Here is a 57,671-nt window from a genome sequence, read left to right as displayed (position 1 = left end):
ACCGTGCTGGCGGACCGGACCGCCGGGCAATGGCAGGGCTGGCAGGATATCTCCCTGCCCTCCGAGGTCGAGGCCCGCTACTTCCGGTTGACCGGCACGTTCAACAGCATGAACAGCGGGTTCCACGTCGTGGAGTGGGAAGTGTACGGCTACCCGGCGCCCGTGGTGGATGAACTGATCTTCGGGGACCCGTCTCCCGCGCCGACCCTGGTGCGGCGGACGGCCCGGGGTTCCTCGTCGGATCCGCGCCCCGTGGATGTCGTGGTCAGCAGCGGCGAGGCGCCGCGCACGAACGGGTGGAGCGTCGTGGACGGGGATCTCGAGACGGCCTGGTCCGGCCGCGCGGGCGATGACGGCTGGTGGCTCGCGCTGGTCTACGATCCGCCGCGGCAGGTCAGCGACGTGGAACTCCTGCTCGATGCCGCCTCGACGACAAACGTCATGATCCTCGGCAGCGCGGACGCCCTCGACTGGTTCGAGCTGCCCGCGGCCCTGGAAGAGGGGCCCGTCTGGATCCGGTATATGTGGATGGTCTTCGGCACGAACAGCGAAGGCCGCCTGCCGGTCGTCCTGGAAGTCAGACCGATCCCATAGCGAGCCGGCCTTGCCCAACCCCGGCGGGCTTGCCCCGCCGGTGAATCAGGCCGGGTGCCCGGAGGGCTTCCGCCCTTCCGTCCGTGCCAGCCCCGCGACCGGCCGTTTCTCACGATCTGAAACGCCGGAACTACCTATTGGCACGCAACCTGCTTAATAATTTCCTCGTAGATCGAAAAAAGTACAAAAATGTTGTTGCAGTTTATGGTGTGTAACTTATTATCGATCAAGCATAAGCAGTGAGATAGTGGAAAAAGCCTGTCACGGAAGCGGAAACAAAGCCAACATGGAGCTGCCGAATGAACCGTGTCAATAATAATACAAATCTTTGTATTGCAATGTATAACGTCAAAAACATTCTGGCAGGCTTGTTTCTTTATTTGTTAGTAATGTTAATAACTTCGTCCGCAGCCCGGGCGGAGGAGTACCTGGGCCTGCCGGTGCTGGGGACACAGAACGGGTACACCCTCGTGGATGTGCGGCCCATCCTGGATAAGATGCTGTACCAGAACAGCCGCGCGAAAAGTTCCCGTTGGACGAAGGTGACAAAAAACGCGAGGCTGGTGGGTATCGATCCGCGTTCCGGCGAGCCCAAGTGGGGGCCGTGGCCCAGCGACCCGCGCGTCCCCGCGGGCGTGAAGATGTTCTCCTGGCACCCGAAGTACGTGGCGAGTTCGTTCCTGTCTGGCGCGGCGTATTACCAGAACGGGAAATGGGTCGCGGTCATGGCCGGCGCCAGCCGCGAGAGCATCTTCTGCGCGATCGCCGACCACGGGGACGGCAAGTACACGCCGGCCGGCGCGATGTTCGGCAAGAATTGGGCCGCCCCGTGGAGCAAGACCCTGCCGACGCTGACCGTGTGCATCTCGGACGTCTCGGACGTCATGAGCGTGGGCGTGATCCTCAAGCCGAAAACCTCCACGCCGGTGACCTATCCGTCCGCGCCCAACAACACCTACAAATTGATCGGCGCGAAAATGACGTGGACGCAGGCGAAGGCGGACGCCCAGTCCCGCGGCGGCTATCTCGCCACGATCACCAGCCCGGCGGAATGGTCCAACATCCAGAAGCAGATCGGGAGCAGCGAACTGGCCAGCAAGGATTTCTGGATCGGCGCGACGGATGAAGCCTCGGAGGGCAACTGGAAGTGGGTGACCGGCGAGTCGTGGCTCTACGAGAACTGGGGCGATTACCAGCCCAACAACTCCGGCGGCCGCCAGCATTACGCCCACGTCTGGCCCGGTGGCAAGTGGGATGACAACAACAATACCACGTTGTCCTACTACCTCCTTGAATTCAACGGGACGGTGACCCCGCCGGTGGATCCGCCGGTGGACCCGCCCGTCGATCCGCCGGCGACCGAGGTCCCGGCCACCTACCGCTTGATCAAGGCCAACCTGACGTGGACGGCCGCGCGGGATGCGGCGGTCAAGCAGGGCGGGCACCTGGCCACGTTCGAGACGTCCGCCCAGTGGGACGCCATGGTCAGCCAGATCGGCAGCGGCGCGCTGGCCGGCAAGAACATCTGGATCGGCGCGACCGACGCGGCTTCGGAAGGCAACTGGAAGTGGCTCACGGGCGATTCCGTCATCTACAAGCGCTGGGCGACGGGCCAGCCCAACAACCTGAAGAAGATCCAGCATTATGCCTACATCATGGGCGCCACCGGCAGCGCCCTGGCCTGGGATGACGGGTCGAATTCGACCCTCCCGTACTACATCCTGGAAATCTGGGGCACGGCGCCTTCGAGCAAGGCGGTCTCCCTGGCGGCGGCCAACACCGGCGGAGCCGGTGGTGTGGCCGCGGCGACCACGGTCGCTCCTTACGCCATGCTGGTCAGCGACACCGACGGCGTCCATACCAACGGGTGGGCCGCCGTGGACGGCGACGAAGGCACCGCCTGGGTCGGCGCGGAGGGCGCCGGGGGCTGGTGGCTGGCCATGGCCTTCCTTGATGAACTGGCCGTGAGCGACGTGACCGTTACCCTGGCCGAGAACTCGCTGGCCGATGTGACCTACCTGGGCAGCACGAACGCGAAGGACTGGACGAATCTCGCGGAAGCCCTCGCCGAAGGCCCTGTCAGCCTGAAGTACCTCTGGCTGGTCTTCAAGGACGACGAAAGCGGCCGCGTGCCGCAGGTGTCGGAGATCGGCCTCACCCGGCCGTAGGCCGGACCGTGCGCCCGGCGGGGCCGCGTCCCCGCCGGGCTATCGCACGGCATTGTAAAATTCTGTCGCGATCACTTCGTGCCCCTCGGGCGTGGGATGCAGGCCGTCGGCCTGGATCAGGTCGCGGTTGCTCCCGAATTCCGCCTCCAGGTCCGCCAGGGGCACGTCCTCGACGTCCGCCATGCTGCGGATCTTGTCGTTGACGCGGCGCAGGCGGGCGATCACATCGCCCTCGCGCTCGTACAGCGGCGGCAGCGTGGCGATGACGGGGATCACGTTGCTGCTTTTGGCGATCTCGACCATCTGGAGGAGGCTGGCGGCGATGTAATCGCTTGCGTTTTCCGCGCCGACGTCGTTCGAGCCGTAGAGGATCAGCACGTGGGAGGGTTCGTACGTTCCGAGGATGGAGGCGATGTTGGCCACGCCGTAGTCGATCCGCGTCCCGCCCTTGGCGGCGTCGTGCACCGTCTTCTTGAGCTTGCGTTCGAGCCGGTACGGCCATGGCGCGCGCTCCCCGAGCCCGACACCCGTGCTCAAGCCATCGCCCATGACCACGTACAGTTCCGGCCGCGGCTCGTTGGTGACGATGACGTCGTCACCGTCATCCCAGTCGTCGTCCGCATCGTCGTCCGAGGCGTTGTCGTCCTCGCAGCCTGTCGCCAGCGCCAGGGTGCCGAGCAGGATCAGCAACAAACGCCAGAAGAATTTCATGGGCATGCGCTCCTCCGTTCTAACAAACGCGGGCCTATGTTGCCCGCGGATGCCGCCGGCGTCAAATCCCTGTTTAGGGCCGCGGCCGGACCCGGTACAGCACGAGCTGGCGAGCGGCCGCGCCGCCGTTCGCCCGGGCGACCGGGCCGAGGCTCTCCGTGGGTTCCATGTCGTAGAACTCGCGGAACAACCGGAACGCGGCGCTGGTCGAGGCGATCGGTTGGTCCAGGTCCAAAACGTACACGGCGAGGCCCGCGTTCAGCCGCGCGTCCACGGCCGCCCGGCCGCCGGCCAGCAGCTCGCGCGCGGAGCGCACGGGGCCGCCGTACGCCTGGGTGATCTGGCGAATCCAGCCGTCGGCGGCGATCAGGCCCTCCGGGCCGGCGCGGCCGGCCAGTTTCTGCGCGTATGCCCGGAAGACCCGGCCCTGCCAGGCGGGGAAGTCGAACAGATCGTAGTACCAGCGCCGCGCCCGGTCTTCGTTCCACTGATACGGGATGGCCCGCGGCGGCGCGGGCAGGGGCGCGGCCGGCTCGGAGTCCTCGACGAAGAACGTCATGCCGTGGCACAGCAGGGTCGGGATGGGCTCGGGCATGTTCAACGTGAGATCCCGGGCCCCCGCCGGAATCTCGATTTCATGGAAGAAGTCGAACGCCTTGGAATCGCCCGGTCCGTCATAGGGGCGGTTGACGTGAACGAGCAGGGGCGCGCGCCGCGCGGCGCCGTATCCATAATCCATGCCCGACAGCCGCGGCTCGTCCGCCCGGTTGGCCAGCAGGGCGGTATAATACAGGCGCACCACGAGGGCGGGCGGCGGGGATTCGGCGACCCGGGGCAGCCGGATCGCGGTGCCGTTGGTGAAGACGAAGAAGGGATGCGCCCAGAACTTGTCCGCCTGGCCCGCGCGGTCGCGGCCCCAGTGCTCGTAGCCGCGCCAGACCAGGCGGCAGTCCGGCGCCATGAGATGCCGGGACGACAGGCTCTCGAGTTCGGAAAAGGGGACGTGCACCGGCGCGCCGTCGGGCACCCAGGCGGCCGTCACGACGGACGGTGTCGGCGTGGCGCCATCCAGGGAAACCACGGGCGCCGCGGCCGAAAGCCGCACGAGGTTCGGGCCGGCCTGCAGTTCGACCGGCGCCGGGGCCGGCCAGCCGTCCGCGGCCAGCGTCATGGGTTCCGTCCGGTTCGTCGAAGTTAGATCTCGCAGGTACACATACAGGTGCGTGGCGCCGCGATGCCGGCCGGCCGCCTCGATTTCCCGCCGGCCCGGCCCGCGGGGCCGGATGCGCTCGAAGCGGAAGGCGGGCGTGCTGCGCGGCCGCACGTCCGGCCCCGCGCTTTCCAGCGCGTACCGGTTCAGCAGGGTGTCCCGGCTCCACGAGGGCAGTTCTTCATTAGCACGGTCGAGGAGGGACAGCAGGTAGAGTTCCGTATCGTCGGGGAAGGGAAGCCGCGTGTGCCTAACGGGCCCTGTGCGCAGCGGGCTGCCGGGCCACGGCACCGGCGGGGCTTCGGCGAAGTAGCGGGTCCACAGCAGGTAGCCCATGGCGGAGGTCACCACGTGGTAGGGCGGCCGGACGGCCTGCCGGATCCACGCGCGGAACATGCGCGCGTCCTTCCACTCGCGGCGGACCCGCCGGGGATCGCTGCCCGAGCGGAGGCCGGCCTGCGCGGCGTATCCGGCCACGAAGACGCCCAGAAGGAACAGGGCCGCCGGCCGCGCTCGCGGCCAGCGCCGCCACGGGGCCGCCGCCAGTCCGGCGAGCACGGGCGCGGCCAGCGCGACGAAGAAGACGGCGATGATGAAGTAGTAGCGCGTGACGGTCCGATGATAGCAGGCATAGAACAGGCCGAACGCGAGCAGCCCGCCGGCCGCCGGCAGCAGCCGGCGAACCCGCCGCTCGATGAGGAGGCGCCCGGCCAGGCTGATGGCGACGAGGATCTTGAACCAAGCCGGGAAGTAGCCGGCGATCTCGCTAACGAGCCGGCCCCATGTGCGGCCGAAGTTGAGCGGATGCCAGCCCGCCCGCGCGCCCGAGACGCGCACCGTGCGCTCCTGCAGCAGCAGGTTCTCCGCCTGCGGCGGGGCCAGCAGCCCCCGGTTCTCGAGAAGGTTCTGGCCGAGCAGCGGCAGCAGCCCGATGACGCCGCCGGCCGCGGTCCACGCGAGCATCGCCAGCCGCCGGCGCCACGTACCCAGACCCGGCCACGCCGCCAGGTGCAGGGCCATGGGCACGGCGAACAGGATGCCGGTGAGACGCGTCCACGCGCTGTACCCGCAGGCGAAGCCGGCCAGCAGCAGGCGCAGTTTCCGATGCTCCGTCTCGCGCGTTGGCAGCAACACCAGCGCCGCAAACCCGAGCGTGTGCGAAAGGATATCCCGGAACGGCAGGACCAGGTGCCACAGCGTCATGCCCGTGACGGAAAACGAAACGACCAGGCCGGGCGCCAGCAGGCCCGCCAGGAACCGGCGCTCCGGGTCCGGCTCGGTCCGGGAGACGTAGAGCCCGAGCAGGACCAGCAGGGCCGGCGCGAACAGCACGTTGGCCAGGAACGGCGCGCGGTCGCCCAGCAGGCGCAGCGCGCGCAGCACGACGGGGAATCCGCCCTCGACCAGCAGCCGCACGGGCGGGGCCTCCTCGCCGTGGGCGCGCGCCGCCATCGCGTGCAGGTTGGTGGCGACGTAGCCCTGGCGGAGGAGGATGCCCTGCGCGAAGGTGACGTTGGGATCGCCGGACAGGAAATAGCGCTGATGGCCCCACGCGGTCCAGAGCGCCGCGGCGGCCAGGATCACGACGAGGCCCACCCGGACCCGGTGCACCCCACGCGGGTTTTCGAAAAGTCTCATCAGGCGCAGAAGCATAGCCGCGCGGTTCTCCGGCGGCAAGGACCCTTGACCGCGGGGCGTAGTTTTGCCTAACTCACCGCCTGCGAACCCCATGACTTTTTTGAAGGATTATATCCGGCTGGCCTGCGCCGCGCGTCTTCCCGCGGCGTATCGGCGCCGTCTTCAAGACCGCCGGCTGGCGCGCATCGCGCGCCATGCGGGCGCGAACGTGCCCTTCTATCGAGACCTGTTTGCCGCCGCCGGGCTCGATCCCGCTTCCGTTCGCGGGCTGGACGATCTAGCCCGAATGCCCCGGACGCGCAAGATGGAGTACCGGGCCCGGCCCCCGGAAGACCGGCTCGCGGCCGGCTTCCACGCCGGCAACTGCCACGTCGAGCACACGAGCGGCTCGACGGGCATTCCGCTGAACGTATACCTGGCGGCCGACGAGCGGGCCCGCCGGTCCGCCCGCTGGCTGCTCGCGCGGATGCGCCACGGCCTCTGGCCCTGGTGGCGTCATCTGCTGATCGGGTACCACCGGCCCGCGCCCGAGCCCTGGTATGCGCGGCGGTTGCGCCTCCATGCGACGGCGGCGGACGCCTGCGGGAAGGTGGCCCGATTCCGGCCGCAGGTCATCAGCGCGTATGCCAGCCAACTGGTGGTCTTCCTGCTGGAACTCCGGCGCCGGGGTTTGCCCGTGCCGCGCCCCCGGGCCATTCGCACCGGGGGCGAGACCCTGACCCCGGCCGCACGGCAGTGTCTGGAGCGGGCGTTCGGGGCCCCCGTGCACGATTTCTACGCCGCGGTCGAGTTCGGGCTTCTCGGCACCTCGTGCCCTGTACGGGGCGGATTCCACCTGGCCTCGGACGATCTCGTGGTCGAGGTCGTCAAGGACGGCCGGCCGGTCGCCGCGGGGGAGGAAGGCGACCTGCTCGTAACCTCCCTCGTGGCGCGCGCGATGCCGCTCCTCCGCTACGAGATCGGGGACGTGGGCGCGCTGGATCCCGAGCCCTCCTGCCCGTGCGGCCATCCCTTTCCTCGAATTGCACGCCTTTCCGGGCGTGTGGAGGAGATGCTCGTGCTGCCCGGCGGGCGCCGCGCGTCGCCCCGGCTCGCCGCCATCCCGTTCTGGGAGGACACGAGCATCCTGCAGTACCGCGTCACCCAGCGCGCCGTCGGCGAGTTCGAGGTGGACCTGGTGCCGGCCGGGCCGCTCGATCCGGCGCTGGGCGAGCGGGTCCGCGCCTATTTCCGGGAGCAGTTCGAAGCGGTTCGCACGGACATCCGTGTCTGCGACCGGCTGGAACCCGATCCGTCCGGCAAGCGGCGGAAGGTCGTCGTCCTCGTTACCGGCACGGCCTGAAAAGGCTGACCGCGGATGGCGCGGATTTCACGGACGCCCTCATTCGTAGTAAGGCGACGGATCTTGCGGGATCCCGTTGACGCGCAGTTCCACGTGGAGGTGCGGATAGTCGTAATCGCCGATCCCCGCCGGGATGCCCGAGCGGCCGGTCCGGCCGATGATCGCGCCGAGGGCCACGGGCCCGCGGCGGCACAGGATCGCGTCCAGGTGCGCATAGACGCTGACCGTGTTGGCGAAATGCCGGATGCGCACGCAGCGCCCGTACGGCCCGTCGCGGCCCGCGAAATATACGGTTCCCTCGGCCATGGCGCGCACGGGCGTGCCGGGTTCCGCGGGCAGGTCCAGGCCCTCGTGCCGCCGGTCCGGGATCCGGTAGGCGCCGAACGCGCCGACGGCGCGCACGGCGGGCATGTTCTCCAGCGGTGCGGTGAACCACGGCGCGCCGAGCCGGCGGACCACGTCGCCCAGCATGAGCTGGTTGGAGCCCTTGATCAGCACGGCGTCGCCGGGCTGGACCACGCGGTCGAGTTGCGCCAGCAACTCGAACTTGCTGTCGGTCTGGAACGTCCGCTCCGCGGGGAATCCCGCCTCGACGGCCCCCGCCACAATGAGCTCGGAGAGCGGCCCGTACCCGAGGAGCCGGTGGAGTTCCGGGAACCCGGCGGCCAGCCGGCGCCCCAGCGCCCGGTGCAGCTCGGGGCCGCGCTCGCCCTGTTCGAGCATGGTGCCCAGCACGGCGATCTTTCGCCCTTCCAGCAGGTGCAGCGCCTCCAGGGCCGCCCACGCGGCTTCGGGATTCGAGCTGTAGGTGTCGTCCAGGACCGTCCAGCCCCGCTCGCGCCCGATGCTGATTCGGGACGGCGCCGGCCGGAACCGCGCGAGTCCGCGCTGGATCGCGCCGGCATCGAGGTCGAAGAGCGAGGCGCAGGCCGCGGCGGCGAGCAGGGGATAGGCGTAGTGGCGGCCGAGCAGGTCGCTCTCGATCCGGGCGAGGACGCGGCCGCCGCGGACCAGGTTGAAGCGGATGCCGCGGGCGTCGGCCTCCAGGCCGGCCGCGCGGAAGTCCGCTTCCGACTCGATCCCGAACGTCAGCGTCCGCGGATCGGTGCGGAGGGCGCGCAGCAGGTCGTCGTCCGCGTTCACCAGGAGCGTGCCGCCGGGTTTCAATCCGTCCAGCAGCGCCCGCTTCTGCTCGAACACGCCCTGGCGGTCATGGAGCCATTGCAGATGAGTGTGGCCGATCGTGGTGAGGATCAGGAAATCGGAACGGACGGCTTGGTTCCACCGCGCGGCGTTACGGTCGCTCTGGATGCCGGCCTCGAGGACCAGCGCCTGGCGCCGGCGCCGCAGCCCGAGCCGGAGCACGTGCCGGTGCTGGTGGCAGTCCAGGTTATCGTTGTCCCGCGTGCCGACCACCGCGAAGCGCTCCGCGAGCAGCGCCTGCAGGAGCAGGCAGGTGGTGGTCTTCCCGCTGCTGCCGCTGATCACGACCACGGGCACGTCGGATCGCCAGGCCAGCCACGCCCGGGTCAGCCCCCGCGCGAGGCGGCCGCCGCACGGGATCAGGCCCGTGGCGCGGCCGGCCGCGCGGGCCAGCCGCGCCGCGAAGGACGATCCCTGGTTCGTGGTCATGGTTTCCCCGCGAGAATTTCCTGGATGAACCGGGCGTACCCGGCCCGGCACTCGGCCGCCAGCGGCGCCCAGGCCCGGGCCTGCGCGCCGCCGATTTCCCGGCGCCCCTCGTACAGGCGGGTCAAGGCGTCGAGCAGGCGTGCCTCGCCGCCCGGCGCGGCGGCTTCCTCGATCGGCAGGGACTGGTCGGGCAGGCCCAGGCGGGCAAACAGGTCGGACGCCCTCCGGACATAGGCGATGTTCAGCATCGGAACGTTCATCCCGAGCGCCAGGATCGTGGCGTGCAGCCGCACGCCGACAAAAAGGTCGCAGAGGCCGAACAGGGCCTTGAGCAGCGGCGCGGGAATGTCTGGCTTGACGAGGTGCGACGGGGCCGCGACCTCGCGCTGCAGTTCGGCGCAGACGGCGTCGTCGCCTTCCCACGGCGAGCAGGACATGGGGAAGAAAAGGAGCCGGATCCTGCGCCCGGCGGCCAACCGATTCAGCGCGCCCGCCAGGTTCCGGCCGAACTGCTCGAAGAGGGGCGGGGCCGCCGGCGCGCCGGATTTCCACCGGTGCCGCCATTGCAGCGGCAGGAAAGGCCGCCCGACGTGGAACCAGCGGCGGAGGCTGATGCCGATCCGGACTTCGTCGCCGGACAACGGGACCCCGTGCTCGCGTTCCAGGTAAGCGGCCGCTTCCGCCCGGGGGGCGGGACGGAGGTCCACGGCGGGGTCGGGCAGGACGCGCACCGGCAGCCGGCCGCGCGTCCACTGCCGGACGAGGTCGGCGGACCGCTCATCCCGCGCGGCGAAGGCGTCCAGCGGCGCCAGGGCCCGGGCGGCGAAGAAGCGGCCCCACGCGGAATCGCCCGGCCCGACGCCCACGCCGTAGCCGACCATCGGGCAGCGCGTCCGCAGCCGGAGCAGGTTCAGGACGAGCGCCCAGTACATGTTCTTCACCTTGCTCGAATCGTCCTGGAGCAGGTGTCCGCCGCCCCAGATCAGCAGGCCGAGATTCCGCAGAAAAGCCGATTTCCGGAGCAGTTCCGGCGTTCCGCCCGCGATCGCGTGCGCCTGCCATTCCGCCTCGTCGCGCGCGGGCTCGCGGGTGACGATGTGGAAGCGCGCGGACGGATCCTCGGCGCGGAGCTGGTCGAGTATGGCCGTCCGGATGGCGCGGTCGCCGCAGTTGAACCGGGTGTGGCCGCCCAGGATGAGAATATTGTTTGCGGCGCCGTTCATGGGGCTGGCATCCCGGGGAGTTCGGCGTATCGCCGCCAGACGGCGGCCCAGCCGTGCGCCAGGGCCGCGGCCCGCGCGGCGTCACCGAGCCGGCGGCGCAGTTCAGGGGCCTGCAACCGGTCCAGCGCCGCGCGGATCGCGGGGGCGTCGCCGGTCGGGACCAGCAGCCCGTTTTGCCCGTCCCGGATCACGGAGGGAATTCCACCGACCGGTGTCGCTATCGCGGCGAGGCCCGCGGCCATGGCCTCCAGCAGCGCCAGCGGCAGGCCTTCCTGCAGCGAGGGCAGCACGAAGATATCGGAGTCATTCAGCCGGCCCGGCATATCTTCCGGTTTGACCGCGCCGGCGAAGTGCACCGGGGCCTTGAGCGAGACCGCCAGGGACCGCAGCTCCGCCTCCTGCGGACCGGTGCCGCAGATCGTGAGGGATTCGCGGTCCGTCAGCGCCGCGATCAAGTGGCGCAGCCCTTTCCGTTCGATCAGCTGGGCCGCGGTGATGACGCGCAGGCGGCCGTCGCCGGCCGGCCGGGAGGGTGGAGGGGCGAACCGCTCGGTGTCCACGCCATTGGATATCACGGCAATTTGTCCCCCGGGCCAGGTGCGGAGCGCCAGGTCGCGCAGCGAGTCGCTGACGGCGATCACCTGCCGGGCGCCGCGCCAGACCCGCCGCACGACGGGTTTGAGCAGGGCGTACAGCAGGCCGAACCGCTCGGGCTGGTAGCCGGGCACGTCGGAGCCGTGCAGGACCACGGCGTACGGAATGCCGTGCCGCCGCTTCAGGTCGAGCGCCAGCCGGCCCGCGGGAAACGAGAAGTGGGCCAGCACCAGGTCGGGCTTCGGCTCCGCGAAGTCACCCAGGCGCCGCCGCGCCGCCAAGTAGAAGCGTCCGAGTTCGCCCGCCGTGTGCCGGGTCCAATCCTTTTTCGGGGCGCGGACCCGGCGGACGCGAAGCCCGTCGAGGATTTCTTCGGCCGGCAGGCGCCCGCCGAGATCCGAGGTCAGAACGTCCACCGCCCAGCCGGCGCGTTCGGCCTCGCGGGCGAGGTACCACGCCGCCAGCTCGGCGCCGCCGTGGAACGGGGGAAAACCGTGACAGATCACCAGGAGGCGCGGGTTACTCATCCCCGTCTTTTCCGCGTTGCTGCTCGAGTTCCCAGAAAAGGCTGTTGTGCGAGCTGATCTCCTTGCGGAGGCTGGCGACCTGGTCCGCGAGCAGCCCGAACAGGAAGAGCAGGATGCCGGACAGGATCGCCAGGATCGCCCCGCCGACGATCTTCAACCGGAACACCGCGATGATGTAGGCCTGGTAGGCGAGGCCGACCGCGATGAGCGCGACGGCCGGTACGCCCAGCGCGCGCAAGGGGTCGAAGAGCATGATCAGCCGTAGCGCGAGCAGGACGGCCTTGACGCCGTCGCGGAAGATCCGGACGGAGCTCTTTCCCACGCGCGGCCCGCAGTGGACCGGCACGAAGACATAGGAGTAGCGGCTCTTGATGATGAACATCAGGGAGGTGATCGAAAACGAGAAACCCTCCGGCAGCAGGTCCAGCATCCGCATGAACAGCAGCCGGCGCCCCGCGCGCAGGCCGCAGTTGAGGTCGGGGATTTTCCGGCCCGCCAGGAAGTTGCACACGTGCTGGAGCAGCCATTTGCCGGGCTTGCGCACGAGCGGGATCCCGGCGCCCGGCGGCCGGGCGCCGAAGACGCACTCGTGCCGCTCCAGTTCCTCGAGCATTTTCGGAAGGTCGGCGACATCGTGCTGGCCGTCGCTGTCGAAGAACAGGACGTCCCGCGCCTGGGTGGCGAGGATGCCGGTCTTCAGCGAAGCGCCGTACCCGTGATTCGATGCGTGGCGCCGCAAAAGCACGCGCCCGGCGAACCCGGCGAGGATCTCCGAGGTGCCGTCGTCCGAGCCGTCGTCCACGGCGATGATTTCCATGTCGCGGTTTTCGGCGAAGCGCAGGAGGGCTTCCAGCACGGCGCCCACGGCGTCCCGTTCGTTGAAGACGGGCACGATCACCGCCAGGCTGTTCGATCTTTTCATCCGGGGGCCTCGCGGGGGAGGATAAAGCAGCCGGGGCGGCCGCCGCAAGGTCGAAGCCGTGGCGGCAATTCTGCTTCTGGCGCTTTTTCGCCGCCCGAATCACAGCGGGTTCGTAGCCCCCGCTGTGCTTTCAACAGACATCCACGGTACAGCAGGCGCTATGAGCCTGCTGTTTTGCCCAGAATGAGAATGGCTGAAGCCGTGGCGCGGCCCGTTGACTTTTGGCGCTGACCTTGTAGAGTAACCGCGAGTTTTACCGGTGGCCGTACGTCGCGCCTTCATGAATACGCACAACCTCAAGAAGGGCATGGACATACCGCTGGTCGGGGCTCCCGGGCCCGCCGTGGCGGAGGCACCGCCTTGCGAGCGCATAGCCGTCTATCCCAATGAGTTTGATGGACTTAAACCCCGCCCGCAGGTCAAGCCGGGGGACACGGTCAAGCGCGGTTCCGTCCTTTTCTATAGCAAGAAGAACGAGGCGTTGAAGTTCCGGTCCCCCGCGGCGGGGACTGTGGAGGAAGTGGCGCTGGGCCATCGGCGCGCCCTCGAACGGATCACGATCCGGTTGGGCGAGGACAGCACGGAGCCCTTGCCCCGGTTTTCCGCGGCTCAAGTGCCCGGGCTTTCGCGAGACCAGGTCCTGGGCGTGCTGCTGGATACCGGTTACCTGGCGCTGCTGAAGCAGCGGCCCTTCTCCCGCATTCCCGATCCGGCCGCCCGGCCGAAATCCATTTTTATCAACGCGATGAACACGGCGCCGTTCCAGCCGGATGCCGCGGTGCTCGTGCGCGGACACGAAGCGGCCTTTCAGGCGGGCCTGGATGCCATGACGCGCCTGACGGCCGGGAAGGTGCATCTGTGCCTGCCCGGCGGCCGTGCCGACCTGCCGCCGGCGCTGACCGCCGCGAAGAACGCGCAGATCCATTATTTCCGGGGCCCGCATCCCGCCGGCAATTCGAGCGTGCACATTCATCACGTCGATCCGATCCGTCCGCACGACGTGGTATGGACCGTCAAGGCCGTGGACCTGGTGCAGATCGGCCGGCTTCTCCTCGACGGGGCGATGCCGCCGGACCGCGTGGTCATGCTCGCGGGGCCCGGCGTGCTGGAAGGCGCGCGGCAGTACTACCGGGCGCGGCTCGGCAGCCCGTTGGAATCGTTGTTGAAGGGCCGGTTGGCGGACGGCGAACAGCGGATCGTGGCGGGCGACCTGCTGGCCGGTAAACGCGTGACACCAGACAGCGCGCTCCGGTTCCAGGATTCGGGAATTTGCGTCCTGTCCGAGGGGCGCGAGCGGCATTTCATGGGCTGGATCGCGCCGGGTTGGAACGTGTTCAGCTGGTCGCCGAGTTTTCTCTCCACCTGGCTCCGGCGCGGGGCGAAGTGGCCTCTCGACACGAACCGCCGCGGCAGCCCGCGGGCGATGGTGCTGACCGGGCTGTACGACCGCTACGTGCCGATGCGGATCATGACGGACTACCTCGTGCGCGCGGTGCTGGCGCACGACGTGGACGAGGCCGTGAAGCTGGGCCTCCTGGAGGTCGATCCCGAGGATTTCGCGCTGTGCGCGTTCGCCTGTCCGTCGAAGATGGATCTCGTCGGCATCATCCACCGCGGCCTGGCCGAGGCGGAGAAGGAAGGCGTTTGAAGAAGTGAATAGTGAGGAACAAGTCCCGAACACTGAACACCGAACACCGAACACTTGACCATGAAATTCGTGGAACAGATGCTCGACAAGATGCGCCCCTGGTTCGCGCCGGGCAAGCCGCTGCATCTTTTCCACGCCGTGTTCGACGCGGGGGACACGTTCCTGCTCACCCCTCCGGACGTGACCGATGGCCCGCCGCACGTGCGCGATGCGCTGGACCTCAAGCGCACGATGATGTTCGTCGTGCTCGCGCTGGTCCCGTGCACGCTCTTCGGCATTTTCAACGCCGGGTACATGTACAACACGGTCAACCGGGTGGCCGGCGCGGGGTTCGTGCAGCACGTCCTCCAGGGGCTGCGCCTCGTGCTGCCGATCATCATCACCTCGTACGCCGTCGGCGGGTTCTGGGAGGTGCTGTTCGCCACGATCCGCAAGCACGAGATCAACGAGGGGTTCCTGGTCACCGGGTTGCTGTTCCCGCTGGTCCTGCCGCCTGCGATCCCGCTGTGGCTGGTGGCGGTCGGCGTCTCGTTCGGGGTGGTGATCGGAAAGGAGATCTTCGGGGGCACGGGCTTCAACGTGCTCAATCCCGCCCTGACGGCGCGGGCGTTCCTCTACTTCGCCTATCCCGCGCAGATCTCGGGCGACAAGGTCTGGGCCGCCGTGACCGACTGGACGCAGGTGGCCGACGGCTTCACGGGCGCGACCTCGCTGGCCGTGGCCAAGGCCGCGCCGGCCGGGGCGGATGCCCTGGAATTCCTCCGGGAATCCGGCTTCACGCTCCAGCGCATGATCGTCGGGTTGGAGCCGGGCAGCATCGGCGAAACCTCGGCCATCGCGGTGGGCCTGGGCCTTCTGATCCTGGTGCTGACGGGTATCGGTTCCTGGCGGATCATCGCGGGCGGTCTGCTGGGACTGGCGGTGACCGGCACGCTGCTCAACTTCCTGCCCGAGGCGACCCGGCTCGCGAACCCGGTGCTCCAGTTGCCCTTCTATTACGACCTCGTCATGGGCGGCGTCTTCTTCGGCATCGTGTTCATGGCGACCGACCCGGTGTCCGCGGCGGCGACGCCCGCGGGCAAGTGGATCTACGGGTTCCTGATCGGCCTGATGACCGTCGTCATCCGCGCGTTCAATCCCGCCTACCCGGCGGGCAACATGCTGGCGATCCTGTTCTGCAACGTGATGGCCCCGCTGCTGGACCACCTGGTGCTCCAGGCGCACCTCCGCGGGCGGCAGCGCTACCTGGCGAGGATGAACCATGGCCAAGGGTGACGCCTACATGCTGGGTTACGCAGCAGCGGTCTGTGTCGCGTGCAGCCTGCTGCTGTCGGGAACGGCGGCCCTCCTGAAGTCGAAACAGGATTTCCAGGTGGAACTGGACCGCAAGATCAACGTGCTCAAGGCCTTCGGCGTGGCCACGACCGACGGGCAGGGGCGGGTCATCGGCGGCGCCGAGGTGGAAAAGATCTTCGGCGAGCACATCTGGGAAACGGTGCTCGATGCGGATACCGGGCAGGTGCTGCCCGGCGTCGCCGTCCGCGACATCTCCCGGGACGACTTCGAAGCCAAGCGCAAGCTGCCCTTGTTCCTCTGGAAAGACGGGGACCGCGTGACGCGCTACGCCTTCCCGATTTCCGGCAAGGGGCTGTGGTCCACGATCTACGGCTATTTAGCCCTCGACGCGGACTTGAGCACGATCATCGGCGTGACGTTCTACCGCCACGGCGAGACCCCCGGGCTCGGCGCGGAGATCTCCACCGACGCCTTCCAGAAGCAGTTCGTCGGCAAGAAGGTCTTCAAGGACGGGCGCCTGCAGCGGATCGAGGTGGTCAAGGGCGCCGTCGCGAACCGTTACCCGGAGGGCAGCGACCGCGCGGTGGACGGCATCAGCGGCGCGACGCTGACGGGCAACGGGATCAACCGGTTCCTGAACGCGGACCTTGAAAAGTACGAAAAGTATTTTACGGGTATCCGGGGCGGAGGATGAGCCGAATGGCCGGGGACTATAAAAAAGTGCTGGTGGATCCGCTGTCGGAGAACAACCCGATCACGATCCAGATCCTCGGCATCTGCTCCTCGCTGGCCGTCACGGTCAAGCTGCAGACCGCCCTGGTCATGGCCATCGCGCTGACGGTGGTCACGGCGGGCTCGAACCTGGTCATCTCGCTGCTGCGGAACTCGCTGCCGAGCCGCATCCGGATGATCGTGGAGATGGCCGTCGTGTCCGTGCTGGTGATCGTGGCGGACCAGTTCCTCCGGGCGTACATGTTCGAGGTGAGCCGGCAGTTGAGCGTGTTCGTCGGCCTGATCATCACCAACTGCATCGTCATGGGTCGGCTCGAGGCGTACGCCCTGCAGCACCCGCCCGGCCTGTCGTTCCTCGACGGCATCGGCAACGGCCTCGGCTACAGCCTGGTGCTGGTCGTCGTGGCCTCCGTGCGCGAGATCCTCGGCTCGGGCAAGTGGCTCGGGTTCCGGGTGGTGCCGGCCGCCGCCTACGAGGCGGGCTACCTCAACAACGGGTTCATGCTGCTGGCCCCGGGCGCGTTCATCGTGCTGGGCCTGCTGATCTGGGTGCAGCGGACGCTGTCGAAAAAGTTTGAAACGGACTAGGCGAACATGGAATTGATCAGCCTCGCGATTCGGTCGATCTTCATCGAGAACATACTGCTCTCGACGTTCCTCGGGATGTGCTCGTTCCTGGCGATCTCGAAGCGGATCGACACGGCGATGGGCCTCGGCGCGGCCGTCATCTTCGTCCAGTTCATCACGGTCCCGGCGAACTGGGCGATCAAGCATTTCTTCCTGGAGCCCGGCGCGCTGGCCTGGACCGGGAGCCCGGCCCTCGCGGCGCTGGACCTTTCGTTCCTGATCTTCATCTGCTTCATTGCCGTGATCGCCTGCCTGGTGCAGTTCGTCGAGATGGTGCTGGACCGGTTCTTCCCGCCGCTCTACCAGTCGCTGGGCATCTTCCTGCCGCTGATCACGGTCAACTGCGCGATCCTTGGCGGCTCGCTGTTCATGGTCGAGCGCAACTACACCTTCGTGCAGTCCGTCGTCTACGGCTTCTCGTCCGGGGCCGGCTGGGCGCTGGCCATCACCGGCATGGGCGCCATCCGCAAAAAGCTGCGCTACTCGAACATCCCGCCGGGCCTGAAGGGCCTCGGGATCACGATGCTGCTGACCGGCCTGATGGCCATGGCGTTCATGTGCTTCTCGGGGATCAGCCTGTAAGGGGAGCATGGAACACACGGTGCTATACGTCGCGGCGAGCGTGGTGGTCTTCACCGGGATCATCCTGTTCCTGACCGTGGGCCTGATGATCGCCTCGCGGCGCCTCGCGCCGAGCGGCCCGGTGACGATTGACATCAACGAGGGCTACAAGAAACTGACGGTGGACGCGGGATCGACGCTGCTGTCCTCGCTGGCGTCGGAGCGCATCTTCCTGCCCTCCGCCTGCGGCGGGGGCGGAACGTGCGCGATGTGCAAGTGCACCGTGACCGACGGCGGCGGGAGCATCCTGCCGACGGAAACCGGCCACATCAGCAAGCAGCAGGCCAAGGAGGGGCTGCGCCTGGCGTGCCAGCTCAAGGTCAAGCGCGACCTCAAGATCCGCATCCCGGCGGACGTTCTCGAGATCCAGAAATTCGAGGGCACGGTGCGGTCCAACGGCAGCGTGGCGACGTTCATCAAGGAACTGGTGATCGACCTGCCCGCGGGCACGGACCTGAAGTACCGGGCGGGCGGGTACATCCAGATCGACATTCCGCCGTACGAACTGGCATACCGGGATTTCGACATCGACGAGCGGTTCCGCGACGCCTGGGACGCCTTCAAGCTCTGGGATTTCCGGGCGAAGAGCACCGAGCCGGTATTCCGAGCCTACTCCATGGCCAGCTATCCCGCCGAGGGCAACCTGGTGAAGCTCAACGTGCGCATCGCCACGCCGCCGCCCGGGATGAACGTGCCGCCCGGGATCGCGTCGAGCTATATCTTCGGCTTAAAACCCGGCGACAAGGTCATGGTCAGCGGGCCGTACGGCGAGTTTTTCGCCAAGGACAGCGAGCGCGAGATGGTGTACATCGGCGGCGGCGCCGGCATGGCCCCGCTGCGCAGCCACATCATGGACCTGCTCGTAACGAAACGGTCGAAGCGCAAGATCAGCTACTGGTACGGCGCCCGGTCGCTGCGCGAGATGTTCTACGAAGAAGATTTCCGCAGGCTGGAGAAGGAGTTCCCCAACTTCACCTTCCACATCGCGTTGAGCGAGCCGCGGCCGGAGGATGACTGGAAGGGGCCCGTGGGGTTCATCCATTCCGTCGTGCACGACCGCTACCTGGCCCAGCACGAGGATCCGTCCGAGATCGAGTATTACATGTGCGGGCCCCCGCCGATGATCGCCGCCGTCAACGCCATGCTCTACAATGTCGGCGTGGACAAGGAGATGATCGCCTACGACGAGTTCTGATGAGCCTCCGTTGCATGTGGACCTTCACGCGGCCGTCCTGAACCCTGAACCCTGAACCCTTCCCCATGCTCATTCAGCCCCGCAAAGTGAATCCCTGGAAACTGCTGCCGGTCCTGGCGGTCATCGTGGCGTTCGCCGCCGTGACCTGGCGCCGCGACCCGCCGGGCCCGAGGCATCCGGCCTGGACCGGCGAGACGATGGGCACGCTCTACTCGATCAAGCTGGCCGATTCGCCCCTGGGCCGGCGCGCGCTCCGGGAACTGCAGGCCGAACTGGATCGTTGCCTCGTCGAGGTGAACCGGCAGATGTCTCACTACCAGCCGGACAGCGAGATATCCCGGTTCAACCGGCATGAATCCGGCGAGCCGTTTCCCGTCTCGCCCGGCTTTGCGTCCGTGGTCCGGTTTGCCCTGGAGTTGAGCCGCCGCTCGGGCGGGGTATTTGATCCCACGCTGGGCCCGCTGATCGATCTCTGGGGCTTCGGCGCGCCGGGCCGCGCGGATCACCTCCCGTCCGACGGGGAGTTGGCCGAGGCGCGGCAGCGGACCGGGGCGGGGCGCCTGTCTGTGACGCCGGACGGGAAGCTGGTCAAGGCCGTGCCCGGCCTGCATCTGAACGTCAGCGCGGTGGCGAAGGGCTACGGGGTGGACGAGGCGGCGCGCGTGATCCGGGCCCGCGGAATCAGCAATGCATTCGTCGAAATCGGCGGCGAGGTGGTCGCGTACGGGCACAACGCCGAGGGCCAGAAGTGGCGGATCGGGGTGGACGCTCCGCGCCCCGACGCGCTGCCCGGCCAGGAGCTCGAAACGATCCTGCATCTTTCCGGCCTCGCGGTCGCCACGTCCGGCGATTACCGGAACTTCTTCGTGGATGAGAAGGGCGAGCGTTTTACCCACATCCTGGACCCGCGGACCGGCCGGCCGATCCGGCATGACCTGGCGAGCGTGACCGTCGTGGCGCCGGACTGCATGACGGCGGACGGGCTGGCCACGACGCTGTTTGTCATGGGGGCCGAGGAGGGGATGAAGTGGATCGAGTCCTGGCCGGGGATCGAGGCGCTGTTCATCCTGCGCGAGTCCGGCGGCCGGTTCGTCTGCCGGCCCACGCCGGGCTTTGTGAATCTCACGGGAGCCCGGCTGCCGGCTCCCTAGCGAGGTGCTGTTGGAGACGGGCCGCCCCCGGCCCGCAGGCTGGCGCCACGGGTGAGCGGCGTCTCCATCACGAAACGATGGCGTTGCGCCGCCGCGTTCGAGCGGGTAGATTCCTTCCATGACGGAAACGAAAAAAGCCGGGACCCGCGTGGGCTATTGGTTGTTGCTCCTCCTCCTGATCATGGCCCTGGTCGGCAGCGTGGCCATGAACATCGGGCTGCTGGCGGGCCGCGCCCTCACGGGCTGGAGCCCGGAAGAAGAAGTGGCGGAGGACGAGTTTCCCGAATTCGAGGAGACCTGGTCGTGGGGGGAGGGCGAGGCCAAGGTCGTGCGTATTCCCGTCCAGGGCGAGTTGTTCCGGTTCGTGAGCGACGGCTCGCTCTTCGGGCCCGCGCTCGATCCCATCGAGTCCATCCTCCGGCAAATCCGCGCGGCGCAGAACGACGAGGACGTCGCGGCCATCGTCCTGGAGGTCAGCTCGCCCGGCGGGGACATGACCTCGGCCGACGAAATCTATCAGGCCGTCCTGGAATTCCGGGAGAGCGGCGAGGACCGCCGCGTCGTCGCTTATGTCCAGGACCTCGCGGCCTCCGGCGGGTACTACGCCATCCTGCCCGCGGACTGGATCGTGGCCGAGCCGACCGCCCTGCTGGGGTCCATCGGCGTGATCATGCAGACGCTCAACTGGAAGACGCTCGGCGAGAAGCTGGGCGTCACGGACACGACCATCAAGTCCGGCGAGCACAAGGACCTGCTCAATCCCTTCCGAGAGGTTTCGGAGGAACAGCGGGCGATCCTGCAGAAGATCGTCGACTCCGCGTACGCCCGTTTTTTCGAGGCCGTGGTCGCCGCCCGGGGCGTCGAGCCGGAGAAGCTTCGCGAGCTGGCCGACGGCCGCGTCTTCGATTCCGACGTGGCGAAGCAATACGGCCTGATCGATGACATAGGCTACTGGACCGACCTCCTGGACGGGTTGCCCGAAGTACTCGGGAAGAAATCGGTCAAGCTGGTGCGTTATTCCCACACGCTGACCTTTTCCGACTGGCTGGCCTCCATGCGCAACCCCGTGCGGCTCCCGCGCTGGATGAGCTCGGACGCGCCGCGCCTGATGTACCTGTGGCGCCCGTGAGGCCGGCGTCCAAGCCTTGGAAATTATTCTCGCGCTTTTTCCGGACATTGGAAAAACTAGGCTTCCGGGTGGTTTTCATTAGAATAGCCGGGGAACGATGCTGTACCGCCTCATAGTTTTGAGCGGCCCCCTGAAGGGGCGCCGGCTGACCGTGGAGCGCGCGCCGACGACGGTCGGCCGCGATCCCGCCTGCGCCATTCACCTCGACGACGAGGAGGTGGCGCTCCGCCACGCCGTGTTCGAGCACAACGACAGCGGACTGGTCGTACGAGACCTGGGGACGATGAACCGCGTTCTGGTGAACAAGCGGGAGGTCCGCGAGGCGCACCTGCGGCACGGCGACGAGATCGAGATCGGCCGGACACGCTTCCTGGTCCAGGCCCTGCTCCAGACCGAGGTCGAGACCACCGCGGCGGAAGACGGGGAGGAGGAACCCCGGCGCCGGATGGGCGCCACGCCCCGCACGCTGCTCCTGCTGCTCCTGTTCCTGCTGCTGTTCATCGCCTACCAGCGTTGGGCTGCCCGGCGCGCAAAGCCGGCCGCGGTCTCTCCGTCGGAGACGCCCGCCGCGGCGGTGCCCAATCCGCCCCCGGCGCCCATTCCGCCCGAGCCGGCGCCGCCGGTCCTGCCGCCGCAGATGGAGGAGGAGTTGCGATCCATGCGGGCGACGCTCGCGACGATCAAGGAGACCGTCGAGGATCTGGGCACGCGGACGGCGACGCCGCCCGCGGCCCCGGTAAGCCCGGCGCCGCCGGAACCGCCGGCCCCGTCGCCGGACTACACGGCCTGGCTCGCGATCGAGACCGTCGAGCAGGTCAAGCTGCCCCAGGACGACTCTCCCGACGAGGCGCGCCTGCTGCGCCTGCGCCTGCGCGCGGCGCCGGGCGTGACCATCGAGCCCGAGGGGGTACGGATGGAGGTGCAGTTGTTCATCCGCGAGGAAGAAACCCAGCGTATTTACCCGGCCCGGGTGGAAGTCCTGGTCAGCCCTCCGGAGTTCGAAGAGGGAGTCCTCACGAACGGCGGTTCGGCGATCGCGACCATCCAGTGCCGCGTGCCGGGCGCGGCCGGGCACCTGGGCCGGTACTACGGGTTCCGCCTCAAGCTGTTCTACAAGGACGTGCTCCAGGCCGAGGTGGACCGGCCCCGGACGCTGCCCGCCGACCTCTGGCGCGAAACCGACGGCGAACCCGCGCCGGACTGATCCGCCATGCGCGAGAAGATATCCGCCTGCGTCATCTGTTTCAACGAGGAGCGGAAAATCCGCCGCTGCCTCGCCAGCCTCGCCTGGTGCGACGAGATCATCGTCATGGACAGCTTCAGCACCGACCAGACCCCGGCCATCTGCCGCGAGTACACGGAGCGGTTCTACCAGCACGAGTGGCTCGGGTACATCGCCCAGCGCAACATGGTCCGCGACCTGGCCCTGCACCCGTGGATCCTCTACCTGGATTCCGACGAGGAGGTCTCGCCCGCGCTGCGCGAGGAGATCCTGGCCGAGTTCGAGCGCGGCACCGACCCGTTCGTGGGCTACGAGTTCCCCCGCCAGGTCTACTACATCGGGCGCTGGATCCGGCACGGCGAGTGGTACCCGGACGTCAAGCTGCGCCTGTTCCGCAAGAGCCGCGGTCGCACCGAGGGGATCGAGCCGCATGACACCGTGGTCGTCAAGGGCCCTGTCAAGCGGCTCAAGGGGCCTGTCTGGCATTACACCTACGACGACCTGCGCGACCACATGGACACGGCCAACCGGTTTTCCACCATCTCCGCGCAGCAGAAGTTCGTGCAGGAGGTGCCGTTCCGGTGGCTGGACCTGTTCTTCCGGCCGCCGTTCCATTTCATCAAGGGGTATTTCCTGCGCGCGGGATTCCTCGACGGCATGCACGGGTTCATCATCGCCGTCATCAGCGCCTACGCCGCGTTCGCCAAGTACGCCAAGCTGTGGGAACTCGAACGCCGGCACAAGCACCATTTCCGGGAATTGCCGTAAGGAGGAGGGCATGGCGTGGCGTATTGAGGAATCCCTGGTCCGGGCGGAGTTGGACAACCGGACGAAAGGCCGCGTGACCGGAATGCTCTGGTTCGCGGGCCGGGACCGGCCGGTGACGCTGAAGTTGGAGGGCAATCCCTGGCGGGACCTCGCGGGCCACCGCGTGCTCATCACCAACCCGGCGCCCAAGACGGCCGACCTCTCCCGATTCGCGGACCTCCAGGCCGGCGTGGTCGGCGACATCACGGCGTCCCGCAAGGTGAAGATGCCGGATGGCCCCATGGAGGAATTCCTGGCGGGCTACAAGTCCGGGAAGACCTTCACGTTTCACTGGGCGAACAGCCTTTACCTCGAATGGTTCAGCGAGAGTAACGGGCGAGTCGTGATCGAGTCCGCGGATTACCGGATCGAACTGGACGGGCTGCCCTCCTGGCAGATGACCGAGTCCGAGGAAGATGCCCAGCGCAAGGCCAACCAGGAAGCGATTACACGTTTCATGGAACGCCTGGTCGGGGCGGCGGGGCCGGCGCCCGCGGGGAACGAGGAGGAAGCCGACAGGCCCACCAGCCGGACGGAAGCCGAGGCCGACGCCGAGGCGGCCCGGATGGACCTGCTGATGGACCGCGTCCAGGCGCGCCTCGAGCGGGAAGGCCGCGCGGAGGCGGATTTCGAGCGCATCATGGACGAGGAACGCTCCCGGCTGCGGCGCGAGCGCGGCGAGCCCGAACCGGAGCCGCTGACCCCCGAGGAGGAGGCCGAGCGCTCCGCCTGGGTGGAGGACATGAATGCCGCCGCCGAGGAAGCCCTCGAGGAGATGAAGGGCGAACCCGTAGACCTTCCCGATCACCCGCTGGTCGAGCTGTGCAGCGAACTGGGCGTGCGCCTGCACCACGACGCGAAGAACAATCGTTGGATTCCCGAGGGGGCGTCCCCGGAACACCCCTTTTATGAAATCGAGCACGGCGTCCAGTTCGCCTCCGCCAAGCTGGCCGGCGCGCTGAACCGTTCTTCCCGGGAGCAAGAATGGCCGCCGGACCCGCTGTTTGCCGGCGACACGCTGGTCCGGCTCAAAAAGGCCCGCCGGTACTTGAAAGACGCCCTCGCCGGGTTGGACGCGGCCGACGAGCAGCGCCTGGCCGACATGGAGTGGCGCAGCCGAACCCGCCGCGAAATCGGCGCCATCCTCGCCCGCGTCGAGCAGTTGATCCGAGAAGTTCGCTCCGCGTTGGAGTGAGACCGATTCGGCGTCACGCCGGTCCGCCGTGGCGGAGAGCGTCGCGGCCTTCTTCCAGCCGATACTCCAGCATCTTGTCCCCGTCGAAGAGGAACCGGCCCGTGAACGGCGTGCCGGCCAGCATCAGGGGGATCCACACCCGGTCGTCCTCCCACATCCGGTCGAACGGGATCTGGTCCAGCGGCGTCCAGAGCGGGATCGCCTCGCCGGTTTCCTGGGGCTCGCCCTCGATGCCGGTCGCCGTGAAGACGTAGCCGTGGATGGAAAACCCGTCCACGAACTGGAACATCAGCTCGCCCGCCTCGCGCACGCCCGTGGGCGTGACGACCAGTTCCTCCTGCACCTCGCGGATGGCCGCCTGCCGCGGGGTTTCGCCCGGGTCCAGCCGGCCGCCCGGCCCGTTGATCTTCCCCGCGCCGAGCCCCTTCTTCTTGTGGATCAGCAGCACCTGCCCGTCGCGGATGACGAACATCAGCGTCGCGCGCTCGGTCGGGTTCCAGTGCGCCCAGTCCACCTCGGAAAAATGGGAATATTTATTAGTCATGTGGCCTGCTCGTATCCGCGTCCATCCGCGTAATCCGCGGGCTCTTCTTCAGACATTGAAGTACTTCGCCGCCGGGTGGTGCGCGACGAGGGCGGACGTCGTCACCTCCGGCACCATCATGAAATTGTCCGACAGGGTCACGCCGATCTCTCCGGCATGGACGAGATCGCAGCAGCTCTTGTTCATCGCGAGGTCCGGGCACGCCGGGTAGCCGAACCCGTACCGCGAGCCCCGGTACTTCTGCACGATATAATCCTGGATCGCCAGCGGCGGCTCGGTGAAACCCAACTCCGCCCGCATCCGGGCATGCCAGTACTCGGCCAGCGCGTCAGTGACTTCCACCGCCAGGCCGTGCAGCAGGAAGTAGTCCTGGTAATGATCGCGCTGCAACAGCCGGGCGTTCTCGGTTTCCAGCCCCGGGCCGAGCGTCACGACCATGAAGCCCGCGATATCTTCGTCGCGCCGGAAGAAGTCGGGGATCGAGAGGCCCGGCGACCGGGCCTGCCGCGGGAACACCATGGGGATCGCTTCTCCGCCGTCCGCGGGGAACACCGTCAGCGTCTCGCCCTCGGCCCGGCACCGGAACCAGCCGTGCGCCGCCTTCGGTTGGAAGAGGCCTGACTCGGCGCACTGCTTTTTCAGGGCTTCCAGGCGAGGCTTCACCTCGTCCTCGATGAGCCGGTTGTATTCGTCCGCGCCCAGCTTGCCGCGCCGGTAGCCCCACCGGCCGCGGATCAGCGCGGTCTCGTTCAGGTACGGGTAGACATCCTCCAGCCGGATATCCGTGGCGAGCCGGTGCCCGAGGAACGGCGGCTTGGGCGGCGGCAGGGAAAGATCAATGCTCACCGGCGGCGCCTCGAAATCCACCGCCGGGGCCGAGGGCGGCTTCGGCGGGGTTTTTTCCAGGCGGCCGGTTTCAGAAAGCTCCCGCATTTTTGCCAGGCCCTCGAAGGCATCCTTGCAGTACACGACCGGCGAAGAATACTGGGGCTGGCACGCGTCGGCCACGAACCCGGGGGTCAGCGCCGCGCCACCGAGGAAGATCGGTATCCGGATTTCCGACGCCTCGAGCGCCTTCATGTTCTCCGCCATGATCGCCGCGGACTTGACCAGCAGGCCGCTCATCCCCAGCACGTCGGCCTTGTGCTCGCGCACGGCCGCCATCATTCTCTCGATCGGCATCTTCGTGCCCAGGTTGACGACCTGGAACCCGTTGTTGCTCAAGATGATGTCCACGAGGTTCTTGCCGATGTCGTGCACGTCGCCCGCGACGGTGGCGAGGACCATCAGGCCGCGCCGCCCGCCGCTCTCGTCCTTCTTCATGTGCGGCTTGAGCAGGTCCACGGCCTTCTTCATCACCTCGGCGGACTTCAGGACGAACGGCAGTTGCAGGATGCCGTCGTTGAACAGGCGGCCGACCTCCTTCATCGCCGGGATCAGGATCTCGTTCAGTATGTGTTCCGCTGCGTACTGCCCGAGCAGGACGGGGATGGCGGCCTCCAGCGGCTGGGTCTTGCCCTTGATCACCGCCCGGGCCAGCGCCTCCGCCGGCGGCAGTTCGGCCGCGGCGGCCTCGGCCCCCGTGTCCACCGCGCCCTCGAAGAACTGTATGAAGCTTTCCAGCGGGTCGCCCGCCGAGGCATCGTTGTCCAGCAGCGCGTTGGCCACGCGCAGGGCGTCGGGTGCGAGGTCCGTCAGCGGCACGATGGACGCGACGTTGATGATGCACGCGTCCATGCCCGCCTTGAGGCAGCGGTCCAGGAATACGGTATTGAGCACCTTCCGGCCCGCGGGTTTGAGCCCGAAGGAGATGTTCGACAGGCCGAGGATCGTCCGGACGCCGGGCAGTTCCCGCTTGATCCGGCGGATCGCCTCGAGGGTCTCCAGCGCGGCCGTGCGCAGCGTCGGGTCGCCGCTGCCAATGGTGAAGGTCAGCGTGTCCACGAACAGTGCGTCCCGGCGGACCCCCTCGGCCTCGCAGAACTCGACCAGCCGCCGCGCGATGGCGACCTTGCGGTCGGCGGTCATGGCCATGCCCGTCTCGTCGATCGTCAGGCAGACCAGTCCCGCGCCGAATTTCCGCGCGAGCCCGGCGACGTGGCGGGCGCGGTCCTCGCCGGACTCGAAGTTGATGGAATTGATCAGCGCGCGGCCGCCGTAGAGCTTCAGCGCGGCCTCGATGACGTCGGCCTGCGTGGAGTCGATCATCAGCGGCGCGCGGCACTCGCGGGCGGCGCGCGCGACGAGGATCTCCATGTCCTTCTTCTCGTCGCGGCCCGCGTAGGCGCAGCTCAAGTCGAGGATGTGGGCGCTGGCTTCCTCCTGCTCCGGCAGGATCGCGAAGGCGTCGTCGTACTTATCGGCCAGCAAGGCGTCGCGGAACTTTTTGGAGCCCGTCGCGTTGGCGCGCTCGCCGATATACAGCGGCGGCGGATCCTGCGTCAGGTCCGCGGGCGAGAAGACGCTGGCCGCCTGCTGCGGGGCCCGCGCGGCGCGGGCCGGCGCGACGAACCCGTCCAAGGCGGCGGCCAGGGCGCGGAGATGGTCCGGCGTCGTGCCGCAGCAGCCGCCGACGACGTTCAGCCCCACCTCGCGGGCCATGGCGCCGAGTTTCTCCGCGAAGACGGCGGGCCCCAGCGGATAGTGAACCCCGCCGGCCTTCATTTCCGGCAGGCCGGCGTTCGGCATGCAGGCCAGGAACCGGGGCCAGTTCGCCGCCAGGTAGTCCAGGTGGATACGCATCGCCTCGGGCCCGGTCGCGCAGTTCAGCCCGAGGAGGTGGATGGGGTAGGGCGACAGCGCGGCGACGACGGCGGCGATGGACGAGCCGATCAGCAACGTGCCGGTCTGCTCCACGGTCACGGAGACGTACAGCGGTACTTTCGCCGAGCGGCCCACCACGTCGTCATAGGCCGCGAGGCCGGCCTTGATCTGAAGCAGGTCCTGGCAGGTTTCCAGGAGGATGCCGTCCGCGCCGCCTTCCAGCAGCCCTTCCATCTGGACCCGCAGCGCCGCGCGCAGGTCGTCGAACCCCACCTGGCCGAGCGTCGGCAGCCGGGTTCCGGGCCCGATGGACCCGAAGACATAGCGCGGCTTGTCGGGCGTAGAGAAAGCGGCCGCCGCCTCGCGGGCCAGCCGGGCGGCCGCCCGGTTGATCTCCCGCGCGCGATCGCTCAATTCGTATTCCCCGAGCGTGAGGGGCGAGGCGCCGAAGGTATTCGTCTCGACGGCGTCGCTGCCGGCCTCGAAATAGGCGCGGTGGATGGAGCCGATGATGTCGGGGGCCGTGACGTTGAGCAGCTCGTTGCAGCCCTCGCGGCCCTGCCAGGCGTCCGCCGGCACGGCGCGGGCCTGGATCTGGGTGCCCATGGCCCCGTCCATCAGGAACACGCCGTTTCGGATTCTGGTCAGCAAGTCCATCGGTTTCTCTCCGCGCAAACGGTCACGATACCAGCGCGGGATCAAAAAGCCAGCCGGTTTGCAGTGGAGCAGGGTCGCCTGAATGTTTAGCGAAGGATTGGATATGAAGGGTGGCACGGCCGTCCCGGCCGTGAAAAAGCACGGGCGAGACGCCCGTGTCACATTTCACCGGCTCGTACAGAAAAGTCACGCACGCTAAAGATTCAGGGGGCCGCCCGCGGCCCGCTTAGCGGCGTGGCCGCAGCGCGATCGGCGCAGACAGGACCTCGTTGCTCGCGCCGGAAATCGCGACGCGGTAGTAGGCCTGCGAAACCGCGCCCGAATCCCATTCGTTCGTGAACCCGGTCAGTGCGCCGGCGACAGGGATGTTGGAGGCCACGCAAGTCCAGTCTCCGCCATCGGCCAGGCTGGACGACCGGTAGAGATCGTACGTGCGGCCGGTGTCGAATCCTTCCTGGCCGGTCCGCCACGCCACGGCCACCGCGTTGGAGCCCGAAGGCAGGGCCTCGGTCAGTTGAAGCACCGAGGTCCCGTTCGTGGGATCGGTGTTCGCGCTGAATTCCTGGTCATTGAACAGCCCGTCGCCGTCGGGATCGAGCCCGGCGTCGGCGGCGTTCGTGGGGTTAAGGTCGAAGACGATTTCCCACCAGTTCGGCATGCCGTCCGCGTCGTCGTCGTCGAGCCCGATGGCCCGGCAGGCGTCCACGCGGCCCCAGCCGTAGGTATTGTTGGGCACGTTTGTCCCGGCCACGCCGCCGCATTCCTGGGCGGTGGTCCGCGGCACGGCCGTTCGCTCGATCAGTTTTTCGATCCGGTCCACCTGCCCGCGCAGCCCGGGATGCGCCGACAGGACCAGCGCCACGGTGCCCGCGACGTGCGGGGCCGCCATACTGGTGCCTGTCTTGTATCCGTAGCCCGTGCCGGGCACGCAGGAGCGTACGCTGGTGCCCGGCGCGCTGATGTCGGGCTTCATCCGCCCGCTGCCGTCCGCCGTCGCCGGGCCGCGGCTGCTGCCGCTGTTGATGTTGTCGCTGGAGTCCGTGTTGCCGACGGTGAAGGAATCCTCGTAGAAGGACGGCGGATCGCTGACCGTGCCGCAAGCCGAACCGCTGTTGCCGGCCGAGGCCACGACGACGATGCCGGCGGCCCGCGCGGCGGCCACGACGCCGCTCAAGACATTGGGATCCGTGCATCCCTCGGCCGTCGGGCACCCCCAGGAGTTATTGATCACGTCCGGCGCCTTCGCCGGGTCGGGATTCCCGTTCGTCAGGTCCGTGGGCGCGACGAACCATTGGAAGCACTCCGCGTACGTCGCCGGCGTGCCCCAGCCGACGTTCATGTTGCGGCACCCGATCCAGCGCGCGCCGGGCGCGACGCCGACCTGGTTGCCGGCCCCGTCGTCGCCGACCATGGTGCCCATCGTGTGCGTGCCGTGCGTGTCGTCGTCGCAGGGAACAAGCGAGTCCGCACCGCAGCCGCCGCCCCCGCTGTGGATCGCGTCGTGCCAGTTATAATTGTGGTTGGTCGCGCTCCCGTCGAAGCCGCGGTACTGGTTTTTCAGCGCCGGGTGATCCCAGTCGTAGCCGGTGTCCTGGCCGCCGACGACCGCGCCCTGGCCCGTGAAACCCAGCGCCCAGACGCCGGTCGCGTTGACCTTGCTGACGCCCCACTCCGCGGCGGTGGGCGCGTCCGGCAAGCGCGGGGCGGCCAGGTCGCGGGGCAGGCGCGCGTCCACCCAGGGATTCGCGGACAGGCGGCGCACGTCACCCCGTTCCGCCAATTCGCGGACCAGGGACGCGTTGCCGCGGACGAGGAGCATGTTGTCGATCCAGAACGACTGCTCGAGCGCGCCCAGGGATTGCAGGCGCGCGCGCAGGGCGGGCTGGGTCCGTTCAGCGGTTGCCGTCAGCGCGCGGTACACGAACCGGCCTTTTTCCTCCTTGGTCCGCAGTGCGGCGGCCCCCGACAGGTCGGCGCGCTCATCCAGGAATACCAGGAATTCCGTCTGCGCATCGCTGGAACCATCAACGGATTGCAGCACGCGCGGGTCGACCTTGTCCTGCCATGCGCCCGATGCGGCGCGGCCGGCCAGCAGCGCGAGGAGCAGGACTGGATAATGCAACCGTTTCATGTAAGTCTTTTGTACCAGCCGCGGACGATCAGGTATAGTATACTTCTGAACGGGGAAGATGTTTGGAGAAGGGATAGACCCATATGGCGCTTAAAAAAACCGTGAAAAAGCCGGGCGATTTGATGTCCCGGGCGATACCGCTGACCGGGCTGGCGGACTACCAGGCCGGGGCGGTGGTCAGCCGTACTGTACTTTCTAAGAAGGCCGGCACCGTGACCGTGTTCGCCTTCGACAAGGGGCAGGGCTTGAGCACCCATTCCGCGCCGTTCGACGCGATGGTCTGGATCCTCGACGGCGAGGCCCGCATCACGATTTCCGGGAAAGGCCTGCGGGCGAAGGCCGGCGACATGGTCATCATGCCGGCCCACGAGCCGCACGCCCTCAAGGCCGCGAAGCCGTTCAAAATGGCCCTGGTCATGATCAAGAGCGAGTCATGAACCTGCTCGTGCAACTGGCGGTCGTGCTGGGTGTCGTGGCCCTGTGCATTCTCGGGCTCGGCCTGGCGCTGACGCGTCGAAACCGCCGCCACGGCTCCTGCAGTTGCAAGGGCCCGTCCGGCGAAAAGACCTCCTGCTCCTGCCCCTCCCCTGAACCCTGAACCCTCCCATGACTCGCAAAGGCACTATCCAGTGGCTGCTGAACGAACTGCCCGGGCTGGTGGGGCAGGGCGTGTTGACGCCGGAACAGGCGGAATCGCTGCGGCGCCACTATCGCTCCGCGCAGCCGGCGGCCGGCCGCGGGTGGCTGTTGACGCTCTTCGCGATCCTCGGCGCCGTGCTGATTGGATTCGGCATTATCCTGTTGCTGGCGCACAACTGGGAGCAGATATCGCGACCCGTGCGCGCGGGGATTTCCCTGGTCCTGCTGCTGGTCGGCCAAATCATGGCGGGCCGCGCGGTCGTTCGCCAGAACCCGTCCGCCGGCCTGCGGGAGGCGTCCTCGATCTTTCTCATGCTGGTCGTTGGCGCGTCGATGGCCCTGATCGCGCAGACCTATCACGTCGCCGCCGACACGGAGTCCTTTGTCCTGACCTGGATGCTGCTGGGCCTGCCGCTGGTCTACACGCATCGCGCGGTCCTGCCGGTCCTTTTCTATCTGGCCGGCACCTCATGCTGGACCCTCATGACCATCGAAACCTGCGGCCCGTCCTGGTACTGGCTGTGGCTGGTCTTGTTGATGCCGTACCTTGCGGCCCGTGTCCGCGAGAACCGGTACCAGGCCCGCGCGGCTCTGTTGCTGTGGGGTATGGCCATTAGCCTGCTGGCCGTGTCCGGCGCCATGGTGGGCGAGCAGGTCGAGGAATACCTGCTTCTGCTGTATGCCCTGCTGCTGGGCGCCTTCTATCTGGCGGATTCCTTGTGGCTGGAGGAGGCCCCGACGGCCTGGCAGCGCCCCATGAAAATGCTGGGGGCCGGCGGCATCGTGCTCATGGCTTTTATCATGAGCTTCGAATGGGACGCCGGCCTGCTTTCCGCCCGGGAATTCGTCGGGCTGCTCGGCAGCGGTGTGGCCGGCGTCGTACTGGGCGCCGCGCTCCCGCTGGCTTACGGGGCGCTGGTCGGCTGGACCGTTCGGCGGGGGCGGTGGGGCCTCATGGCCTTCGGGGTTTTCCCGTTGCTGGTCTGGCTCGGTCCCCTGCTGGACGACGGGCTGATGTGGCTGGTCGCGAACGGGTATTTGTTCGCGCTGGGCCTGGTCATCCTGGTTTCCGGCGCCCGCCAGCGGCAGCTCGGTAAGGTCAACGGCGGCATGCTGATCCTCGGCACGCTGATTATCGTGCGGTTCTTTGACAGCGATCTTTCCTTCGTGGCCAAGGGCATCGTGTTCATCCTCCTGGGGCTCGGGTTCCTCGGCGCCAACTGGATCATGCTGCGGCGGAAGGGAGGCGCGCCATGAACCGCCGCGTCCTGCTCATCCTCTTCCTGGCCGCCTGCGCCGCGCAGTGGGTCGCCGCGACGTGGAAGATCGTCGAGCGCGAACTGACCCTGCGGTATGGCGACGTCTATAAATTCAAGACCGCCCCGGTGGACCCGGTGGACGCCTTCCGCGGCCGCTACGTGGCCGTCCGCGTGGAGCCGGACACGGTTCCCTTCGACGGGCCATGGACGCGCGAGCAGGGCGGATGGTACTTCGCCGAGCTGGCCGTGGGCGAAGACGGGTTCGCGCGCTTCGTCGGGCTTCATGACCGGTGCCCGCCCGGGAAGCCGAGCATCCGGACCCGCCTCGCTTCGTTCAACGACCCGGAAAAGAAAGCCTGGCTCAAGCTTCCGCTGGACCGGTTTTACATGAGCGAGCGCCTCGCCCCGGAGGCCGAGCGCGCCTATGGCGAGCACAGCCGGCAGGGCGCGCAGGACGCCTGGCTGCAAGTCCGCGTCTGGCGCGGGCGAGCGGCCATCGAGGACCTCTACATCGGCGACCGGCCGATCCTCGACGTCGTTCGGTAAAGAAATCGCCTTCGCTCTTCCGTCGTATTCTTCCTTCCCCCAGGCAGTTATGATGCGCCTTCTCCGCGGCTGGGACGAAAGGAATCCCGCGGCGCGACTACAGGGCTGAAGTCCCGGCCCCTATCGGTCCGCGGACTCAAGAGCGGAGAATGGCATGAAGAAGGCAATCGCGATATTGGGTTCCGTGCTGATGTCCTGGTGCGCGTCCGCGCAAATCGTCCAGGACGGCGACATGGAGTCGGCGGACACGAACGCGTGGCTGGACTGGGGCGCGCCGCTCGTCAAGGCCAAGGAGTTCGACGCGGAACGCGGCTCGACGGTGCTCCACGTGGCCACCGGCGGCGTGCAGCAGTTGAATCTCCCCGTCACGGCCGGCGCCGAGTACACGCTGCGGTTGTCGGCGAAAGTGAAGACCGGCACGTTGCGCGTTCTGCTGGGCATCCAGGATTCCAACAGCGACTTCGAAAACCGCTACTACGATCTCGGCGTCGCCAACTACGGGGCCTGGAACACCATGGAGCGCCGGTTCACCGTGCCCGCCGGTTTCACCCACGACTTCCGGTTGGCCCTGATCGCCAGCGCCGGCGAGGCCTGGGCCGACGACATCCAGATCACGGCCGGGCAGGACACGCGGATCGTCCTGGACGGTGATATGGAGGGCCGCCAATTCGGCCAGTGGTGGTGCTGGGGCACGCCGGAGCTCAAGGAGAAAAGCGCGGCCGATCCGCGCGGGGGCGCGCAATCGCTTCATTTCCGGACTTTCAGCGGGACCAACTGGATCGCCAATCGAAGCGGCCTGCAGCAGCGGTTCGTCCCCGTGGCGACGGGACGGTGGTATCGATGGAGCTTCTGGTATCGCGTCACGTCCGGCACGCTGTGTCCCCGGCTGGGCCACAACGATTCCAACAACGACTACCAGTTCGGGCTGGCCGAATTTCCCGTGCTGGCCGCGACGGACGGCGAATGGCGCTTCTACGAGCGCGCTTTCAAGACGCCCGATGCCATCACCGGCGACTTCCGCTTGGTGCTGCCCCTGAATCCCTATAATTACCTGACCAAGACCACGAACGAGTTTGCCGAGGCCGAGGTGGACGACCTGGTCATCGAACCCTTTGACGAGAAAAGGGAGATCATCCCGGATATGGACATCGCCCTGGCGGGCTCGGAGGGTCTGTTCCAGTGGCCCGTCACGAACGGGCTGGTGTACTCGCTGGAATACACGACCAACCTGACGCCGGGCTCTGTCTGGCGGGCCGTACGGAATTACGGCGGAGTGCCGGGATTCGACGGGCACTGCTCGGCGACCGTGGACGTCTCGAAAGTGCTGACGGGATACTCCAACTTCTTCTTCCGGGTCCGAGCCCAGTAGCTTGGTCTTCAGCCGTCCCGGACATGTGGCCGGGCAGGGGAGGACAAGGGGGAACCCGTGTCCTGTCCCGAACATCCCCATGCGCGGAAAGAACCATCTGTCATCCCGAGTGTGTCGAGGGATCTCCACGAGCATCAACCAGGTGGAGATCCCTCGCTCCGCTCGGGATGACAATGTCGTATGCATGGTCATTTATGGGACACAACACGGGCCCGGTCATCCCCGGTCGGCCAGGAGATTCCTGGCTCCAGTTTTTTCCCATTGACCGATCCCGCCGATCCGGGTAGGTTAATGCTGTGAAATAATTCACATTGTGAAACTAGTAACGTAACTCATGTTATCTTCTGAAAATACGGGAGTTCCGGCGAGAACAGTTGAAAGACTGGTGCTCTATCGCCGGCTTCTGGATGGACTATCCGAGCAAGGGGTGGAGTTCATTCACTCCCACGAAATTGCGGAGAAGGCCAACAATTCCGCCGCCCAAGTGCGTAGGGATATGATGGCGATTGGCTACACGGGCAACCCGGCGCGCGGCTACGCCGTGGCGGACCTGGTCCGGAGCATCAACGGGCTTTTCGAACAGAAGCGTGACCAGAAGGCCGCGCTCGTCGGCATTGGCAAACTCGGGCGCGCGTTGCTCGGTTACTTCGCTTTCCGCCAGGCCCGGCCGCGGATCATTGCGGCGTTCGACAGCGACCCGGCCAAGGGGCAGGGCGAGTTCGCCGGCTGCCCGTGCCATCCGGTGGATGCGCTGACCTCGGTGATCGCCCGGGAGGGCATCACGGTCGGCATCCTGACGGTCCCGGCGGAGGCCGCCCAGCGAATGACGGATTTACTGCTGCTGGCGGGCGTCCGGGGCATCCTGAATTTCGCGCCGACGCCGTTGAAGACGCCGGCGTGGGCGGTGGTGGATAACGTGGACATTGCGACGAAGCTTGAGAAGGTGGCGTTTTTCTGTTGATGATGAAACCCAGGATTGATTTCATATCCGGTCTCGCGGGAGCTCGACCCTCCAGTTGTCTTCTCATTTTGGAGGGCGGAGCTCCTGCGACGCCGGGAGTGAAGGCGGATCTCGATGCTTAAGACCAAACTATTCCAGGCGTTCGCGGCGCTGGCGATCGTGTTCGGCCTGCTGTCCTCGCTCATCGGCATCCAGATCATCCGCAAGCGGGTGATGGGCGAGGCGCAGAACCAGGTCAGCCTCGACATCGGGAGCGCCTGGGCGATCTTCAACTCCAAGCTGCACGACCTGGAAACCGTCCTGGACCTCGTCGCCATCAAGAAGATCGTGGTGGACGCCGCGTCCGAGCACGACTGGGCGTCCCAGGATATCCAGCAGCGGCTCGAGACCATCCGCACGAGTTTCGGCCTGGACTTCCTGACCGTGGTCTCGCCGGAGGGCCAGGTGGTGCTGCGCGCCGCGCCCCCGTACCGTACCGGCGACTTCCAGAAGCAGAACCCCGTGGTCGCCCGCGCGCTGAAGGGCGACCACGCCTCGGGCGTGACGCTGATGTCGCAGCCCGAGTTGGACCTCGAGGCCGACGGGCTGGCCGAGAAGGCGTTCCTGGTCCTGGAGAAAACCCCGCGCGCCCGGGCGTCGCCGCTGACCGAGGAGAGCCGGGGCATGGTTCTCGCGACCGGCGTGCCGATTTTCAAGGGGCCCCAGCTGCTGGGGGCGGTCTACGCCGGCGTCCTGCTCAACCGCAACCAGGACCTCGTGGACCGGATGACGGAGGTCATCTACAAGAACGAGCAGTACAAGGGCCTCGCCATGGGCACGGCGACGATTTTCCTGAAGGATTGCCGGATCGCCACCACCGTGCGCCTGCCCAACGGCAACCGCGCGATCGGCACGCGCGTCTCCAAGGAAGTCGCGGACCGCGTTCTGGACAACGGCCTGCCGTGGATCGGTCCGGCCTTCGTGGTCAAGGAACCGTACCTGGCCGCCTACGACCCGGTCCGCGATTTCAACGGCGAGGTCGTCGGCATGTTGTACGTCGGGCGGTTGGAGCGCCCGTTCACGGCGCTGGGCCGGAACATCATGTTCCGTTACGCGGGGCTGTCGATCTTCGGCCTGGCCGCCGCGCTGGTCCTGGCGTTCATCATGGCCGGCCGGCTCGCAAATCCCATCCATCGCCTGGTGGAAGCCTCGCAGCGCATGCGCAAGGGCGAACCCCACAACCCCGTGGAATGCCGGAGTTCCTGCGGCGAGATTGAGAACCTGGTCGTGGCGTTCAACGAGATGGCCAAGGCCCTGGAGGAGCGCGAGGCGAAGCTGAAAGAGACCAACGAAGCCGTCTCTGCGCTGAACACCAGCTACATGGACATGCTGGGCTTCGTCTCCCACGAACTGAAAAGCCCGGTGGCCTCGATCATGAACTACGTTTTCCTGCTTCGCCAGCAGAAGCTCGGTCCGCTGACGCCCGGCCAGGAGAAGGCCGCGCGCAACATCGAGACCAACAGCAAGCGCATCGTGGAGATGGTCCGCCACTACCTGAACCTTTCCCGCATCGAGACCGGCGAGCTCCACCCCGTGCCGACGCGCGTCGCGGTGGCCGAGGAGGTCGTCCTTCCGTTGCTGGAGGCCGGCGAGGCGGACCTCCAGGCGCGGCGGATGCGTCTCGAGAACCGGATCGCCGCCGACCTGCGGCTCAAGACCGACCTGAACATGACCCGCGAGGTCTTCGAGAACCTGATCAGCAACGCGATCAAGTACGGCCGGGACGACGGGCTCCTGCGGCTCGACGCGCAGCGCCGGGACGGGTTCGTCGAATTCAGTGTCTTCAACGAGGGGCCCGGCATCCCGCCGGACAAGCTGGAGACCGTGTTCCAGAAATTCATGCGGCTCGAAGAGGCCGACGGGACCCGGCGGCAGAAGGGCACGGGCCTGGGCCTTTTCATCACCCGCCACATCGTCGAGGCCCACGGCGGCCGGATCGGGGTCGAGTCCGAGCCCGGCCAGTGGGTGCGTTTCCATTTCACCTTGCCGGTCTTCCCCGAACAGGAGAAAGCATAAGCCATGCCCACACCGAGAGACAAAGTGCTGCAGATGCGCCGCCGGGCCGTCATGCGGCTGTTCGAAGACAAGTTCCAGAACCCCACCCGGATCACCGTGGGTTCCGCGACGTGCGAAAACGCCGCGGGCGCCGGGCCGGTCTACGACAAGTTCAGCGAGCTGCTGGCCAAGCCCGGGGCGCCGAAGGTCGCCCTCGGGCGCGTCGGCTGCACCGGTCGCTGCGACCTCGAGCCCGTCGTCTCCGTGATCGCGCAGGGGCACATCCCCGTGAAGTACGTCAAGGTCACGCCCGCGCGCGCGGAGAAAATCGTCGAGCAGCACATCCGCGGCGGGAAGGTGGTGGACGAGTTCACGATGCGGCACGCGGCGAAGCTCCCGATGACGGGCAAGGTCGTCGGCGTGTGCGGCGGGATGCATTGCCGGAAGGGCGAGGGGATCCGCGAGGCCTTCCTGAAAGGCGTCGAGGAATTCGGCTTGAAGGACCAGGTCGCGGTCACCACCTCTGCCTGCTACGGCCTCTGCGAGCGCGGCCCCAACGCCTTCGTCTATCCCGACGGCGTGCTCTACCAGAAGCTGACCCCGGAGAAGGCGGCGAAGATCGTCGAGAAGCACCTGAAGGGCGACCGGCCGGTGGCCGAGTACGCGTGGGGCGGCAAGCGGATCGCGAACCGGTTCCTCCCGCTCTACGGCGACGAGGCCTTCTTCGGCAAGCAGTTGCGGCTGACGCTCCGGAACTGCGGCGTGATCGATCCCGAGAGCCTGGACGAGTACGTCGCCGTCGAGGGCTACGACGCGCTGGCCAAGGTGCTGGCCGAAATGACCCCGAAGCAGGTCGTGGATGCCGTGGTCAAGTCCGGGCTGCGCGGGCGCGGGGGCGGCGGGTTTTCGACCGGGATGAAGTGGCAGTTCGCGGCCTCGCAGAAGGCCGACCAGAAGTACATCGTGTGCAACGCCGACGAGGGCGACCCCGGCGCGTTCATGGACCGCAGCACGATCGAGGGCGACCCGCACACGATCCTCGAGGGCCTGATGATCGGCGGCTATGCCATCGGCGCGAGCCAGGGCTACGTGTACATCCGCGCGGAATACCCGCTGGCCATCAAGCGGCTCGAGCGGGCGATCGCGGACGCGCGCGCGGCCGGCCTGCTGGGGAGGAACATCCTCGGCTCGAAGTTCGATTTCGACATCGAGCTGCGGCTCGGCGCCGGCGCGTTCGTCTGCGGCGAGGAGACCGCGCTGCTGAAGTCCATCGAGGGCTCGCGCGGCATGCCGCGCCCGCGGCCGCCGTTCCCGACCACGGCCGGCCTCTGGGGCAAGCCGACGGTGATCAACAACGTCGAGACCCTGGCCAACGTGCCGGTGGTGATCATCGACGGCCCGGAGTGGTTCGCCTCGCTCGGCACGGCGAAGAGCAAGGGCACGAAAGTCTTCTCCCTCGCGGGCAAGGTGAACAACACCGGCCTGATCGAGGTGCCGATGGGCACGACGCTGCGCGAGGTCGTCTACGACGTCGGCGGCGGCATCAGGGGCGGCAAGGCGTTCAAGGCCGTGCAGACCGGCGGGCCGGCCGGCGGCTGCATGCCGGCCGCCGCGCTGGACACGCCGGTGGACTACGACTCGCTCGCCGCGGCGGGCAGCATCATGGGCTCGGGCGGGATGATCGTGATGGACGAGGACACCTGCATGGTGGACGTCGCGCGGTTCTTCCTCGAGTTCACGCAGGACGAGTCGTGCGGCAAGTGCACGCCCTGCCGCGAGGGCACCAAGCGCATGCTGGAGATGCTGGAGCGCATCACGAAGGGGCAGGGGAAGGAAGGCGACGTCGAGAAGCTGCTGCGCCTGGCCGACACGGTGAAGAAGGCCTCGCTGTGCGGCCTGGGGCAGGCCGCGCCTAATCCGGTGATTAGCACGATCAAGCATTTCCGCGACGAGTACGACGCGCACATCCGCGAAAAGAAGTGCCCGGCCGGCGTCTGCGCCTCGCTGGTGGCGTACTCGGTGATCCCGGAGAATTGCACCGGCTGCACCGCCTGCGCGCGCAAGTGCCCGGTGAAGTGCATCGAGGGCGCGCCGAAGAAGGTGCACGTGATCGACCAGGAGAAGTGCATCCGGTGCGGCCAGTGCCTGGCCGCCTGCAAGTTCGACGCCATATTGAGGAAATAGCCATGTCCACCGAAAACGAAGTCACCCTTTCGATCGACGGGGTCGTCACCAAGGCGCCCGCCGGCTCCACCATCATGGACGCGGCCGACGCGGTCGGGGTCAAGATCCCGCGGCTCTGCTACCACCCGCACTTGAGCATTCTCGGCGCCTGCCGCGTGTGCCTGGTCGAGGTCGAGGGTCAGCGAAACCCCGTGGCCTCCTGCGCCTACCCGGTCGCCGACGGCATGAAGGTCCGGACCTCCTCCAACCAGCTGCGCCGCCTGCGGCGCGACGTGGTGGAACTGATCCTCGACAGCCACCCGCAGGACTGCCAGACCTGCGAGCGCAACGGGAACTGCGAGTTGCAGAAGCTCTCGTACGAACTGGGCATCCGCGACCGGCTGTTCCAGGGCGAGCGCAAGCAGCCGCCAAAGGACCTGTCCTCGCCGGCCGTGATCCGCGACCCGGAGAAGTGCATCCTGTGCGGGCGCTGCGTGCGCGTATGCAACGAGGTGCAGGGCGTTTACAACTTGAGCCAGCACCGGCGCGGGTTCCAGATCTGCGTCGCCCCCGCGCACGAGGGCGACATGCTGACCTCCGTCTGTGTCCAGTGCGGCCAGTGCGCCAACGTGTGCCCGACGGCGGCGATCATCGAGCACAGCGCCACCGACGAGGTATTCAAGGCGCTGGAGGATCCGGCCAAGCACGTCGTGGTGCAGACCGCGCCCTCCATCCGGGCGGCGATCGGCGAGGGGTTCGGCTTCGAGCCGGGTTCGCCGGCGACGGGCAAGATGATCAGTGCGTTGCGCATCCTGGGTTTCGACCGGGTGTTCGACACCAATTTCGGCGCCGACCTGACGATCGTCGAGGAGGCCCACGAGTTCATCCGGCGCCTGAAGAGCAACGACCGGCTGCCGCTGATCACGTCCTGCTCGCCGGGCTGGATCAAGTTCATGGAGCACTTCTATCCCGAGCTGATCCCGCACGCCTCGACGTGCCGGTCGCCCATGACGATGCTCTCCGTGCTCCTGAAGACGTACTACGCGGAGAAGAGCGGGCTCGATCCGAAGAACATCTACGTGGTCGGCGTCATGCCGTGCACGGCCAAGAAGTACGAGGCGCGCCGGCCCGAGCACGCGGACGCGGCCGGGGTGCCGTACACCGACGCCGTGCTGACGACGCGCGAGCTGATCTGGATGATGAAGACCTTCGGCATCGAGTTCAAACACCTGCACGACGGCGACTTCGACAACCCGCTGGGCGTCTCCTCGGGCGCGGCGGACATCTTCGGCACGACGGGCGGCGTCATGGAGGCGGCGCTGCGGACGGCGTACGAGACGGTGACCGGCCAGCCGTGCGAGAACCTGGACTTCGTCGAGGTGCGCGGCGTGGAAGGCGTGAAGGAGTCGAAGGTGAAGATCGGCGACCAGACGCTGAACGTGGCCGTGTCCAACGGCCTGCAGAACGCCAAGCGGCTGTTCGACCGCGTGCTGAAGGGGGACAAGAAGTACCACATGATCGAGGTCATGGCGTGCCCCGGCGGGTGCATCGGGGGCGGCGGCCAGCCGTACCCGCCGCCGGGCCTGCACATCATGGACGCGAAGCTCCTGCGGATGCGGGCCAAGGCGCTCTACACGATCGACCACCACAAGAAGATCCGGAAGTCGCACGAGAACCCGTACATTCAGCAGCTCTACAAGGAGTACCTGGGCGAGCCGAACAGCCATAAGGCCCACGAGCTGCTGCACACCCACTACGAAGCCAAGCTGCCCCGGGGGACCCGATGATCGCCCAAGACGACAAGATCAGGACGCTGACCGAACTGCCCGAGCCCATCGCGCGGTTCATCGACGAGACGCGGGACCGGCCGAACGCGGACAGCTACCTGGTCGCCGTGCTGCAGATGATCCAGAAGCACTTCGGCTACCTGCCGGCCGGCGCGCTGAACACCGTGTCGCAGAAGATGCAGATCCCGGCGGCCAAGGTGACGGGCGTGGCGACGTTCTACCACTTCTTCACCTTCGTGCCCAAGGGGAAACACACCGTGTCCGTCTGCATGGGCACGGCCTGTTACGTCAAGGGCGCGGGAATCCTCGTGGACCGGCTCAAGGACCTGCTGGGGATCCAGCAGATCGGGCACGCCTCGAAGGACGGCCAGTTCACGCTGGAGGTGGCCCGCTGCGTGGGCGCCTGCGCCCTGGCGCCGGTGCTGATCGTGGATGACAAGGTGTACGCCAACGTCCGGCCGGACGAACTGCCGAAAATCCTGTCGAAATATGGTTTCAAACCGCCGACGGAATAAGTATATGTCCTGCTGTAGCCGCGGCGTCATACGCCGCGGGGGCGGAGGCATCGAATGGCCATGAGCGACGGCAAAACCATACTGATCGTGGACGACGATCCGGACTTCGTGGAGTCCAACCGGGACCTCCTCGAGGCCTATGGCTATACCGTTCATGCCGCGCACAACGGGGCCGACGGGCTCGACCTCGCCCGCAAGGTGAAGCCGGACGTGCTGATCCTCGACGTGATGATGGCGACGAACACCGAAGGTTTCGAGGTGGCGCGGAAAATCCCCGATACGCCCGAGTTGAAGGGCCTTCGAGTGCTGCTCGTCACCGGCGTGACCAAGGACATGCACCTGCCTTTCGGATTTGAGCCGGACGCCAGTTGGCTTCCGGTGGACCGCGTGCTTGAAAAACCCATTGCCCCCAACCGGCTCCTGACCGAGATCCAGAAGGTGCTGGGCGAGGCGAACCCCAAAGGAGAGAACCCCCATGCCGGCTAAGAAGCGTATTCTCATCGTCGACGACGACCGCGACTTCGTGGAGTCCAACAAGGACCTGCTCGAGGCCAACGGCTACCAGGTGCTGTCCGCGCACGACGGCGCCAGCGGCCTGGCCCTGGCGAAGAAGGAGCGGCCGGACCTGATGATCCTCGACGTCATGATGGCGACGAACACGGAGGGGTTCGAGGTCAGCCGCAGGATTCCCGAGTCGCCCGAGCTCAAGAACATGCCCGTCATCATGGTCACGGGCATCCGCAAGGAAATGCACCTGCCCTTCGCCTTCGAGCCGGACGATACATGGCTGCCGGTATCCAGCCTCTTCGAAAAGCCCATCGAGCCCGCCACGTTGCTGGACGAGATCAAGAAGCGGATCGGGTGATGCAGGAAGCGAGCTTGCTCGCGAAGAGGTCGCCAGCAAGCTGGCTTCCTACAGAACGGCTCGGTCCGAATCCCCCCGTTCCAGGCTGGCCGTGCGGCCGGCCTCCCGGATGGCCCGGCGGGCGGATTCCAGGCTTGAGCGGATGCGGTGGTCGTACATTCGATAGCTCGCCCGGTACGCATCCGGCGTCCCGTTGACCATGATCACGTTGCAACCGGAGCGCAATCCGGCCGCGAACCCTTCCGCGGGATCGAGCGTCGCCAGCGCCGTGGTCGCCGGCAGGTGGGTGCGGGGCGATGCGATGCGCGCCAGGGCCAGCAGCCGCAGGACGGTCTCGCGCTCGCCGGTCGGCTGGTCGGCGAACGGGGTATCCGCCTGCGGCAGGAACGGTCCGATGCCCGCCATGTCGGGCTGGAAGCGCTGGAGGAACAGGATTTCCTCCGCCAGGTCGTCCGTGGTCTGGCCGGGCAGGCCGACGAGGAAGCCGACGCCCACCTGGTAGTCCAGCTCGCGCAGCCGCTCGATGATCTGCATCCGCGCGGCGTGCGACTGCCCGGGATGGATGCGGTCGTAGAGCGCGGCATTGATGGTCTCGTGCTTCAGCAGGTAGCGGTCCGCGCCGGCCTCCCGGAACGCGGCGTAATCCTCCAGCGGCCGCTCCCCAATGGAAAGGGTGATGGCCGCGCCGGGCGCGTCGGCCTTGATGCCCCGGATGAGGTCGCAGAGCATGGCGGTCGTGTAGTGCGCGTCGTCGCCGGACTGGAGGATGACGGTCCGGATGCCCCAGCGCAGGAGGGTGGCCGCGGCCTGCCGGATTTCCGCGGGACTCATCCGGTAGCGCTTCAACCGCCGGTTGTCGCGCCGCAGTCCGCAATACTGGCAGTTGCGCGCGCAGCAGTTGGAGAACTCCACGATCCCGCGCAGGAAGACATCCTCGCCGCAGTGCTCCCGCCGCACCGCGTCCGCCCGCTCCATCAGGCCGCGCGCGTCCGGCGCCGTCAGGGCGTCGAGGATGTCGTTCTTGATCAGCATCGCATCGTCCGATATCGAATGTCCGCAACGGTCTCGCAGGAGCTCGACCCTCCATGAATCGCCCGCCTGGAGGGCGGAGCGCCCGCGACGCCGCGATCGCTCGCCGTCACAGGAACAGGTCCCGCTCGCCGCGCGCCGTTCGCTCGTAGAACTGCATGAACACGGGATAGCCTTTCGGATTCTGCTCCCGGATTTCCGCCAGTTCCTGCTGCAGGATCCGCTCGCCCGCCGCCTGCGTGGCGGGGCTCGCGAAATCGTCCAGCCATTCGCGGAACGTCAGGACGGCGTTCAGCTTGCAGAACTTTCCCTCTCGCCCGCTGCGCAGCAGGTCCATGATGCACTGCCCCGTCCGGCCACACCGGTAGCCCGCCGTGCAGAACGATGTAATATAGCCCATCTCCGCGAGTTCGCGAACGACGTCGTCCAGGCTCCGCGTGTCGCCGAGCAGGAACTGCTGGCGCGAGCCCTGCTGCTGCTCGTAGGCCTCGCTGTAGGCGCCGACCCCGATGCGCGAGGACGCGTCCGTCTGCGTGCAGCCCAGCGGGATAAGCCGGCGCCGCATGGCGGCGTTTTCCCGCGCGGTCAGGATCATCCCCGTGTACGGCACGGAAAGCCGGATGACGACCACCGCGCGCTCCATGTCCTCGTCGCGCACGAGGAACCGGGACTCCTGCGCGAAGGGCGTGCTCTCCGCGGGTTCGAGCCGGGGGAAGGAGATCGTGTGCGGGCCGATGCCGAACGCGCGCTCCAGCTCCCGCGCGTGGTAGAGCAGGCCCATGACTTCGAACCGCCAGTCGGCCAGGCCGAACAGCGCGCCGATCCCCACGTCGTCGATCCCGGCCTCCATCGCCCGGTGCATCGCGTACAGCCGCCACGCGTAGTCGCCCTTGATCGTGCCGGCAGGATGCAGCCGCGCGTACGTCTCGTGGTGGTAGGTTTCCTGGAAGACCTGGTACGTGCCGAGCCCGACCTCGTGCAGGACTTTCAGTTCCTCCACGCGCAGGGGCGGGGCGTTGACGTTGATCCGGCGGATCTGCCCGTAGCCGATCCGGGCCTTGACCTTGACGCTGTAGATCGTGCGCAGCGATTCCGCCATGAAATCCACCGCGGAATCCGGATGCTCCCCGTAAACGACAATTAACCTCTTGTGACCGATTTGCCCGGCCAGAACCTCGGCCTCGCGCCGGATTTCGTCCTGGGTCAGCACGCGTCGCTCGATCGCCGCGTTGGCGCAGCGCAGGCCGCAGTAGAGGCAGTTGTTGACGCAGCGATTGCTCAAGTAAAGCGGGGCGAACGTGACGATCCGGTTGTCGTAGACCTTGCGCTTGATCCGCGCGGCGGCGGCCTTCATCTCCGTCCACAGCTCCGGGTCGGATACGTGCAGCAGGGCGGCGGTCTCGTCCGGTTCCAGGGTCTGGATGGCCTCCGACTTGGCGATAATGGCGCGGATGCGGGCCGGCTCGGGATCGCGGTTCGCGCGCAACCGCGCTTCGATCTCGGCGTCGGGGATGAAATCGCCCGGGCCGGCGCGGTACTTGTGGATTTGATCGCGCACGATGCGGTCGCGGGACCAGGTGGAACGCTCGGTGAGATGAGCGGTCATGGCAGGCTCCCCGCATGACGATCCAACTTCCAACGCTCAACGTCCAACGTCCAACTTCCAACTGTTGGTTGTTGGTTGTTGGACGTTGGTTGTTGGACGTTGATTCCTTTCAGAAACGGTTCCAGCACCCGGGGCAGCACGCCCTGGAGGTGCGAGATGCAAAGGCCGTAGTTCGTGATCGGCACGCCCGCGGCGGCGGCCTTCTCGATCCGGGCCAGCACCTCGCGCTTGGTCAGCATGCACGCACCGCACAGGATGATCAGCGAGTACGACGCCACGTCCTCCGGCCAGTCGCGGCCGGAACAGACCGTGATCTCCAGGTCGAACCCGAGATGCTTCTTCAGCCAGCGCGGAATCTTCACGCGGCCGATGTCGTCCTCCACGGCGTGATGCGTGCACGCCTCGGCGATCAGCACGCGGTTCCCCGGCCGTAGCCGGTCGATGGCCGCCGCGCCCTCGGTCTGCCGCGCCAGGTCGCCGCGGAACCGGGAGAAGAGAATCGAAAACGTCGTGCACTTCACGCCGGGCGGCGTCTCCGCGACCATCCGGTGCACGACCTGCGAATCGCACACCACGAGGTCAGGCGGCTTGGCCAGTTGCGACAGCAGGGCGATGTACTCGGTCTCGCGGCAGACGGCCACCATTTCGCCGTGGTCCAGCGCGTCGCGGATGGCCTGCACCTGCGGGAGGATGATCCGCCCTTTGGGCGCCTCCTTGTCGATGGGGATGATCAGCACGATCAGCCCGCCGGGCGGGACCAGGTCGCCGAGCAGGCTGGGCGCGGCGACCACGTGGTCGGGGCACATCTCAAGAAGGTGCTGCTTGAACCGGTGGACCACGCGATCGCGCTCCGCGCCCGTGAACGGTTGGCTGGCGCACTGGAGCACGCGCGGGATTTTCGACCGGACCGATTCGACGAAAGCGGACGCCGGTTCCTCCAGGTCCGTTTTATTGATGACCGCGAGGACCGGCGTCCTGCGCGCGGCGAACTCGCCGAGCAGTTCATCCTCGAACGTCGTCCAGCGGTTCGGCTCCAACAGCAGCACCGCGACGTCGATGCGGTCCAGCGCGCGGCGGGTCCGGCCGACGCGGCCGGCGCCGAGCGCCGAGGCATCGTCCAGGCCGCCGGTGTCCAGGAACGCGACGGGGCCGACGGGCAGCAGTTCCATCGCCTTCTCCACGACGTCGGTGGTCGTGCCGGGGATGGGCGAGGTCAGGGCCACGTCCTGCCCGGCGACCAGGTTCAGGAAGCTGGACTTCCCGACGTTGGTCCGGCCGAACAGGCCGATGTGCAGCCGCAGGGATTTGGGAGTCTTTTCCATGTGGAGTATGACCGCGGATTGCGCGGATAGACGCGGATAGATGGCGGAATTACATCTTGGCCGTGGTCATGGCCGATTTGACAGAGACGCCTTCAATCTGGCCGAGCTGGCCCGTCAGGCTGCCGACCTCGTCCGTGGTCGCGCGCACGATCAGGGTGATGACGCTGTGGTCCTCCTCCAGGTGGGGGATGCCCATGCGGCCGTAGATCAGGTCGCCGAACTCGGTGAGCACCTGGTTGACCAGCCCCGCGCTCTTCCTGCGGTTTTCCACGACGATCCCGACGAAACCCAGTCGCTTCTTCATGACGTACTCCTGTTTCGATGTGGAGGCGCTTCTGCGAAGCGCCCGGGCGGCTCATAGAGCCGCCGCTACAGCCCAGGCAAAAAAAACCGGCCCGCCTGCGAGGCGATGCCGGATCACTTTGCTTCCGTTCCGCCCTTGACATCAGAGCTCGCGCTCCTCGTCGCAGGTTTTCTGCACTGTACCGGCCGGCGCGCCCGGAGTCAAGGAAGGGACGGGTTTTCGTTTGGCCTGCGCGGCGAGCGGGGGTAGCATGGCCCGCATGCGGATCGCTTTTCTATTGCAGGACACGGGGCGGATTTACGGGGCCGAACGGGCGACGCTGGACCTTGCGCGCGGCCTGCGGTCCGCCGGCGTCGAGGTCGCCGCGTGGCTGATCGAGGAATCGCGGCTGGGCCTGGAAAAAAGCCAGTTGAAGGCCGCGATCCTCGATGCGGGCCTGCCTTGCGTCGCGCTGCCGGTCCAGAGCGCTTTTTCGCGGGACCTCTTGCGGGCGCTCCGGGAAAAAGCGGGGAGCGAGAGGCCGGATATCGTTCACACGATCGGGCCGAAAGCCACGGTGCATGCGGCGTGGGCCTTACGGGGCCGGTTACCGCTGGTGACCACGGTCCACGGCTGGCTGTTCCGGCCGGACCTGAAAGAGCGTTTCTACGAATGGCTCGAATTGCGGGCGTTCCGGCGGTTCGACCGGGTGATCACGCTCTCGCGGCATTACGAGCACTGGCTGGCCGCGCGGGTGGGGGCCGGGCGCGTGGTCCGGATTCCGTCGGGGTTCCAGACCCGGGGCGAGGCGGAATCTGTAGCCGCGGTCGGCGACCGCGGCCACAGCCTCCTGAAGTTCGGCATGCTCGGCCGGTTGAGCTGGGAGAAGAACCACGAGTTGTTCTTCCGGGCTGCGCGCCGATTCCTGGACGGCGGCGGGGCGGCGCGGTTCCTGGTCGCGGGGGAGGGCCCGGAGCGGGCGAGGCTGGAAACGCTTCGGGCCGAACTGGGGCTGGAGACGGACGTCGAGATGGCGGGCTACGCGGCCAGCGAGGAGTTCTTCCGGAATGTCCACGCGCTGGTACAATGTTCGCGGATGGAAAACCTGCCCTACAGCATCATGGAGGCCATGGCGCGGGAGCGGCCAGTCCTCGCGACGCGCGTCGGCGGGATACCGGACCTGATCGAGGACGGAGTCAGCGGCTTCCTCGTTGAGCCGGGCGACGAGGCGGCGCTGGCCGAGCGCATGACACGGCTTGCCGATGATCCTGGACTGGTGGTACGCATGGGCAAAGCGGGGCGCGAGAAACTGGAACGCGAGTTCGCCACGGGGAAAAACATCGAGGATCATATCAAGCTCTATACGGCCCTCCGCCCCCTGAACCCTGAACCCTGAACCCTGAACCCTCCCATGCCCCTCGTCAGCATCATCACCAGCACCTACAACCGCGCGACGATGGTGCGCCGCGCCATCGAATCCGTGCGGGCGCAGACCTTCGGCGACTGGGAGCACATCATCGTCGGTGATTGTACGCCGGACGACACGGAGTCCGTGGTGCGATCCTTCAACGATCCGCGGCTGCGGTTTTACAACCTGCCGGAAAAATCCCCGCCGGGCAGCCACGGGGCGATCGCCAAGAACCATGGCATCCAGCGCATGGCCCGGGGTGAATACATTGCTTACCTGGATGACGACGACCGCTATCTGCCGAGATTTCTCGATGTGATGATGGGCTCCCTGCGGGCCCATCCGGAGGCCATGCTGGCGTACTGCCGCTCCATGTACCGCGACAAGAAAACAGGTGCCCGCCTGTGGGGCAACCCGTTCCAGCGCTGGCTGCACGGGTACTCGAAGGAAAAGCTGCGCCGCTACAATTTCCTGAACACGAATTGCGTGATCCACAGGAAAAGCGTGGTGGACGAGGTGGGCGGCTGGGATCCGGCGTATTACTTTGACGACTACGAATTGTGGCTGCGGATCAGCGCGCGGTACGATTTCCACTACGTAAACCGGGTCCTGGTGGAAACCTACGTGGAGGAGCCGTCGTTCCTCGTCCGTGCATTCCGAAAGGGCTGGCATATCTTGCGCCGCGGCCGCACGACGCCGGTGGAGTAGCGGTTATGACCCCGGCCACGGTCGCGTCGCGGAGCTTCATCTTCTTGCTCTGGGCGGGTTGCGCGCTGGCGCTCCTGGTTCCCATGCCCGGGTTGGAGGCCGGTCGCGTCGCGGACTATGCCCGCGATTTTCTGCATGTGCCGTTGTTCGCCCTGCTGACCTGGAGTCTCTGGCGCACAGGGATCCGCCGCGCATGGGCGTTGGCGACGGTATTCCTGGCCATGGGCCTGGTCGAGGTCATTCAACCCTGGGTGGGCCGGGAGGCGGAGGCGCGGGATGCGCTGTTCGGCGCGGCAGGATCCGCGATGGCGGTGGCCTTGAGCGCCGCGTTTCGAACCCCGGACCCGCGGAAACGCGCGGCCTGGCGAAGCCTTGTGCTGGTCCTGGGGGCGGCAGTTCTGCTGCCCCTGTGGCTTGTAATGCTGGATCGCTGGGAAGCGCGCCGCGAGTTTCCCGTCCTGGCGTCCTTCCGCGCGCCGCTTGAACCCGGCCGCTGGAAGGGGCAGGGCTGCTCGATGGAGCGGGTGAAGAGCGCGGGACGGTCGGCCTTGCGCCTCACGGTGCTGCCGGGGGCGGATTACCCCGGGGTTTTCCTGGTGGAGGCGCCCCGGGACTGGGCGGGCATGCGGTGTCTTGAGATCACAATGGCGTGGCCCGGGCCCGGCCCGCGGGAGTTCTGGGTGCGCGCGGATGACCGGCCGGGTTCTCCTCCCTATGCCGACCGGGTTCAGGTCTCCACGATTGTGCGTCCGGGTATCCAGCGCTGGTCCGTTCCGCTCGACGCCCTGTCCGTCACACCCGGGGGGCGGCCGTTCGATTTCAGCCGGGTTGTTTCCCTGGGTGTTTTCATGGGAGAAGGCCGGGCCGGCGAAAGGTTCGACCTGTTGGGTATCCGGTTGGCGCCCGGGACGAACCGCCCCGGTGCCGCGCGTCAATAGTATTGACTGTGACCCCTTCCCATTGAAATATCTCTGCGCGCATTAAGCGGCATACCGGAGACAAGACATGAAGCTTTCCATCATCATCCCGGTCTACAACGAGGAGCCGACCGTCGAGAAGCTGGTGGAGACCGTAGAGGGGGTGGCCGTTCCCGTGGACAAGGAACTGGTCATCGTCGACGATTGTTCCCGGGACCGGACCCGCGAGATTCTCCAGGGCTTGAAGGCGCGGTACTCCAATATCCAGCTCGTGTTTCACGAGAAGAACCAGGGGAAAGGTGCGGCGCTGCGCACCGGCTTTGCCGCGGCCACGGGCGATATCCTGCTGATCCAGGATGCCGACCTGGAATACGATCCCCATGAATATCCGCGCCTGCTGCAGCCCATCCTCGACGGGCACGCGGACGCGGTCTTCGGGTCGCGGTTCCTCGGCGGCGGGCCGCACCGGGTGGTGTTCTTCTGGCACTACGTCGGCAACAAGATCCTGACCATGCTCTCCAACATGATGACCAACCTGAACCTGACGGACATGGAGGTCTGTTACAAGCTGTTCCGCCGGGAGGTCATGCAGAAAATCTCGATCCGGGAGAACCGCTTCGGCTTCGAGCCGGAGATCACGGCCAAGGTGGCCAAGGGGCATTGGAGGGTGTACGAGGTGCCCATCTCCTACTACGGGCGCGATTATTCCGAGGGCAAGAAGATCACCTGGAAGGACGGCTTCCGCGCCTTGTGGTGCATCGTCAAGTACCGCTTCGTGAACTGACGGATCGGCGGGATGCCGGAATCGAAAGGCATAGAGATCGTCTGCGCGGCCTGCGGGGCCGAGGCCCTGCTCCGGCGGGAACCCCGCTACGAGGGCTTCCGGAAGACCGGGGAAATCCTGACGTGTGCCGCCTGCGGCCACGAATACGCGTCCGAGGAGGAGGTGCCCTTCAAGGAAAAAGGCCGCCCGCACGTTTTTTCCGAGGCGGATCGTTCGGCGCCGGTGCATGTGTTCCGCGAGGGGGAGGCGGAACGCCTGTGCCGCCATTGCGTTCATTACGTGATCAATCCCTTCATGCAGTGGTGCGGCCTGCACCGCAGGGAAGTCGAGGCGACCGACACGTGCGCCCGCTTCCAGCGCAAGCCGGAGCCCAAGCCGCCGCCGTTGTAAGACCGGTTAACAGGAGGCCCGCCCGACCGTATACTAGGGCCCGAGAAAGGAAGAGTGCCCCATGGCCGAACTTTTAATCCGGAATATTCACACGCTGGTGACGATGGACGCGAAGCGGCGCGTGCTCCGGGACGCGGACGTCCGCCTCGCGGACGGCCGCGTCGCGGAGTTGGGGACCCGGCTGGAGGCCCGGCCCGGCGTCCGCGAACTGGACGGCCGGAACTGCGTCGCCTACCCGGGTTTCGTCAACACGCACCACCATTTGTACCAGACCCTCACGCGGAACATCCCCCGGGTGCAGAACGCCAAGCTCTTCGACTGGCTGATCAACCTGTATGAGGTCTGGCGCGAGCTGGGCCCGGAGGCGGTCGAGGTCAGCACGCGGGTCGGCGTGGGCGAGTTGCTGCTCTCCGGCTGCACCACGACCACCGATCATTTCTACGTGTTCCCTCGGGGTGCCCCGCGGGAATTCCTGGACGTCGAGATCGAGACCGCGCGGAAGATCGGCGTGCGCTTCCATCCCACCCGCGGCAGCATGAGCCGCGGCCGCTCGCAGGGCGGCCTGCCGCCGGACGACGTGGTGCAGACGCCCGACGAGATCCTCGGCGACTGTGACCGGCTCATCGCGAAATACCACGACCCGAACCCCTTCGCCATGTGCCGGATCGTGCTGGCGCCGTGCTCGCCGTTCTCCGTCACGACTGAACTGCTGGCCGAGACCTCGAAGTACGCGCGGACCAAGAAGGTCTTCCTGCACACGCACCTCTGCGAAACCAAGGACGAGGAGGACTTCTGCCAGAAGACGCTGGGCCTGCGCCCGTTGGACTACATGGAGAAGACCGGCTGGGTGGGCCCGGACGTCTGGTACGCGCACGGCATCTACTTCAGCGACGAGGAAATCAAGCGCCTCGCGGAGACGAAGACGGGGGTGGCGCACTGCCCGGCGTCCAACCTGCGGTTGGGCTCCGGTATCGCGCCGATCCCGAAGATGCTCGAGGCCGGCGTGCGCGTCGGGTTGGCGGTGGACGGCAGCGCGAGCAACGACGCCTCCAACTTCGCCCGCGAGATGCAGCTGGCCATGTTGGTGCACCGGGTCGGAACCGGTGTGGACGCCATGCCGCCGCAGAAGGTGGTCGAGATAGCGACCCTGGGCGGCGCGGCGATCCTCGGCCAGCCGGAGATCGGGAGCGTCGAGCCCGGCAAGGCCGCCGACCTTGCCCTGTTCCGCCTCGACCGGCTCGAGTACGCCGGCGCGATGGCCGACCCGGCTTCCGCGCTGCTGTTCTGCGGGGCGGGCCCGCGGGCCGAGTACACGATCGTGGCCGGCCGCGTCCTCGTCGAAAAGGGGCGCCTCGTTGGAGAGGACGAGGAGGCGCTGGTCGAGCGGGCGAACCGGGTAGCGGAAGCGATGCTCTCCACCGCCGAACGGAAGCAGAACCGGTCCTATTGCTAAGGCGAAACGAGTCCGTAGCCGCCGGGGTGCGTGGCCTCGGCGTATTCCACGCTGTTGGGCACCGTGTCCCCGTCGGGGTCGTCGTCGCCGTCCCCATCGAGATGTCCGAAGTAATAGCTTTCCCATGCGTCGGGCAGCCCGTCGAGATCGTCATCCTGGATGACGATCGGGCCGGGACAGGCCGACCAGGCGCCATGATAAACATTGGTGCCGGTGACCTGGCCGTCCTCCGAGAAGCTGTAGACATGGAAAAGGCTTCGGGCCCGCCAGTACAGTTCCTGCCTCACGGGAAGGGGATCCGTCAGGAGCGAATGGGAGTGGTAGGGCATCATGGTGGCGGCGCCCTGATTGGTGATGGCAAAGGTCGGGGACGTGCTCAACTCCCACTCGTAGCCGGCGCTCTGGTCGATGTAGGACCAGTGGAAGAAGACGGAAACGTACGAGGTCGTTCCGCCGTCCGGGTAGTGATAATCGATCGGTGTCCACAGGCGTGAGAACCGCTCCCGCAGCCAGGCGTCCGCCACTTCCGGCACGTAGGTGGCGCGCTGGTAGTCGCTGGTAAATCCGGGCCAGTTGACGAGCAGGGCCGCCGAGTAGGGGACCACCATCTGCGAGCGAAAGGCCGGCGACACGGCGTGCCCGACGTCCTGGGTCAGCCAGCCGATGTTGTAGGTGAAGGTCGTGACCCCGTTTTCGATCCGCGGGTACGAGTAGGTGTGCGCCATGGCGTAGCTGCCGAACCCGCTGTTGGTGCCGGTGATGTTCTTGAGATACTCCAGCTGAAGCCGGATCTCCTCCTCGAGCCGCTCGGGCGCGGTTCCGTAGGTCTGCGACCGGCCGTTTTCCATGACCATCCATTGCAATCCCGGGATGCGGGCCAGCAGGTGGAGGTCCACGCCGGCATTCAGGGACCAGGGGGCGGACGGGGAGATGAAGTAGATGGCGCCGCGCCAGTAGGGATTCGAGGCGTTTAACTCCTCGAGGTGTTGTACGTAGCCGGCCATGAGATTCGCGAAGACCACCGTGCGCCACTCCCACCACTTCGCCCAGTGGTCGGGGTCGGTCGTGAGTTCCAGGCGGTTTGTGACGGAATCGTCCAGCACGAGCTGTGAGAAAGGCGGAGGATTCGTGTCCGTCGCCATGCGGATCGGGACCGGGCTGACCGGGAAGCGAATCTGGCTGTAGGCCGGGCCGTACTTGGCGCTGGTGTATTCGCGGAACCAGGCCAGGCTATGAGAACTGTACGTGGGGCTCAACAGGTACGGGGATCCACCCGGCAGCAGGGCGTCCTCGTTGAAGAAGAAGTGGGTGTAATTAGAGAACGCGGATAGGTTGGCCCGCCAGACGGCCAGGTATTGCGTCACGCTTTCCCGGTGCCCCAAGTCCACTTGGGAAGCCAGGTAGGTTCCATCCCCGTACCACGCAGTGTTGGTCAGCGTGACGCGTCCCTGGCCCCCGGAGGCATCCACGCGCAGGTTCTCCGCCCAAGCGGAGATGGAGTTCGAATACTGCCAGCACACCTTGGCGTCCAGCCGGTTCCAGGAGCTCATGGCGATGTCCAGGCCTTCCTGGTTGCCGATCCGGATGGCGGTGGCCAGGTTTTCCTCCATGATGTCCCAAACGGTAGGCGACAGTTTGGCCCAGCCCAACCAGCTGATTTCATATTCCACCGAATCGGTCACCTGGCGGTAGCGGCGGATCAGGGTGCGCATCTCGTTGGTGGACACATATTCAGGCAGGGTGCGCGGGCGGGTGATTCCCTGCAGCAGGGTACGTGGGCGTGGCCCGGGATCGGGGGCGGAAAAGACCCCGCCCCCGAACGGTGCCGCCGGATTGGTGGCCACCATGCCGTAGGGTTCGGTGCGCACGCGGAACTCGATCACCGTCCCCTGCAAGGGGTACAAGGAGCCCGGACCCGCGCCGAACAAGGTCCGGTTGGAATCCACCACGGTGGTCAGCGGGGCCGTGATATACGACGCGTTGTAGTACCAGTCGCCCGAATCCCAGTTGTATTCCGTCAGCCGCGGCGTGGTGACGTGTCCCGCCGAAGACTGGCGGTCCAGGCCGTTGACGAAGAGCCGCATCTCGGCTCCGTTGGTGGCGCCCGTGAAGCCCCGCCAGGCCGCCGTGACGCGGTTGATCCGGCCGGGCAGGAGATAGCCGTCCCCAACCAGCCGCTTGTGCCGGATGGAGTGGCGCGTTCCGGTCGCGTCGTACAGCACGAAATTCAGCGCGTCGTCCTGCAGGAAAAGATGGATCTCCTGTCCGGGATTGGAATCATTGAAATAGGCCAGGTATTGGAGCGGCTCGTTGGTCGACCAGGCGCCGGGCACGAACTGGATGTCCAGCGCGCCCTCCGAGCCCGTCGGGCCCTCCGGCAGACGCGGATCGAGCCCGTTCCGGAAAGCGTCGAGATTGCTGACGCCGTCCCCGTTCATATCCGCTTGCGCGTCGAACAGGCTGTAGAGTTCGGACACGGTCAAATCCCGGTTGTACACACGCAGGTCATCCACGGCCCCCCGCCACCACGAATCCGGCGTATTGACGTGCCCCCGGCCGATCCATAGCTCGTTGTTGTCACCCCGGCTGAAGGGCGTCGCCTGTTCGTCCGTCTTGACCCCGTTCACGTACAATCGAGCCATGGCGCCGTCATACACGGCCGCCACGTGAACCCATTGTCCGGTTCGCTCCTCGATCCAGCGACCGGCTCGCGCCTTCACAGCCTGCTGGGTCTCGTGTCCGACAGACCAGGTCATCTGGTTTTCGTTCGTCTGCACCCGGAGATGGAAGCCCGGCCAGTACTGGCCGCCCAGCCAGCGGCAATCCGAAATGAGGGTGGGATAGGGCCGCATTGGGAGCGATTCCTGCCGGATCCATGCCGTGACGGTGAACGCGGACGCGGTCACGACGGGAACCGGAATCTGGCTGATGGAAATATAGCTGTTGGTGCCGTTGAACCGTGCGGCGCCGCCATGCATCCCGGCAATCCGGTCTGCCGCGGCGAATCCGTAAGCGCGGGGCGCCATCCCGCCCGGAACCGAGTTGACGACGTTCGTGCCGGTCTCTTCGTCGAACTTCAGCCAGCACGCCAACCTTTGCTCGGGGCGCATTCCCGAAAGGGGATCGAGACCGTACTGTTGCTCCCAGCCGTCGGGCAACTCGTCGCCGTCCGTGTCGGCGCGCAGGGGATCGGTACCCGTGGTATAGATTTCCGTGGAATCGGTCAGGCCGTCGTTGTCACTGTCGCTCTGCAGCGGGTGCGTGCCGAGCGCGTGTTCCTGCGCATTGGTGAGGTCGTCGCTGTCCGGATCCCCGTCGGAGCCGTCGTCGCCGATGTCGGAAAGCGGATTTAATCCCATGGCGACTTCCCAGGCATCGGGCAGGCCGTCGGCGTCCGTGTCGGCGAGCAAGGGGTTGGTGCCGTAGACCATGACTTCCTGGTAGTCGGAGAGCGTGTCGTCGTCGGAGTCCGCGTCGCGCGGATCGGTGCCGGCCTGGTACTCCTGCAGGTTGGTCAGCCCGTCGGTGTCCGTGTCCAGCGAGGGATCGCTCGCCAGCGGGTTGAGCCCGTGCAGGATCTCCCACGGGTCGGGCATGCCGTCCGCATCGGTGTCCGCCAGGTTCGGGTGCGTGCCGTAGCCGTATTCCTGCAGGTTGGTCAGCCCGTCGGTGTCCGGGTCGCCCGCCGCGTCGTTCACCAGCGGGTTGAGCCCGCGGTCCAGTTCCCACGCGTCGGGCAGGCCGTCGGCGTCCGTGTCGGCGGAGAGGGGATTGGTGCCGTGCACGATGACTTCCTGGTAGTCGGAGAGCGTGTCGTCGTCGGAGTCCGCGTCGCGCGGATCGGTGCCGGCCTGGTATTCCTGCAGGTTGGTCAGCCCGTCCAGGTCCGGGTCGTCCGCCGCGTCGCCCACCAGCGGATTCGTCCCTTTCGCCGCTTCCCAGGCGTCCGGCAGCCCGTCCGCGTCCGTGTCCGACGAGAGCGGGTCGGTCAGGCGGACCTTCACTTCGTCGTAGTCGGAGAGCGTGTCGTCGTCGGAGTCCGCGTCGCGCGGATCGGTCCCCGCCTCGTATTCCTCCCCGTTCGTCAGCCGGTCGCCGTCCGCATCGCCGATCCATTCGTTGACTTCGCCCAGTGCGTGGGTCCCCAGCGCCGCGCGGAAGATCCGCACGTCGTCGATCCGCCCGCTCCACCACGACTCGGCCGGGTCCACGTGCCCGCGCCCGATGTAGAGCTCGTCGTTCCGCACCGCGTCGAACCCCGTCGTGCGCGAGTGCGTCTCCACCCCGTTGACGTACAGCCGCGCCCGCGTCCCGTCGTGCGTGATCGCCAGGTCCACCCACTGCCCGTCGTACCGCGCGCTCCAGTTGGTCACCGCCATCACGTAGAAGAGCTGGTTGCTCGTCCCCGCGTGCGCGTTCATCCAATCCGCCGCCCGGTCGTACCGCAGCAGGTATCCCGGCCACCGCGAGCCCGAAAACCACTTGCCGTCCGAGAGCACCGACGGGAACAGCTTCGCCCCGGCCCCCTCCCGCCAGACCGTCGCCATCACCGTGAACGGCGCCCCCGTCACCACCGCCCCCGCCGCCTGGCTCACCGCCACGCAATCGTTGACCCCGTCGAACCACAGCGCCCCGCCGGCGCGCCCCGCCACCCAGTTGGCCGCCGTCATTCCCTGCAGCACCCCGTTCCACCCGCTCCCCGTCCGGTTCGAGGCCACCGTCCCCGCTCCCTCGTCGAACGTCCAGTGCGCCGTCAGCCCGTACCCCAGGCCCCCGTCCGACAGCGGATTGAACGCGTACGCCACTTCCCACCCGTCCGGCAACCCGTCGCCGTCCGTGTCCGCCCGGAGCGGGTCGGTGTGCTGCACGAGCAGTTCCTGGTAATCGTTGAGCCCGTCCGCGTCGGTGTCCGCCAGGTTCGGCTGCGTCCCGTAGCCGTACTCCTGCAGGTTGGTCAGCCCGTCGGTGTCCGGGTCGCCCGCCGCATCGTTCACCAGCGGGTTGAGCCCGCGGTCCAGTTCCCACGCGTCGGGCAGGCCGTCGGCGTCCGTGTCGGCGAGCAAGGGGTTGGTGCCGTAGACCATGACTTCCTGGTAGTCGGAGAGCGTGTCGTCGTCCGAGTCCGCGTCGCGCGGATCGGTGCCGGCCTGGTACTCCTGCAGGTTGGTCAGCCCGTCGGTGTCCGTGTCCAGCGAGGGGTCGCTCGCCAGCGGGTTGAGCCCGTGCTGGATCTCCCACGGGTCGGGCATGCCGTCCGCATCGGTGTCCGCCAGGTTCGGGTGCGTGCCGTAGCCGTATTCCTGCAGGTTGGTCAGCCCGTCGGTGTCCGGGTCGCCCGCCGCGTCGTTCACCAG

46 protein-coding genes (1 of these 46 only partly in view) are annotated in these 57,671 nt (G+C 67.1%); 32 read left to right on the top strand and 14 right to left on the bottom strand.

Annotated features, from left to right (window positions below):
* On the top strand, window positions 1-594 hold the end of the coding sequence (locus tag KA248_06120; protein ID MBP7829475.1) for a discoidin domain-containing protein. It extends 1,866 nt beyond the left edge of the window; 594 of the gene's 2,460 nt are visible here — the last part of the coding sequence; its start codon lies off the left edge, out of view; its stop codon occupies window positions 592-594.
* A gap of 389 nt (window positions 595-983) precedes the next feature.
* A complete protein-coding gene (locus KA248_06115; protein ID MBP7829474.1) occupies window positions 984-2,762 on the top strand; it encodes a hypothetical protein in 1,779 nt (592 codons plus the stop codon).
* 39 nt (window positions 2,763-2,801) lie between these two features.
* Here the strand turns inward: KA248_06115 and KA248_06110 are convergent, their stop codons facing one another.
* Window positions 2,802-3,479, bottom strand: a complete 678-nt coding sequence (locus KA248_06110; protein ID MBP7829473.1) for a hypothetical protein — start codon at window positions 3,477-3,479, stop codon at window positions 2,802-2,804.
* Window positions 3,480-3,546: 67 nt separating this feature from the next.
* Window positions 3,547-6,321 carry a hypothetical protein gene (locus KA248_06105; GenBank protein ID MBP7829472.1) on the bottom strand — a complete coding sequence of 925 codons (2,775 nt, stop codon included), beginning with the start codon at window positions 6,319-6,321 and terminating at the stop codon, window positions 3,547-3,549.
* A gap of 91 nt (window positions 6,322-6,412) precedes the next feature.
* Here KA248_06105 and KA248_06100 point away from each other — a divergent pair, with 91 nt between their 5' ends.
* Entirely contained in the window at window positions 6,413-7,663 is a 1,251-nt protein-coding gene (locus KA248_06100; GenBank protein MBP7829471.1) for a phenylacetate--CoA ligase family protein, read from the top strand.
* A 39-nt stretch (window positions 7,664-7,702) separates the two neighbouring features.
* Here the strand turns inward: KA248_06100 and KA248_06095 are convergent, their stop codons facing one another.
* From KA248_06095 to KA248_06080, 4 genes are read right to left on the bottom strand one after another with little or no spacing between them, the layout of a single operon-like run.
* Entirely contained in the window at window positions 7,703-9,295 is a 1,593-nt protein-coding gene (locus KA248_06095) for a peptidoglycan DD-metalloendopeptidase family protein (GenBank protein MBP7829470.1), read from the bottom strand.
* Window positions 9,292-10,518 (bottom strand): polysaccharide pyruvyl transferase family protein, encoded by a 1,227-nt coding sequence (locus KA248_06090; protein ID MBP7829469.1) that lies wholly within the window; start codon window positions 10,516-10,518, stop codon window positions 9,292-9,294. The genes KA248_06095 and KA248_06090 overlap by 4 nt, the downstream gene beginning before the upstream one ends.
* Complete coding sequence (locus KA248_06085) at window positions 10,515-11,639, bottom strand: glycosyltransferase family 4 protein (GenBank protein ID MBP7829468.1); 1,125 nt, start codon at window positions 11,637-11,639, stop codon at window positions 10,515-10,517. The genes KA248_06090 and KA248_06085 overlap by 4 nt, the downstream gene beginning before the upstream one ends.
* Window positions 11,632-12,561, bottom strand: coding sequence for a glycosyltransferase family 2 protein (locus tag KA248_06080; GenBank protein MBP7829467.1), 930 nt, complete (start codon window positions 12,559-12,561; stop codon window positions 11,632-11,634). The genes KA248_06085 and KA248_06080 overlap by 8 nt, the downstream gene beginning before the upstream one ends.
* Window positions 12,562-12,841: 280 nt before the next feature.
* Here KA248_06080 and KA248_06075 point away from each other — a divergent pair, with 280 nt between their 5' ends.
* The 11 genes from KA248_06075 to KA248_06025 all read left to right on the top strand — a co-directional run bounded on the left by KA248_06075 (window position 12,842) and on the right by KA248_06025 (window position 24,184).
* Window positions 12,842-14,209 carry a Na(+)-translocating NADH-quinone reductase subunit A gene (locus tag KA248_06075; GenBank protein ID MBP7829466.1) on the top strand — a complete coding sequence of 456 codons (1,368 nt, stop codon included), beginning with the start codon at window positions 12,842-12,844 and terminating at the stop codon, window positions 14,207-14,209.
* Window positions 14,210-14,269: 60 nt separating this feature from the next.
* Entirely contained in the window at window positions 14,270-15,484 is a 1,215-nt protein-coding gene (locus KA248_06070) for an NADH:ubiquinone reductase (Na(+)-transporting) subunit B (protein MBP7829465.1), read from the top strand.
* Window positions 15,471-16,199, top strand: a complete 729-nt coding sequence (nqrC, locus tag KA248_06065; protein ID MBP7829464.1) for an NADH:ubiquinone reductase (Na(+)-transporting) subunit C — start codon at window positions 15,471-15,473, stop codon at window positions 16,197-16,199. Before KA248_06070 ends, nqrC begins: the two co-directional genes overlap by 14 nt.
* Window positions 16,196-16,825 carry an NADH:ubiquinone reductase (Na(+)-transporting) subunit D gene (locus KA248_06060; protein MBP7829463.1) on the top strand — a complete coding sequence of 210 codons (630 nt, stop codon included), beginning with the start codon at window positions 16,196-16,198 and terminating at the stop codon, window positions 16,823-16,825. The genes nqrC and KA248_06060 overlap by 4 nt, the downstream gene beginning before the upstream one ends.
* A 6-nt stretch (window positions 16,826-16,831) precedes the next feature.
* A complete protein-coding gene (gene nqrE, locus KA248_06055; protein MBP7829462.1) occupies window positions 16,832-17,446 on the top strand; it encodes an NADH:ubiquinone reductase (Na(+)-transporting) subunit E in 615 nt (204 codons plus the stop codon).
* Between the two features lie 7 nt (window positions 17,447-17,453).
* Complete coding sequence (nqrF, locus tag KA248_06050; GenBank protein ID MBP7829461.1) at window positions 17,454-18,680, top strand: NADH:ubiquinone reductase (Na(+)-transporting) subunit F; 1,227 nt, start codon at window positions 17,454-17,456, stop codon at window positions 18,678-18,680.
* Window positions 18,681-18,745: 65 nt separating this feature from the next.
* Window positions 18,746-19,831 carry an FAD:protein FMN transferase gene (locus KA248_06045; protein ID MBP7829460.1) on the top strand — a complete coding sequence of 362 codons (1,086 nt, stop codon included), beginning with the start codon at window positions 18,746-18,748 and terminating at the stop codon, window positions 19,829-19,831.
* Between the two features lie 118 nt (window positions 19,832-19,949).
* On the top strand, window positions 19,950-20,960 hold the full coding sequence (gene sppA / locus KA248_06040; protein ID MBP7829459.1) for a signal peptide peptidase SppA: 1,011 nt from the start codon (window positions 19,950-19,952) through the stop codon (window positions 20,958-20,960).
* 97 nt (window positions 20,961-21,057) lie between these two features.
* Window positions 21,058-22,164, top strand: a complete 1,107-nt coding sequence (locus tag KA248_06035) for an FHA domain-containing protein (protein MBP7829458.1) — start codon at window positions 21,058-21,060, stop codon at window positions 22,162-22,164.
* A gap of 6 nt (window positions 22,165-22,170) precedes the next feature.
* The gene (locus tag KA248_06030; protein ID MBP7829457.1) at window positions 22,171-22,950 is read left to right on the top strand and encodes a glycosyltransferase family 2 protein; all 780 of its coding nucleotides are present in this window, start codon (window positions 22,171-22,173) and stop codon (window positions 22,948-22,950) included.
* Between the two features lie 10 nt (window positions 22,951-22,960).
* Window positions 22,961-24,184 carry a hypothetical protein gene (locus tag KA248_06025; protein MBP7829456.1) on the top strand — a complete coding sequence of 408 codons (1,224 nt, stop codon included), beginning with the start codon at window positions 22,961-22,963 and terminating at the stop codon, window positions 24,182-24,184.
* Between the two features lie 13 nt (window positions 24,185-24,197).
* On the opposite strand, the gene KA248_06020 is transcribed toward KA248_06025, so the two are convergent.
* The 3 genes from KA248_06020 to KA248_06010 form a co-directional block, all read right to left on the bottom strand.
* Entirely contained in the window at window positions 24,198-24,728 is a 531-nt protein-coding gene (locus KA248_06020) for an 8-oxo-dGTP diphosphatase (GenBank protein MBP7829455.1), read from the bottom strand.
* Between the two features lie 48 nt (window positions 24,729-24,776).
* The gene (gene metH / locus KA248_06015; GenBank protein MBP7829454.1) at window positions 24,777-28,148 is read right to left on the bottom strand and encodes a methionine synthase; all 3,372 of its coding nucleotides are present in this window, start codon (window positions 28,146-28,148) and stop codon (window positions 24,777-24,779) included.
* A gap of 226 nt (window positions 28,149-28,374) precedes the next feature.
* Window positions 28,375-30,279 (bottom strand): S8 family serine peptidase, encoded by a 1,905-nt coding sequence (locus KA248_06010; GenBank protein ID MBP7829453.1) that lies wholly within the window; start codon window positions 30,277-30,279, stop codon window positions 28,375-28,377.
* Window positions 30,280-30,362: 83 nt separating this feature from the next.
* On the opposite strand from KA248_06010, the gene KA248_06005 reads away from it, so the two are divergent.
* From KA248_06005 to KA248_05950, 12 genes are all read left to right on the top strand, one after another.
* The gene (locus tag KA248_06005) at window positions 30,363-30,716 is read left to right on the top strand and encodes a cupin domain-containing protein (GenBank protein ID MBP7829452.1); all 354 of its coding nucleotides are present in this window, start codon (window positions 30,363-30,365) and stop codon (window positions 30,714-30,716) included.
* On the top strand, window positions 30,713-30,877 hold the full coding sequence (locus KA248_06000) for a hypothetical protein (protein MBP7829451.1): 165 nt from the start codon (window positions 30,713-30,715) through the stop codon (window positions 30,875-30,877). Before KA248_06005 ends, KA248_06000 begins: the two co-directional genes overlap by 4 nt.
* Window positions 30,878-30,885: 8 nt before the next feature.
* The gene (locus KA248_05995) at window positions 30,886-32,175 is read left to right on the top strand and encodes a DUF2157 domain-containing protein (GenBank protein MBP7829450.1); all 1,290 of its coding nucleotides are present in this window, start codon (window positions 30,886-30,888) and stop codon (window positions 32,173-32,175) included.
* Window positions 32,172-32,723 (top strand): GDYXXLXY domain-containing protein, encoded by a 552-nt coding sequence (locus KA248_05990; GenBank protein ID MBP7829449.1) that lies wholly within the window; start codon window positions 32,172-32,174, stop codon window positions 32,721-32,723. The genes KA248_05995 and KA248_05990 overlap by 4 nt, the downstream gene beginning before the upstream one ends.
* Window positions 32,724-32,877: 154 nt before the next feature.
* Window positions 32,878-34,092 carry a carbohydrate binding domain-containing protein gene (locus KA248_05985; protein MBP7829448.1) on the top strand — a complete coding sequence of 405 codons (1,215 nt, stop codon included), beginning with the start codon at window positions 32,878-32,880 and terminating at the stop codon, window positions 34,090-34,092.
* 385 nt (window positions 34,093-34,477) lie between these two features.
* Window positions 34,478-35,053, top strand: a complete 576-nt coding sequence (locus KA248_05980; protein MBP7829447.1) for a redox-sensing transcriptional repressor Rex — start codon at window positions 34,478-34,480, stop codon at window positions 35,051-35,053.
* A gap of 114 nt (window positions 35,054-35,167) precedes the next feature.
* The gene (locus KA248_05975) at window positions 35,168-37,108 is read left to right on the top strand and encodes a cache domain-containing protein (GenBank protein ID MBP7829446.1); all 1,941 of its coding nucleotides are present in this window, start codon (window positions 35,168-35,170) and stop codon (window positions 37,106-37,108) included.
* A gap of 378 nt (window positions 37,109-37,486) precedes the next feature.
* On the top strand, window positions 37,487-39,271 hold the full coding sequence (gene nuoF, locus KA248_05970) for an NADH-quinone oxidoreductase subunit NuoF (GenBank protein ID MBP7829445.1): 1,785 nt from the start codon (window positions 37,487-37,489) through the stop codon (window positions 39,269-39,271).
* A 2-nt stretch (window positions 39,272-39,273) separates the two neighbouring features.
* Window positions 39,274-41,037 (top strand): [FeFe] hydrogenase, group A, encoded by a 1,764-nt coding sequence (locus KA248_05965; protein ID MBP7829444.1) that lies wholly within the window; start codon window positions 39,274-39,276, stop codon window positions 41,035-41,037.
* A complete protein-coding gene (locus tag KA248_05960) occupies window positions 41,034-41,552 on the top strand; it encodes an NAD(P)H-dependent oxidoreductase subunit E (GenBank protein MBP7829443.1) in 519 nt (172 codons plus the stop codon). The genes KA248_05965 and KA248_05960 overlap by 4 nt, the downstream gene beginning before the upstream one ends.
* Window positions 41,553-41,612: 60 nt before the next feature.
* Window positions 41,613-42,038 (top strand): response regulator, encoded by a 426-nt coding sequence (locus KA248_05955; GenBank protein MBP7829442.1) that lies wholly within the window; start codon window positions 41,613-41,615, stop codon window positions 42,036-42,038.
* Window positions 42,028-42,417, top strand: a complete 390-nt coding sequence (locus tag KA248_05950; GenBank protein ID MBP7829441.1) for a response regulator — start codon at window positions 42,028-42,030, stop codon at window positions 42,415-42,417. The genes KA248_05955 and KA248_05950 overlap by 11 nt, the downstream gene beginning before the upstream one ends.
* Window positions 42,418-42,465: 48 nt before the next feature.
* Here the strand turns inward: KA248_05950 and hydE are convergent, their stop codons facing one another.
* The 4 genes from hydE to KA248_05930 all read right to left on the bottom strand — a co-directional run bounded on the left by hydE (window position 42,466) and on the right by KA248_05930 (window position 46,678).
* Entirely contained in the window at window positions 42,466-43,449 is a 984-nt protein-coding gene (gene hydE, locus KA248_05945) for a [FeFe] hydrogenase H-cluster radical SAM maturase HydE (protein MBP7829440.1), read from the bottom strand.
* Between the two features lie 106 nt (window positions 43,450-43,555).
* The gene (hydG, locus tag KA248_05940) at window positions 43,556-45,052 is read right to left on the bottom strand and encodes a [FeFe] hydrogenase H-cluster radical SAM maturase HydG (GenBank protein MBP7829439.1); all 1,497 of its coding nucleotides are present in this window, start codon (window positions 45,050-45,052) and stop codon (window positions 43,556-43,558) included.
* Entirely contained in the window at window positions 45,049-46,374 is a 1,326-nt protein-coding gene (gene hydF, locus KA248_05935; GenBank protein ID MBP7829438.1) for a [FeFe] hydrogenase H-cluster maturation GTPase HydF, read from the bottom strand. The genes hydG and hydF overlap by 4 nt, the downstream gene beginning before the upstream one ends.
* Before the next feature lie 49 nt (window positions 46,375-46,423).
* The gene (locus tag KA248_05930) at window positions 46,424-46,678 is read right to left on the bottom strand and encodes an iron-only hydrogenase system regulator (protein MBP7829437.1); all 255 of its coding nucleotides are present in this window, start codon (window positions 46,676-46,678) and stop codon (window positions 46,424-46,426) included.
* Between the two features lie 250 nt (window positions 46,679-46,928).
* Here KA248_05930 and KA248_05925 point away from each other — a divergent pair, with 250 nt between their 5' ends.
* The 6 genes from KA248_05925 (at window position 46,929) to KA248_05900 (ending at window position 52,317) form a co-directional block, all read left to right on the top strand.
* Window positions 46,929-48,053, top strand: a complete 1,125-nt coding sequence (locus KA248_05925; protein MBP7829436.1) for a glycosyltransferase — start codon at window positions 46,929-46,931, stop codon at window positions 48,051-48,053.
* Between the two features lie 15 nt (window positions 48,054-48,068).
* Window positions 48,069-48,773 carry a glycosyltransferase gene (locus tag KA248_05920; protein ID MBP7829435.1) on the top strand — a complete coding sequence of 235 codons (705 nt, stop codon included), beginning with the start codon at window positions 48,069-48,071 and terminating at the stop codon, window positions 48,771-48,773.
* Between the two features lie 5 nt (window positions 48,774-48,778).
* Entirely contained in the window at window positions 48,779-49,711 is a 933-nt protein-coding gene (locus tag KA248_05915; protein ID MBP7829434.1) for a hypothetical protein, read from the top strand.
* A 67-nt stretch (window positions 49,712-49,778) separates the two neighbouring features.
* On the top strand, window positions 49,779-50,474 hold the full coding sequence (locus KA248_05910) for a glycosyltransferase family 2 protein (protein MBP7829433.1): 696 nt from the start codon (window positions 49,779-49,781) through the stop codon (window positions 50,472-50,474).
* A 12-nt stretch (window positions 50,475-50,486) separates the two neighbouring features.
* The gene (locus KA248_05905) at window positions 50,487-50,864 is read left to right on the top strand and encodes a hypothetical protein (GenBank protein MBP7829432.1); all 378 of its coding nucleotides are present in this window, start codon (window positions 50,487-50,489) and stop codon (window positions 50,862-50,864) included.
* A gap of 61 nt (window positions 50,865-50,925) precedes the next feature.
* Entirely contained in the window at window positions 50,926-52,317 is a 1,392-nt protein-coding gene (locus tag KA248_05900; protein MBP7829431.1) for an 8-oxoguanine deaminase, read from the top strand.
* Here the strand turns inward: KA248_05900 and KA248_05895 are convergent.
* The coding region (locus KA248_05895) for a LamG domain-containing protein (protein ID MBP7829430.1) at window positions 52,314-57,671 on the bottom strand (5,358 nt) is incomplete at its 5' end. The two genes, KA248_05900 and KA248_05895, sit on opposite strands and share 4 nt — an antisense overlap.

This window comes from Kiritimatiellia bacterium, assembly GCA_018001225.1.
Classification (GTDB): domain Bacteria; phylum Verrucomicrobiota; class Kiritimatiellia; order CAIQIC01; family JAGNIJ01; genus JAGNIJ01.
The sequence above is the reverse complement of the archived record's forward strand: the minus strand, read 5'-3'. Positions and strand labels throughout refer to the sequence as shown.

Coding starts and splice junctions, on each gene's coding strand:
- KA248_06115 (MBP7829474.1), top strand. CDS start 984: ATGTTAATAACTTCGTCCGCAGCCCGGGCGGAGGAGTACCTGGGCCTG.
- KA248_06110 (MBP7829473.1), bottom strand. CDS start 3,479: ATGCCCATGAAATTCTTCTGGCGTTTGTTGCTGATCCTGCTCGGCACC.
- KA248_06105 (MBP7829472.1), bottom strand. CDS start 6,321: ATGAGACTTTTCGAAAACCCGCGTGGGGTGCACCGGGTCCGGGTGGGC.
- KA248_06100 (MBP7829471.1), top strand. CDS start 6,413: ATGACTTTTTTGAAGGATTATATCCGGCTGGCCTGCGCCGCGCGTCTT.
- KA248_06095 (MBP7829470.1), bottom strand. CDS start 9,295: ATGACCACGAACCAGGGATCGTCCTTCGCGGCGCGGCTGGCCCGCGCG.
- KA248_06090 (MBP7829469.1), bottom strand. CDS start 10,518: ATGAACGGCGCCGCAAACAATATTCTCATCCTGGGCGGCCACACCCGG.
- KA248_06085 (MBP7829468.1), bottom strand. CDS start 11,639: ATGAGTAACCCGCGCCTCCTGGTGATCTGTCACGGTTTTCCCCCGTTC.
- KA248_06080 (MBP7829467.1), bottom strand. CDS start 12,561: ATGAAAAGATCGAACAGCCTGGCGGTGATCGTGCCCGTCTTCAACGAA.
- KA248_06075 (MBP7829466.1), top strand. CDS start 12,842: ATGAATACGCACAACCTCAAGAAGGGCATGGACATACCGCTGGTCGGG.
- KA248_06070 (MBP7829465.1), top strand. CDS start 14,270: ATGAAATTCGTGGAACAGATGCTCGACAAGATGCGCCCCTGGTTCGCG.
- nqrC (MBP7829464.1), top strand. CDS start 15,471: ATGGCCAAGGGTGACGCCTACATGCTGGGTTACGCAGCAGCGGTCTGT.
- KA248_06060 (MBP7829463.1), top strand. CDS start 16,196: ATGAGCCGAATGGCCGGGGACTATAAAAAAGTGCTGGTGGATCCGCTG.
- nqrE (MBP7829462.1), top strand. CDS start 16,832: ATGGAATTGATCAGCCTCGCGATTCGGTCGATCTTCATCGAGAACATA.
- nqrF (MBP7829461.1), top strand. CDS start 17,454: ATGGAACACACGGTGCTATACGTCGCGGCGAGCGTGGTGGTCTTCACC.
- KA248_06045 (MBP7829460.1), top strand. CDS start 18,746: ATGCTCATTCAGCCCCGCAAAGTGAATCCCTGGAAACTGCTGCCGGTC.
- sppA (MBP7829459.1), top strand. CDS start 19,950: ATGACGGAAACGAAAAAAGCCGGGACCCGCGTGGGCTATTGGTTGTTG.
- KA248_06035 (MBP7829458.1), top strand. CDS start 21,058: ATGCTGTACCGCCTCATAGTTTTGAGCGGCCCCCTGAAGGGGCGCCGG.
- KA248_06030 (MBP7829457.1), top strand. CDS start 22,171: ATGCGCGAGAAGATATCCGCCTGCGTCATCTGTTTCAACGAGGAGCGG.
- KA248_06025 (MBP7829456.1), top strand. CDS start 22,961: ATGGCGTGGCGTATTGAGGAATCCCTGGTCCGGGCGGAGTTGGACAAC.
- KA248_06020 (MBP7829455.1), bottom strand. CDS start 24,728: ATGACTAATAAATATTCCCATTTTTCCGAGGTGGACTGGGCGCACTGG.
- metH (MBP7829454.1), bottom strand. CDS start 28,148: ATGGACTTGCTGACCAGAATCCGAAACGGCGTGTTCCTGATGGACGGG.
- KA248_06010 (MBP7829453.1), bottom strand. CDS start 30,279: ATGAAACGGTTGCATTATCCAGTCCTGCTCCTCGCGCTGCTGGCCGGC.
- KA248_06005 (MBP7829452.1), top strand. CDS start 30,363: ATGGCGCTTAAAAAAACCGTGAAAAAGCCGGGCGATTTGATGTCCCGG.
- KA248_06000 (MBP7829451.1), top strand. CDS start 30,713: ATGAACCTGCTCGTGCAACTGGCGGTCGTGCTGGGTGTCGTGGCCCTG.
- KA248_05995 (MBP7829450.1), top strand. CDS start 30,886: ATGACTCGCAAAGGCACTATCCAGTGGCTGCTGAACGAACTGCCCGGG.
- KA248_05990 (MBP7829449.1), top strand. CDS start 32,172: ATGAACCGCCGCGTCCTGCTCATCCTCTTCCTGGCCGCCTGCGCCGCG.
- KA248_05985 (MBP7829448.1), top strand. CDS start 32,878: ATGAAGAAGGCAATCGCGATATTGGGTTCCGTGCTGATGTCCTGGTGC.
- KA248_05975 (MBP7829446.1), top strand. CDS start 35,168: ATGCTTAAGACCAAACTATTCCAGGCGTTCGCGGCGCTGGCGATCGTG.
- nuoF (MBP7829445.1), top strand. CDS start 37,487: ATGACGGGCAAGGTCGTCGGCGTGTGCGGCGGGATGCATTGCCGGAAG.
- KA248_05965 (MBP7829444.1), top strand. CDS start 39,274: ATGTCCACCGAAAACGAAGTCACCCTTTCGATCGACGGGGTCGTCACC.
- KA248_05960 (MBP7829443.1), top strand. CDS start 41,034: ATGATCGCCCAAGACGACAAGATCAGGACGCTGACCGAACTGCCCGAG.
- KA248_05955 (MBP7829442.1), top strand. CDS start 41,613: ATGAGCGACGGCAAAACCATACTGATCGTGGACGACGATCCGGACTTC.
- KA248_05950 (MBP7829441.1), top strand. CDS start 42,028: ATGCCGGCTAAGAAGCGTATTCTCATCGTCGACGACGACCGCGACTTC.
- hydE (MBP7829440.1), bottom strand. CDS start 43,449: ATGCTGATCAAGAACGACATCCTCGACGCCCTGACGGCGCCGGACGCG.
- hydG (MBP7829439.1), bottom strand. CDS start 45,052: ATGACCGCTCATCTCACCGAGCGTTCCACCTGGTCCCGCGACCGCATC.
- hydF (MBP7829438.1), bottom strand. CDS start 46,374: ATGGAAAAGACTCCCAAATCCCTGCGGCTGCACATCGGCCTGTTCGGC.
- KA248_05930 (MBP7829437.1), bottom strand. CDS start 46,678: ATGAAGAAGCGACTGGGTTTCGTCGGGATCGTCGTGGAAAACCGCAGG.
- KA248_05925 (MBP7829436.1), top strand. CDS start 46,929: ATGGCCCGCATGCGGATCGCTTTTCTATTGCAGGACACGGGGCGGATT.
- KA248_05920 (MBP7829435.1), top strand. CDS start 48,069: ATGCCCCTCGTCAGCATCATCACCAGCACCTACAACCGCGCGACGATG.
- KA248_05915 (MBP7829434.1), top strand. CDS start 48,779: ATGACCCCGGCCACGGTCGCGTCGCGGAGCTTCATCTTCTTGCTCTGG.
- KA248_05910 (MBP7829433.1), top strand. CDS start 49,779: ATGAAGCTTTCCATCATCATCCCGGTCTACAACGAGGAGCCGACCGTC.
- KA248_05905 (MBP7829432.1), top strand. CDS start 50,487: ATGCCGGAATCGAAAGGCATAGAGATCGTCTGCGCGGCCTGCGGGGCC.
- KA248_05900 (MBP7829431.1), top strand. CDS start 50,926: ATGGCCGAACTTTTAATCCGGAATATTCACACGCTGGTGACGATGGAC.